The organism is Kitasatospora sp. NPDC059088 (assembly GCF_042738155.1).
In the GTDB taxonomy this organism is placed as follows: Bacteria; Actinomycetota; Actinomycetes; order Streptomycetales; family Streptomycetaceae; genus Kitasatospora.
This window is the reverse complement of record NZ_JBHYGR010000003.1, coordinates 37,577-81,036: the sequence shown is the minus strand read 5'-3', so window position 1 is coordinate 81,036 and position 43,460 is coordinate 37,577. Positions and strand designations below refer to the sequence as shown.

General features: G+C 73.9%; 38 protein-coding genes and 2 riboswitches. Of the genes, 20 read left to right on the top strand and 18 right to left on the bottom strand.

Annotated elements, in window-relative coordinates; all coding sequences use genetic code 11:
• Nucleotides 1-210: 210 nt before the first annotated feature.
• Together ACFWXO_RS02250 and ACFWXO_RS02245 are read right to left on the bottom strand one after the other, a co-directional pair.
• Entirely contained in the window at nt 211-2,952 is a 2,742-nt protein-coding gene (locus tag ACFWXO_RS02250; protein ID WP_380521455.1) for an FtsX-like permease family protein, read from the bottom strand.
• A complete protein-coding gene (locus ACFWXO_RS02245) occupies nt 2,949-3,743 on the bottom strand; it encodes an ABC transporter ATP-binding protein (RefSeq protein ID WP_375883836.1) in 795 nt (264 codons plus the stop codon). The genes ACFWXO_RS02250 and ACFWXO_RS02245 overlap by 4 nt, the downstream gene beginning before the upstream one ends.
• A 168-nt stretch (nt 3,744-3,911) precedes the next feature.
• Nucleotides 3,912-4,088, top strand: a riboswitch (M-box (ykoK) riboswitch).
• Between the two features lie 365 nt (nt 4,089-4,453).
• Here ACFWXO_RS02245 and ACFWXO_RS02240 point away from each other — a divergent pair.
• The 3 genes from ACFWXO_RS02240 to ACFWXO_RS02230 all read left to right on the top strand — a co-directional run bounded on the left by ACFWXO_RS02240 (nt 4,454) and on the right by ACFWXO_RS02230 (nt 7,800).
• Nucleotides 4,454-6,139, top strand: coding sequence for an NRAMP family divalent metal transporter (locus ACFWXO_RS02240; protein ID WP_380521453.1), 1,686 nt, complete (start codon nt 4,454-4,456; stop codon nt 6,137-6,139).
• Nucleotides 6,140-6,310: 171 nt separating this feature from the next.
• Nucleotides 6,311-7,045, top strand: a complete 735-nt coding sequence (locus ACFWXO_RS02235; RefSeq protein ID WP_375883840.1) for an MgtC/SapB family protein — start codon at nt 6,311-6,313, stop codon at nt 7,043-7,045.
• Between the two features lie 77 nt (nt 7,046-7,122).
• Nucleotides 7,123-7,800, top strand: coding sequence for a YoaK family protein (locus tag ACFWXO_RS02230; RefSeq protein WP_380521450.1), 678 nt, complete (start codon nt 7,123-7,125; stop codon nt 7,798-7,800).
• Between the two features lie 160 nt (nt 7,801-7,960).
• Here ACFWXO_RS02230 and ACFWXO_RS02225 read toward each other — a convergent pair whose 3' ends face one another.
• Nucleotides 7,961-8,617 (bottom strand): hypothetical protein, encoded by a 657-nt coding sequence (locus ACFWXO_RS02225; RefSeq protein ID WP_380521448.1) that lies wholly within the window; start codon nt 8,615-8,617, stop codon nt 7,961-7,963.
• 390 nt (nt 8,618-9,007) lie between these two features.
• Between ACFWXO_RS02225 and ACFWXO_RS02220 the strand changes: the two genes are divergently transcribed.
• The 3 genes from ACFWXO_RS02220 to ACFWXO_RS02210 are packed head-to-tail and all read left to right on the top strand — an operon-like array spanning nt 9,008 to nt 12,446.
• Nucleotides 9,008-9,532, top strand: a complete 525-nt coding sequence (locus ACFWXO_RS02220) for a helix-turn-helix transcriptional regulator (RefSeq protein ID WP_375883847.1) — start codon at nt 9,008-9,010, stop codon at nt 9,530-9,532.
• Nucleotides 9,529-10,215: an ABC transporter ATP-binding protein gene (locus ACFWXO_RS02215; protein WP_380521445.1), complete on the top strand. Its 687-nt coding sequence runs from the start codon at nt 9,529-9,531 to the stop codon at nt 10,213-10,215. Before ACFWXO_RS02220 ends, ACFWXO_RS02215 begins: the two co-directional genes overlap by 4 nt.
• Nucleotides 10,212-12,446 carry an FtsX-like permease family protein gene (locus ACFWXO_RS02210; protein ID WP_380521443.1) on the top strand — a complete coding sequence of 745 codons (2,235 nt, stop codon included), beginning with the start codon at nt 10,212-10,214 and terminating at the stop codon, nt 12,444-12,446. Before ACFWXO_RS02215 ends, ACFWXO_RS02210 begins: the two co-directional genes overlap by 4 nt.
• A 66-nt stretch (nt 12,447-12,512) precedes the next feature.
• On the opposite strand, the gene ACFWXO_RS02205 is transcribed toward ACFWXO_RS02210, so the two are convergent.
• Together ACFWXO_RS02205 and ACFWXO_RS02200 are read right to left on the bottom strand one after the other, a co-directional pair.
• A complete protein-coding gene (locus ACFWXO_RS02205) occupies nt 12,513-13,001 on the bottom strand; it encodes an NUDIX hydrolase (RefSeq protein ID WP_375883855.1) in 489 nt (162 codons plus the stop codon).
• 82 nt (nt 13,002-13,083) lie between these two features.
• On the bottom strand, nt 13,084-14,568 hold the full coding sequence (locus tag ACFWXO_RS02200; RefSeq protein WP_380521632.1) for an SDR family NAD(P)-dependent oxidoreductase: 1,485 nt from the start codon (nt 14,566-14,568) through the stop codon (nt 13,084-13,086).
• A 313-nt stretch (nt 14,569-14,881) separates the two neighbouring features.
• Here ACFWXO_RS02200 and ACFWXO_RS02195 point away from each other — a divergent pair, with 313 nt between their 5' ends.
• A complete protein-coding gene (locus tag ACFWXO_RS02195; protein ID WP_380521440.1) occupies nt 14,882-16,321 on the top strand; it encodes a GuaB1 family IMP dehydrogenase-related protein in 1,440 nt (479 codons plus the stop codon).
• Between the two features lie 36 nt (nt 16,322-16,357).
• Here the strand turns inward: ACFWXO_RS02195 and ACFWXO_RS02190 are convergent, their stop codons facing one another.
• Entirely contained in the window at nt 16,358-17,323 is a 966-nt protein-coding gene (locus ACFWXO_RS02190; protein ID WP_380521438.1) for a DUF5995 family protein, read from the bottom strand.
• A gap of 181 nt (nt 17,324-17,504) precedes the next feature.
• Here ACFWXO_RS02190 and ACFWXO_RS02185 point away from each other — a divergent pair, with 181 nt between their 5' ends.
• Nucleotides 17,505-18,347, top strand: coding sequence for a poly-gamma-glutamate hydrolase family protein (locus tag ACFWXO_RS02185; RefSeq protein ID WP_380521436.1), 843 nt, complete (start codon nt 17,505-17,507; stop codon nt 18,345-18,347).
• A gap of 69 nt (nt 18,348-18,416) precedes the next feature.
• On the opposite strand, the gene ACFWXO_RS02180 is transcribed toward ACFWXO_RS02185, so the two are convergent.
• Together ACFWXO_RS02180 and ACFWXO_RS02175 are read right to left on the bottom strand one after the other, a co-directional pair.
• On the bottom strand, nt 18,417-18,803 hold the full coding sequence (locus ACFWXO_RS02180; RefSeq protein ID WP_380521434.1) for a DUF3224 domain-containing protein: 387 nt from the start codon (nt 18,801-18,803) through the stop codon (nt 18,417-18,419).
• A 168-nt stretch (nt 18,804-18,971) separates the two neighbouring features.
• Complete coding sequence (locus ACFWXO_RS02175; protein ID WP_375883867.1) at nt 18,972-20,060, bottom strand: PP2C family protein-serine/threonine phosphatase; 1,089 nt, start codon at nt 20,058-20,060, stop codon at nt 18,972-18,974.
• 270 nt (nt 20,061-20,330) lie between these two features.
• Here ACFWXO_RS02175 and ACFWXO_RS02170 point away from each other — a divergent pair, with 270 nt between their 5' ends.
• The 3 genes from ACFWXO_RS02170 to ACFWXO_RS02160 all read left to right on the top strand — a co-directional run bounded on the left by ACFWXO_RS02170 (nt 20,331) and on the right by ACFWXO_RS02160 (nt 23,280).
• Nucleotides 20,331-21,278 (top strand): RluA family pseudouridine synthase, encoded by a 948-nt coding sequence (locus ACFWXO_RS02170; RefSeq protein WP_380521431.1) that lies wholly within the window; start codon nt 20,331-20,333, stop codon nt 21,276-21,278.
• Nucleotides 21,279-21,451: 173 nt separating this feature from the next.
• On the top strand, nt 21,452-22,216 hold the full coding sequence (locus ACFWXO_RS02165; RefSeq protein ID WP_380521429.1) for an SDR family NAD(P)-dependent oxidoreductase: 765 nt from the start codon (nt 21,452-21,454) through the stop codon (nt 22,214-22,216).
• A complete protein-coding gene (locus ACFWXO_RS02160; RefSeq protein ID WP_380521427.1) occupies nt 22,213-23,280 on the top strand; it encodes an S-adenosylmethionine:tRNA ribosyltransferase-isomerase in 1,068 nt (355 codons plus the stop codon). Before ACFWXO_RS02165 ends, ACFWXO_RS02160 begins: the two co-directional genes overlap by 4 nt.
• Before the next feature lie 43 nt (nt 23,281-23,323).
• Here the strand turns inward: ACFWXO_RS02160 and ACFWXO_RS02155 are convergent, their stop codons facing one another.
• The 3 genes from ACFWXO_RS02155 to ACFWXO_RS02145 form a co-directional block, all read right to left on the bottom strand.
• Nucleotides 23,324-23,728 (bottom strand): nuclear transport factor 2 family protein, encoded by a 405-nt coding sequence (locus ACFWXO_RS02155; RefSeq protein ID WP_380521425.1) that lies wholly within the window; start codon nt 23,726-23,728, stop codon nt 23,324-23,326.
• A 119-nt stretch (nt 23,729-23,847) separates the two neighbouring features.
• Nucleotides 23,848-27,531 carry a SpoIIE family protein phosphatase gene (locus ACFWXO_RS02150; RefSeq protein ID WP_380521423.1) on the bottom strand — a complete coding sequence of 1,228 codons (3,684 nt, stop codon included), beginning with the start codon at nt 27,529-27,531 and terminating at the stop codon, nt 23,848-23,850.
• Nucleotides 27,532-28,775: 1,244 nt separating this feature from the next.
• Nucleotides 28,776-30,245 (bottom strand): MFS transporter, encoded by a 1,470-nt coding sequence (locus ACFWXO_RS02145; protein WP_380521420.1) that lies wholly within the window; start codon nt 30,243-30,245, stop codon nt 28,776-28,778.
• A gap of 120 nt (nt 30,246-30,365) precedes the next feature.
• Here ACFWXO_RS02145 and ACFWXO_RS02140 point away from each other — a divergent pair, with 120 nt between their 5' ends.
• A complete protein-coding gene (locus ACFWXO_RS02140) occupies nt 30,366-30,914 on the top strand; it encodes a winged helix-turn-helix transcriptional regulator (RefSeq protein WP_380521418.1) in 549 nt (182 codons plus the stop codon).
• An 84-nt stretch (nt 30,915-30,998) separates the two neighbouring features.
• Here ACFWXO_RS02140 and ACFWXO_RS02135 read toward each other — a convergent pair whose 3' ends face one another.
• From ACFWXO_RS02135 to ACFWXO_RS02115, 5 genes are all read right to left on the bottom strand, one after another.
• On the bottom strand, nt 30,999-32,201 hold the full coding sequence (locus ACFWXO_RS02135) for an alpha/beta hydrolase family protein (protein ID WP_380521416.1): 1,203 nt from the start codon (nt 32,199-32,201) through the stop codon (nt 30,999-31,001).
• A 170-nt stretch (nt 32,202-32,371) separates the two neighbouring features.
• A complete protein-coding gene (locus ACFWXO_RS02130) occupies nt 32,372-33,202 on the bottom strand; it encodes a hypothetical protein (protein WP_380521414.1) in 831 nt (276 codons plus the stop codon).
• Between the two features lie 277 nt (nt 33,203-33,479).
• Nucleotides 33,480-34,535 carry a serine hydrolase domain-containing protein gene (locus ACFWXO_RS02125; RefSeq protein ID WP_380521412.1) on the bottom strand — a complete coding sequence of 352 codons (1,056 nt, stop codon included), beginning with the start codon at nt 34,533-34,535 and terminating at the stop codon, nt 33,480-33,482.
• 78 nt (nt 34,536-34,613) lie between these two features.
• Nucleotides 34,614-35,522 (bottom strand): glycoside hydrolase family 19 protein, encoded by a 909-nt coding sequence (locus ACFWXO_RS02120; RefSeq protein ID WP_375883890.1) that lies wholly within the window; start codon nt 35,520-35,522, stop codon nt 34,614-34,616.
• Nucleotides 35,523-35,792: 270 nt separating this feature from the next.
• Nucleotides 35,793-36,209 carry an HIT family protein gene (locus ACFWXO_RS02115; RefSeq protein ID WP_380521409.1) on the bottom strand — a complete coding sequence of 139 codons (417 nt, stop codon included), beginning with the start codon at nt 36,207-36,209 and terminating at the stop codon, nt 35,793-35,795.
• Nucleotides 36,210-36,386: 177 nt separating this feature from the next.
• Between ACFWXO_RS02115 and ACFWXO_RS02110 the strand changes: the two genes are divergently transcribed.
• Nucleotides 36,387-36,575, top strand: a complete 189-nt coding sequence (locus ACFWXO_RS02110) for a YegP family protein (protein WP_375883894.1) — start codon at nt 36,387-36,389, stop codon at nt 36,573-36,575.
• A 146-nt stretch (nt 36,576-36,721) separates the two neighbouring features.
• Here the strand turns inward: ACFWXO_RS02110 and ACFWXO_RS02105 are convergent, their stop codons facing one another.
• Nucleotides 36,722-37,417 carry an MSMEG_1061 family FMN-dependent PPOX-type flavoprotein gene (locus ACFWXO_RS02105; RefSeq protein WP_380521405.1) on the bottom strand — a complete coding sequence of 232 codons (696 nt, stop codon included), beginning with the start codon at nt 37,415-37,417 and terminating at the stop codon, nt 36,722-36,724.
• A gap of 144 nt (nt 37,418-37,561) precedes the next feature.
• Between ACFWXO_RS02105 and ACFWXO_RS02100 the strand changes: the two genes are divergently transcribed.
• On the top strand, nt 37,562-37,876 hold the full coding sequence (locus tag ACFWXO_RS02100) for an antibiotic biosynthesis monooxygenase family protein (RefSeq protein WP_375883900.1): 315 nt from the start codon (nt 37,562-37,564) through the stop codon (nt 37,874-37,876).
• A gap of 57 nt (nt 37,877-37,933) precedes the next feature.
• On the opposite strand, the gene ACFWXO_RS02095 is transcribed toward ACFWXO_RS02100, so the two are convergent.
• On the bottom strand, nt 37,934-38,179 hold the full coding sequence (locus ACFWXO_RS02095; protein ID WP_380521402.1) for an SCO4226 family nickel-binding protein: 246 nt from the start codon (nt 38,177-38,179) through the stop codon (nt 37,934-37,936).
• 281 nt (nt 38,180-38,460) lie between these two features.
• A riboswitch (FMN riboswitch) is annotated at nt 38,461-38,588 on the top strand.
• Nucleotides 38,589-38,807: 219 nt separating this feature from the next.
• Between ACFWXO_RS02095 and ACFWXO_RS02090 the strand changes: the two genes are divergently transcribed.
• The 6 genes from ACFWXO_RS02090 (at nt 38,808) to hisG (ending at nt 43,292) form a co-directional block, all read left to right on the top strand.
• The gene (locus ACFWXO_RS02090; RefSeq protein WP_380521400.1) at nt 38,808-39,557 is read left to right on the top strand and encodes a riboflavin synthase; all 750 of its coding nucleotides are present in this window, start codon (nt 38,808-38,810) and stop codon (nt 39,555-39,557) included.
• A complete protein-coding gene (locus ACFWXO_RS02085) occupies nt 39,554-40,201 on the top strand; it encodes a nicotinamide riboside transporter PnuC (RefSeq protein WP_375883906.1) in 648 nt (215 codons plus the stop codon). The genes ACFWXO_RS02090 and ACFWXO_RS02085 overlap by 4 nt, the downstream gene beginning before the upstream one ends.
• Nucleotides 40,198-41,505 (top strand): bifunctional 3,4-dihydroxy-2-butanone-4-phosphate synthase/GTP cyclohydrolase II, encoded by a 1,308-nt coding sequence (locus ACFWXO_RS02080; RefSeq protein WP_380521397.1) that lies wholly within the window; start codon nt 40,198-40,200, stop codon nt 41,503-41,505. The genes ACFWXO_RS02085 and ACFWXO_RS02080 overlap by 4 nt, the downstream gene beginning before the upstream one ends.
• A gap of 39 nt (nt 41,506-41,544) precedes the next feature.
• Nucleotides 41,545-42,018 (top strand): 6,7-dimethyl-8-ribityllumazine synthase, encoded by a 474-nt coding sequence (gene ribH / locus ACFWXO_RS02075; RefSeq protein ID WP_375883911.1) that lies wholly within the window; start codon nt 41,545-41,547, stop codon nt 42,016-42,018.
• A gap of 102 nt (nt 42,019-42,120) precedes the next feature.
• On the top strand, nt 42,121-42,393 hold the full coding sequence (locus ACFWXO_RS02070) for a phosphoribosyl-ATP diphosphatase (protein ID WP_363567577.1): 273 nt from the start codon (nt 42,121-42,123) through the stop codon (nt 42,391-42,393).
• A gap of 50 nt (nt 42,394-42,443) precedes the next feature.
• Nucleotides 42,444-43,292 (top strand): ATP phosphoribosyltransferase, encoded by an 849-nt coding sequence (gene hisG, locus ACFWXO_RS02065; protein WP_375883914.1) that lies wholly within the window; start codon nt 42,444-42,446, stop codon nt 43,290-43,292.
• Nucleotides 43,293-43,460 lie beyond the last annotated feature (168 nt).

Genomic DNA, 43,460 nt, shown 5'->3' with positions numbered 1-43,460 from the left:
CACCCCACACTCCTCGGCCGCCGCCGGCGCCCCGCCGACCTCGCGCCCGGGGTGCCGCCGGCCCGGGGCCCCCCCCGGGGGGCCCCCCCCCCGGGGGGGGGGGGGGGGGGCGCCCACGGATTCCGGGCGGTGCCCGGGGGGTGCTCAGGTCGTGCTCGGCCGGTGGTCAAAAGGTGCCCGACGCGCCCGAGCAGGAGAGAGCGGGATGGCTTAGGACAGCCGCCGCCCCAGCGGCACCTTGGAGCGGGTGAACAGCGCCGCGAGCAGCCCGGCCACCACCGGCAGCACCAGGACCACCAGCAGCAGCTCCCCCCAGGGCGCGGCGAGCAGCATCCCCTTCGAACCGAACCCGCTGGCCCGGGACTTCAACAGCCCCACCGCCGGGACGAAGCCGTTCACCGCCCCGAGCAGCGCCCCGAGCAGGGCGATCAGCGCGCACTGCAGTCCCGCCATGGTCCGGCGGATCCGCGGCGGTGCGCCGACCGCGGCCAGGGTGGCCTGGTCCTGCCGGGAGTCGGCGGCCGCGAGCCCGGTGGCGATCCCGGCCGCGCCGAGCACGACCAGCCCGGCGAAGCCGCTGAGCGCGAGGGTGAGCGCGTCGCCCTTGGGCTGGTAGCCGCGCTCGACGTCCAGCTCGGCGTAGTGGTCCAGTCGGGCCGCGGCGGCCGCGGCCCGCTGCTGCGCCTTGCGGTCGGGCGGGGTGGCCGGGCGCCAGACCGCGCCCTGGGGCGCCGAGGCGAGGCCGAGCTTGGCCAGCGCGGCGGTCGACAGCAGCCCCTGGGCGTAGCGGGCGGCATCCGGGTTGTCGACCAGCACCGCGTCCACCGGGACCTCCTGGAGGTCGGGCTTGGGGACCTGCCCGGGCTGCAGCGGGGCGCCGCCGCCTCCGCGCAGCAGCAGCACGGCCTTGCCGTCGGCGCCGATCAGCGACCGGTCGAAGACCAGCAGCTTCCCGGCGGCCAGCGCCTGTTCGGCCGTGCGGTCCCGCACGTCGAAGAGGTTGTGCAGCAGGGTGGCGTCCCCGGTGGCGAGGTGCGAGATGGCCGCGAGGTGGCGCATCTCCACCGGGCCCTTGAGGGTGACGGTGCTGGAGCAGTTGTCGCAGAACTTGTAGACGGCCTGGCCGACGTCGGCGCGCGGGCCGAGCCCGGACAGCTGCTTCTCCACCTCGGCCGGCAGCTGGGCGGCCTGCGGGCCCTCCCGGTGGCTGATCAGCTGGACGGCGCCGTACGGGGCCTCCGGCCGGTAGTCGCGCCGGTTCTCGGCGTCGGTGCTGGTGCTGTACACCCCGATCGCGACGGCCCCGGCCACGGCGGCCATCACCGCGGCGACGGCCGGTGCGGTGCGGGAGCGGTTGCGGGCGGAGTCGCGCAGCGCCAGCCGGGGGCCGAGCGGCAGCCGCCCGGCGAACCGGCCGAACAGGGCGACCAGCAGGGGGGTGCAGGCGAGCAGTCCGAGTTCGGCGAAGACCGAGCCGAGCAGCACCGTGAGGGTGCGGGCGTCGTAGGTGCTGACCACGGGCGCGCCGTGCTGGACGGCGCCCGCGCCGTACATCGCGATCGCGCCGCCGCCGAGGAGCAGCGCCACGCCGAGCACGGTGACCAGGCGGTTGGGCGCCCGGACGGTGTCCCGGCCGGTGAGGCCGGCGGTGACGCTGCGCCGGGCGGCCTGCCAGGCCGGCAGCGCGGCCGCGAGCAGGGCGGTGATCACACCGATCCCGGCGATGGCCAGCAGGTCCACCGGGGGGAGGGCGAAGTGGCCGAAGCGGGCACCGCCGACCTCCTCGATCACCGACCGCAGCGCGGCGACCAGCCCGGTGCCGACGGTCACCCCGAGGACCGCCCCGGCCAGGCCGAGCACCAGGCCGCCGCCGAGCACCACCGCGCCGATGTGGGTGCGCCGGCCGCCCGCGGCGCCGAGCAGCGCGAGCTGGCGGCGGGAGCGGCGGGCGCCGACCGCGAAGGCGGGCCCGGCGAGCAGGGCGACCTCCAGCAGCCCCATGCCGGTGACGGTGGCGACCACGACCTTGGTGCTGTTGCCGCCGGCGGGGTCGCGGTAGACGGTGGAGTCCCGGTAGTAGGGGACGGCGCCGTACGGCGGCGGGTCGAGCGCGACGGCCCGCGCGGTGAGGGTGTAGCCGTGGGCGTTGAACGACTGGACCGTGGCCCAGTCGAGGGCGGCCCCGCCCGGGAGGTGCACCAGCCAGGAGCCGCGGTTGGTGCGGCCCTGCCCGGGGGCGGGCTGTCCGGGTTCCGCCGCGGCGGCCAGCTGGTCGAGCAACTCGCCCGGGCGGGCGATGAGTTCGACCCGCTTGAGGTCGTCCGGGTGCTCCACCAGGCCGGTGATGCGGAAGGTGGTCCGCTCCAGTCCCTGGACGGTGGTGTCGCTGCCGAGCCGGAGCCCGGAGTTGTCCAGGAAGGCCTGGGTGACGGCGACTTCGTGCGGCGCGCCGGGCGCGCGGCCCTCGACCAGGTCGGCCCGGCCGCGCCAGACCGGGTCGCCCAGGTCGGCCTCGGCGGTGAGGGTGCGGACCAGGCCCTCGGGCGAGCTCGCACCGGTCTCCGGTCCGGTCCGGACGGGGGTGAGCGCGCTGCCGGGCGGCAGCAGCGAGCCGACCAGGGCGGTCGGGTCGGTGCTCGCGCCCTTGAGCTGCTCGGGCGTGGGCTGTTGGCCGGGCCGCGGCTGGACGGCGAACGCGCCGTCCTCGGCGACCGGGGCCTGTTCGACGGCCTGGCCCGGGCTGAGCGCGGTGACCAGCGCGTCCGCGCCGCCCACCACCCGCTCGACCCGTTCGGCGGGGGACAGCTGGCCGCTGCGGTGGACCACGTCGGCGCCGGTGACGCCGAGCACGGGCAGGGCGATCATGGCCACGATCAGGGCGCTGCGCCCCTTGGCCCGCAGGGCGTCGCGCCGGGCCATCCGCAGCGCGACCTTCCACGCTCCGAACCTCATCGGGCCACCTCGCCGAAGGAGTTGGCGGTGGAGTCGTCGAGGGGCTGGGAGCGGTGGACGGCGGCCCGGCTGTTGCCGGAGCGGCGTCCGACGCTCTCGGAGGCGACCGAGCCGTCCCGCAGGTGGACCACCCGGTCGGCCCAACTGGCGTGCGAGGCCTCGTGGGTGACCATCATGGCGGCCGCCCCGGCGTCGCAGCGGGCGCGCAGTACGGCGAGCACGGCGTCGCCGGTGGCGGAGTCGAGCGCCCCCGTGGGTTCGTCGGCGAGGACGAGCCGGCGCTCGCCGATCAGGGCGCGGGCGATGGCGACGCGCTGCTGCTGTCCGCCGGACATGTCGTCGGGGAAGCGGTCGGCGAGCTCGCCGATGCCCAGTTCCTCCAGGGCGGCGAGGGCCTCCCGGCGGGCGGTGCGTCCGGAGACGCCGTCGAGCTCGCGCGGCAGGGCGATGTTCTCGGCGGCGGTGAGCGCCGGGATCAGGTTGTAGTCCTGGAAGACGTAGCCGACGGAGCGCCGCCGCAGGTCGGCGAGCTTGCCCCGGCCGAGGCCGCCGAGGGTGACGCCCTCGACCAGCACCTCGCCGCCGCTGGGCAGGTCCAGCCCGCCGGCCAGGGTGAGCAGGGTCGACTTGCCCGAGCCGGAGGGCCCCATCACGGCGACGAACTCGCCGGCGTGGACGGTCAGGTCGACCTCGCGCAGGGCGTGCACCTCGGCGGCGCCGCGGCCGTGCACCCGGGAGACCCCGGCCAGCTGCAGGACGGGCGCGGGTCGGCTCGGATCGATGTGGGACATGGTTCCCCCTCGTGAGCTGTTCAGCTGCATATGTCGGTGAACTATATATGCCGGTGGAGGAAGAGCAAGTCGCGGCGGATTTGGTCAAGGTTCTACAAAGCTGTCGAAGATCGGCCGAAAAGGTGACTCGGGGTCGCCGCGCCGGGTCTATGCTTTGGGAGGTTTGAAAAGGCACCTCGTTCGGTGAGGCGTCTTCACGGACACAGGCCACTGACCCGACGACGTCGAGAGACGCCCAGGTTCAGGACAGGTCTTCCCGAGTTAAGGGTTGACCCCAAGTGGCTTCCGGCCGATCCGGCTGGACACGCCGTGGAGTGCCAAAGCTCTGACGAGTTGGGGTGTACCGGTCCTCGAAGACCGGTGTGCTCCTTGCCGTGTCGTGATGCGGCGCACAGACGGTGCGCCCCCGACCGGGAGGAGGCGAGAGACATGGACTGCGATAGTCCGGGCCACAGTAGCCCCTGCCCCCGCATGCTCTCGAACACCTCCGGCACGCGGTAACAACCTTCCCTGCGCGTTCACCCGAAGCTTCGTCCTGCGCTCAACCATGCCCGGACGCAAGCCGATTGACGCGTCGTCAGCATCATCGTGCCCGCACGGCCGCCGCCGCTCAGCGTCGCCGTACGGCGTGGATGCCGTGCGCCCGCAGGGAGGTCCGCCGCTGCGTGCCCCCTGACGCCCCCTCAAGGTAGGGGGAGGGAGGCCCCGCCATGACCAACGTGATGCTGGACCCGAAGATCCCCACGGTCCCCGCCGCTCCCGCCGCCCTCGCTGCGACCGCCGCCGCCAGGTCCGCCGTCCTGGACGACGCCCACGTCGGCGACATCAAGGGTGCGCTCGGCACCATCCGGCTCGACGACACCACCCCCCGCCACGGACTCTCCGCCCGGCTCAAGACCCTGCTGGCGATCGTCGGCCCCGGCCTGATCGTGATGGTCGGCGACAACGACGCCGGCGCCTTCTCCACCTACGGCCAGGCCGGCCAGAACTACGGCACCCAGCTGCTGTGGACGCTGCTCCTGCTCGTCCCGGTGCTGTACGTCAACCAGGAGATGGTGCTGCGCCTGGGCGCGGTCACCGGTGTCGGCCACGCCCGGCTGATCCTGGAGCGCTTCGGCAAGTTCTGGGGCGCGTTCAGCGTCATCGACCTCTTCCTGCTCAACGCCCTCACCCTGGTCACCGAGTTCATCGGCGTCACCATGGCGGCCGGGTACCTGGGCCTGCCCAAGGTCCTCTCCGTGGTGCTGGCGGCGGCGATCATCATCGCCTCGGCCTTCACCGGCTCCTTCCAGCGCTTCGAGCGGGTCGCCATCACGCTCTGCGTCGGCTCGCTGCTGCTGGTGCCGATCTACTTCATGGTCCACCCGAAGACCTCGCAGATGGCCCACGACTTCGTGACGCCGCAGATGCCCGGCGGCGCCGGCCAGCTCGCGGCCGTCATGATGGTCATCATCTCGATCGTCGGCACCACCGTCGCCCCCTGGCAGCTGTTCTTCCAGCAGTCGTACGTCATCGACAAGCGGATCACCCCGCGTTTCATGAGGTACGAGAAGGTCGACCTGTGGATCGGCATCGCGATCGTGATCATCGGCGCGGCCGCGCTGATCGGCCTCACGGCGGCGGCGTTCGCGGGCACCGACGGCTTCGGCCAGTTCTCCGACACGGCCGCCGTCGCCAAGGGCATCGAGGACAAGGCCGGCCACCTGGCGGGCGTGCTGTTCGCCATCGCCCTGCTGGACGCCTCGATCATCGGCGCCTTCGCCGTCTCGCTCTCCACCGCCTACGCCATCGGCGACGTCTTCGGCATCAAGCACTCGCTGCACCGCGGGGTCAAGGGCGCCAAGGGCTTCTACGCCGTGTACGCCGGACTGGTGGCCGTCGCCGCGACGATCACCCTGCTGTCCAACGGCTACACCCAGGGCCTGATCACCCAGTTCGTCCAGGTGCTGGCCGGGGTGCTGCTGCCCTCCGCCACCGTCTTCCTGCTGCTGCTCTGCAACGACAGGGCCGTGCTCGGCCCCTGGGCCAACGGGCCCCGGACCAACGCCTTCACCTCCACGGTGGTCGGCGTGCTGGTGATGCTCTCGCTGATCCTGACCGCCTCGGTGGTCTGGCCGGACATCAGCTCGGACGCGATCCTGTGGATCATGGGCGGCTGCGGCGTGATCGGGGTCCTGGTCGCGGGCTACTTCTTCACGGCCGGCCGCACCGGCACCAAGGAGGACCCGATCGACCGCACCGGCCGGGAGGACTGGCGGATGCCCCCGCTGGAGACCCTGGGCCGGCCGGTGATGTCCACCGCCCGCAAGGTCGGCATGGGCGCCCTGCGCGCCTACCTGCTGATCGCGATGGTCATGGTCATCATCAAGGTCGTCCAGACCGCGCTCAACCACTGAGCCGCCGAGCGGAGCCCGTACGGACGGGTGGCGGGCAGCGGCTCGCCACCCGTCCGTTCCTTTGCCCGCGATCCCCCGGCCCGCGTTGCCCGCGTTGCCCGTGTGCTCCGTACGGCCCGTACTACCCGTGTTGCCCCGTTTCCCCGTGAATCCTCTGGAGGAGGTGCCGTCGTGCACACCCTGACCACCGTCGAGTTCCTGGTCCGGCTCGCCACCGGCGTCGCCTGCGGCGCGCTGATCGGCATCGAGCGCCAGTGGCGGGCCCGGATGGCCGGCCTGCGGACCAACGCCCTGGTCGCCGCCGGTGCCACCCTGTTCGTCCTGTACAGCGAGGCGGTCGGCGACACCGGCAGCCCCACCCGGGTCGCCTCCTACGTGGTCTCCGGTATCGGCTTCCTCGGCGGTGGCGTGATCCTGCGCGACGGGGCCGGCGTCCGCGGCCTCAACACCGCCGCCACGCTGTGGTGTTCGGCCGCGGTCGGGGTGCTGGCGGCCTCCGGCAAGCTGGAGCTGGCCGCGCTCGGCACCTTCGCGGTGCTCGCCGTCCACCTGGTGCTGCGCCCGGCCGGCCGACTGCTCGACCGGTCCCCGCAGTCCGGCAGCGACCCGGACTCCACCACCCGGGCCACCGTCCACGTGGAGTGCGACCGCAAGTCCGAGACCCACATCCGGGCCCTGCTGCTCCAGGCCCTGACCGCCTCCGGCCTGGCCCCGACCGGCCTGCGCGCCCGCCGCACCGAGCAGGGCGACGCCACCAGCCTGCGGGCCACCGTGGCGATCACGGGCCAGGTGGCCCCGGCGCTGGAGCAGGTCGTCAGCCGGCTCTCGCTGGAGCCGGGCGTCCGGGACCTGCACTGGCACCTGGACGACGAGTCGGACGAACCGGGCAGCCCCGCGCTCGCCTGAGCACGCCTGAGCACGCCGGGGGAGCCGAGGTAGTAGAACGGAGGGACCGTCACGCGTACCCTCCGGGAGGCCGTCCGATGCTGAGAGCCGACCCCGAGCACGGGCCGTTGGTGCCGATGCTGCTGGTGCTGACCCTCGTCACCGGGGTGGTGGACGCGGTCAGCTACCTGGAGCTCGGACACGTCTTCGTCGCCAACATGACCGGCAACGTGGTCTTCCTCGGCTTCGCCCTGGCCGGCGCCCCCGGCCTGTCCGCCACCGCCTCGCTGGCCGCCCTGGCCGCCTTCGTGCTCGGCGCCCTGGCCGGCGGCCACCTGGCCCGGCGCCTGCCCGGCCACCGGGGGCACCTGCTGACCGCCGCCGTCGCCGCCCAGGCGGTGCTCGTCGCCACGAGCACCGTCCTGGCGGCTGTGCTCGGCCACGGCTCCGAGCCCGCCCGCTACACCCTGATCGGGCTGCTCGCCCTCGCCATGGGCGGCCAGAACGCGGTGGTCCGCTCGCTCAAGGTCCCCGACCTCACCACCACCGTGCTCACCATGACCATCACCGCCCTCGCCGCGGACCGCACCGGCCCGCGCCGGCTCGCCTCGACGGTGTGGATGTTCGCCGGTGCCCTCCTCGGCGCCGTCCTGGTCCTGCACGCCGCCGTCCCGGTCGCCCTGGGCCTGGCGCTCGCCCTGCTGGTCGCGGTCGCCGCCCTCACCCACCACGCCGCCGGGCACGTCCCGGCCCCGGCCTGGACGGCGCGCCGCTGAGGCCGCGGCAGCTCCGCCGGTCTGCCTGCCGCCGGACCGGTCCGGCCGTTCCCGTCCGGCTCCTGCTGCCCACCTCCCCGGACGGACGGACAGACGGACAGACAGACAGACAGACGGACAGACAGACAGACGGACGGTCGCGTTCGAGGCCGGGCCCCTTTCACTCCTCCCGGCGGTGCCCGGCGCGGCCGCTCCAGAGCGGCTCCAGCCGGGCCCACTCGGCGGTCCAGCCGGTCTCGGCCCGGCGGTTGAGCGCGCTCAGGCGCAGCCGCAGCGCGAAGGCGATCAGGGCGGACAGGGCGAGCAGTGCACCGGCGCCGGTGCAGGCCGCGGAGACGGCGAGGGCGGTGCGGTCGAGCGGCGGATCGGTGGCGTTGCCGGCCGGATCGACCCAGACCTGGACGACGCCGCCGACGGTGGGTGGGCCGGAGGCCTCGACGGTGCCGGTGTGCGGGGTGGCCCCGGGGTAGGTCCAGGTGGCCTCGACCTCGATCCGGTTGCCGTAGCCGCCGGAGAACCGGCTGGTGGGAGCCGTGCCGTGGTTGGGTTCGGCGGTCACCACGGCGTCGATCCGGTGCAGCCGGGTCAGGTCGGTGTCGGCCTGCGGGGCGGTGGCGCGGAAGAGCAGCAGTGCGCCGCCGACGGAGAGGGCGGTGGCCAGCAGCCCGCCGACGACGGTGAGCAGCCAGGCGCGGGCGCGGGACCGGTCGAGCGGGCGGGCCAACGGTTCGTGCCGGGCACCGAAGGCCCGCCGCAGCTGACGGCCGGTTCGCTGCGGGAGCGACGCCGACCTGGCCGGGCGGGGTGTGCTGGACACGCGGGATCTCCTCAAGGACGCGGGCGCGTAAGGGGTTTCGTTACCCAATCTCCACCCGACCGCCCCCCTCGCACAAGACCGGGGTTCGCTCCTGGTGCCGGCCGTCCCGGTTCGACCCGATTCGCCCTGGCCGGGCCCGGTCCACCCGGGACGTTCGGCCCTCGGCAGCGACCGCCGGGCCGGGCAGGCTGGAGTCCGGCCGCGCCCTCCGTGCCTGGGTGCGGCCCCGGTCCGGTGACCGTGGGGGTGCCGGGCCGTGGTGCGGCGCAGGGGGCGGTCGTGGGGCCGCCTCCTGCCCGCCCCTGTCGAGAAGTTGACGTTCCACCAGGTCAGCGGCTTGTTCTCGCCGGATATACACTCGGTGTATATCCGGGGTGTATGGTCCTCCGCATGAGTGTTCCATTGACCCTCCTCGGCCTGCTGGAGCGGGAGCCGAGCCACGGCTACGACCTCAAGCGCGACTACGACTCCTTCTTCGGCCGGGGCAAGCCCCTCCCGTACGGCCAGGTCTACGCGACCCTCGGCCGACTGGCCCGCGACGGCAAGGTGATGGCCGGTGAGGCCGAGCCGGGCGACGGGCCCGAGCGCAAGCGCTACGTCATCACCGAGACCGGGGCGACCGAGTTCGAGACCTGGCTCCAGGAGCCGGTCGCCCCCGAACCCACCCTGCAGTCCGTGCTGTTCACCAAGGTGGTGCTGGCCCTGCTGCTCGGCCGCGACGCCGAGCTGTACCTGGACACCCAGCGCAGCGCCCACCTGCGCCGGATGCGCGAACTCACCGAACTGCGCCGCACCGGCGCCCTGGTGGACGCCCTGCTCGCCGACCACGGCCTGTTCCACCTGGAGGCCGACCTGCGCTGGATCGACCTCACCGCCGCCCGGCTGGACGCGCTCGCCGCGGAGGTGCGCGGATGACCGCGGTCATCGAGGCCCGCGACCTCGCCCTCGCCTTCGGTGAGACGCCCGCCCTGCGCGGGGCGAGCCTGTCCGTCGGGGCCGGCGAGGTGCTCGCCGTCATGGGCCCCAGCGGCTCGGGCAAGTCGACGTTACTCCACTGCCTGGCCGGCATCCTGGTGCCCGACGCCGGCGAGGTGCTGTTCGAGGGGCAGCGCCTGGACCGCATGAACGAGGCACAGCGCAGTGCCCTGCGCCGCGACACCTTCGGCTTCGTCTTCCAGTTCGGCCAGCTGGTACCGGAGTTGACGGCCGAGGAGAACGTGGCCCTGCCGCTGCTGCTGAACGGCGTCCGCCGTGGCGCGGCGCTGGCCCAGGCCCGCCCCTGGTTCGCCCGGCTCGGCCTGGACGGCCTGGAGCAGCGCCGCTCCGGTGAGCTCTCCGGCGGCCAGGCCCAACGCGTGGCGCTGGCCCGGGGGTTGGTGGCCCGACCGCGGGTGCTGTTCGCCGACGAGCCGACCGGCGCGCTGGACTCGCTGACCGGCGAGCAGGTGATGGAACTGATGGTCGACGCGGCCCGCGAGCAGGGCACCACCGTCATCCTGGTCACCCACGAACCGCGGGTCGCCGCCTACGCCGACCGCGAGGCGATCGTCCGCGACGGCCAGGCCCGTACGCTCTCCGCCGGGCCGGTGGCCCCGTGATCCGCTTCGCGCTCCGACTGGCCGTCAGCGGCGGCCGGGAGGCCGTGGCCAGGCTGCTGATGATCGCGGCGGCGGTGGCGATCGGGGTCGGGCTGCTGCTGTCGGTGCTCTCCAGCATCAACGCGATCGACCGCACCAACGCCCGGCAGGCCTGGATGAACACGGGTGCCAAGGGGGCGACCGCGGCGGCCCCGGCGGACCCGCTCTGGTGGCACGCGCGGATGGACTACTACCGGGGGGCGAGCGTCTTCCGGGCCGAACTCGCCCCGACCGGTCCCCACCCGCCGCTGGTGCCCGGACTGAGCCGGCTTCCCGCGCCGGGCGAGTACTACGCCTCCCCGGCGCTCGCGAAGCTGCTGCGCGAGACCCCGGCCGTCGAATTGGGCGACCGCTTCCCGGGCCGCCAGGTCGGCACCCTCGGCGAGGACGCGCTGCCCTCCCCGGACACCCTCGCGGTGGTCATCGGCCGCACCGCCGACGAGGTCCGGGCGATGCCCCGGGCCACCACCGTCACCAGCATCGCCACCACACTGCCCACCGACTGCGAGTACGACTGCTACGGCGCGGGCGTGCACGGCGACGCACTCGTCCTGGTGCTCACCGTGGTGGCCGCCGCGCTGATCTTCCCGGTGCTGATCTTCATCGGTACCGCCACCCGGCTGTCCGCCGCCACCCGGGAGCAGCGCTACGCCGCGATGCGGCTGGTGGGGGCCACGCCGGGCCAGGTGTCGGTGATCTCGGCGGTGGAGTCCGCGGTGGCGGCGGCGGCCGGTACGGTGCTCGGCTTCGGCCTGTACTTCGCGTTGAAGCCGCTGGTGGCCGACGTGCCGTTCACCGGTGACCGGTTCTTCGCCGCCGATCTCTCCCTGAGCCTGCCGCAGGCCGTCGGTGCGGCGGTGGGTGTGCCGCTGGCGGCCGCGCTCGCCGCCCGGTTCGCCCTGCGCCGGGTCACCGTCTCGCCGCTCGGGGTCTCCCGCCGGGTCACCCCGAAGCCGCCGAGCCCTTGGCGGCTGGCACCGCTGGTGGCCGGTCTCGCCGAGCTGGGCTACTTCGTCGGCGACCATCCGAAGACCACTGACGGCCAGTCGCTGGCGTACCTGAGCGGCTTCGTCCTGGTCATGCTCGGCCTGGTGATCGCCGGTCCCTGGCTCACCATGGCGACCGCCCGGGCGGTGGCCCGGCGGACGGGTCGGCCCGCCTCGCTGATCGCGATGCGCCGTCTGTCGGACGACCCGAGGGCGGGCTTCCGCTCGGTCGCCGGCCTGGTGCTGGCGCTGTTCGTGACCACCGCGACCCTGGGCATCATGAGCACCATCAACGTGAACCGGGGCTCGCTCGACGGCGCTCCCGAGGTCCGCAAGGCGGTCGTGGCCACCCCGCTGCTCGGCCCGGAGCGATCCGCCGCGCTCCCCTCGGTGCCCGACGGGGTGCTCGCGCGGGCCCGGGCCGTCCCGGGCTTCGAGGGGATGGCACTGCTGCACGACAACCCCGCCGGGATCGGAGCGTCGCAGTACGGCCGGGAACGGATCGTGCCCGTCCTGGTCCGCTGCTCGGAACTGGCGCAGATCCCCGCCGTCGGCCACTGCGCCCCCGGGGCCGTGGTCGCGGCCGTCGACCGGAACGGCGTCCTGGACCTCCAGGCGCACCCGGAGAAGGAGTGGCCGGCGGCGCCGCTCTCCGCCGAGGAGGCCGCCGCCCTCCCGGTGTTCATCGTCTACGCGACCACCGACGACTCTCCGGCGGCCAAGGAGCAGCTGCGGACCCTGTTCACCGAGGCGTTCCCGGCGTACGTGACCAGGATGGCCGACGACTTCTCCGCCGAAGGGCAGAAGAAGCTCCAGGGCTGGCGGCAGCTGGCGAACGTGGTGCTGCTGACCACCCTGCCGGTCGCCGGGTGCAGCCTCGCGGTGAGCGTGGTCGCCGGACTGTCCGACCGCAGAAGGCCGTTCGCGATGCTCCGGCTGAGCGGCGCGCCGCTGCGGCTGCTGCGCCGGGTGGTCGGACTGGAGAGCGCGCTGCCGCTGCTGGTGGTCTCGGCGCTCGCGATCGGGACGGGCTTCGCGGCGGCGGCGATGTTCCTCAAGTCCCAGATGGACTACGCCCTGGTCTCGCCGGGCCTGACGTACTACGGACTGACCGGCTTCGGCCTGGCCGCCTCGCTGGGCATCATCGCCTCGACCCTGCCGCTGCTGCGGCGGATCACCGGACCGGAGGCCGCCCGCAACGGCTGAGCGCCGTCGGCGAGTTGACCATCCCGCCGGTGGCCCTTCTGCCCGGTTGCCCCGTCGTCCGCGCTCTCAGCGGGCGACGGGGTAGCCGTGCGTCGCGGCCCGCACCGCCGGGGCGTACCGCGGCAGCCAGCTGCCGAGCACCAGCGCGGACGGGTAGAACATCGGCTCCGGCAGCGCGTCCACCGGGAAGCGCTCCCACCCGGCGCACGCGTGCGGCTCGGTGACCACGGCCTCGGCCAGGCTCGGCGGCGCCAGCACGGCGGCGGTCAGCCGGGGCCGGCCGAGCTCGTGGTCCAGGTGCACGGCGAGCACCCGCATGTGCTCGGCCGGCAGCACGATCCCGGTCTCCTCGGCCAGTTCGCGGGCCGCGGTCCGCTCGAAGGACTCGCCCGGGTCGACCTTGCCGCCGGGCAGGCTCCAGGTCGGCGGCTCACCGGCCGTGGTGCGGCGGCCGATCAGCACCCGGCCGTCGCCGGTGGGCACGATGACCCCGGCGCCCAGCATCGGTGCGACGGGTCCGGTGGGTACGACGGGTCCGGTGGGTGCGGTGGTCAACTCGCGTCCTCCCTCGTGGTGCCTGCCGATGTCGGGCCTGCCGGTGTCGGGCCTGCCGTCGTGGTGCCCACCCGTGCGGGGCCTACCAGTTGCCGCGCTCGTAGTCCTTGAGGAAGCAGCCGTACAGGTCCTCGCCGGCCTCGCCGCGCACGATCGGGTCGTACACCCGGGCCGCGCCGTCGACCAGGTCGAGCGGGGCGTGGAAGCCCTCGTCCGCGAGGCGCATCTTGTCCGGGTGCGGCCGCTCGTCGGTGATCCAGCCGGTGTCGACGGCGGTCATCAGGATGCCGTCGGACTCGAACATCTCCTGGGCGCTGGTGCGGGTCAGCATGTTCAGCGCGGCCTTGGCCATGTTGGTGTGCGGGTGGCCGGCGCCCTTGTAGCCGCGCTGGAACACGCCCTCCATGGCGGAGACGTTGACGACGTACTTGCGGCGGGACGCGGAGGCGGCCATCGCCGGGCGCAGTCGGCTGATCAGGATGAACGGCGCGGTGGAGTTGCAGAGCTGGACCTCCAGCAGCTCGACCGGGCCCACCTCGCTGACGGTCTGCACCCAGCTGTTGGTGGGCGCGAGGTCGGGCACCAGGCCGCCGGCGTCGATCGCCGTTCCGGCCTCGATCCGGGCCGGGGTGGCGGAGCCGGTGACCAGCGCGAGCGAGGTGATGTCCTCGGCGGCCAGCCGCTGCTCGCCGCCGCCCGCCTGCTGGGGGAGGGCGGGCAGGTCGACGCTGCCGCTGTTGAAGCGGCCGATCGTGGTGGCCTGCGGCAGTGCGCCGGCGGGCAGCGGCGCGGACTCGGCGTTGACCAGCTCGCGGTAGGACTCCGGCGGGCGGCGGACGGTCTGCGCGGCGTTGTTGATCAGGATGTCCAGCGGGCCGTCGGCGGCGACCTCGTCGGCCAGGGCCATCACCTGGGCGGGGTCGCGCAGGTCGATGCCGATGATCTTGAGCCGGTGGATCCAGTCGGCGCTGTCCGGCATCGCCGTGAAGCGGCGGATCGCGTCGTTGGGGAAGCGGGTGGTGATGGTGGTGTGGGCGCCGTCGCGCAGCAGCATCAGCGCGATGTACATCCCGATCTTGGCCCGGCCGCCGGTGAGCAGCGCGCGCTTGCCGGTGAGGTCGGCCCGGGCGTCCCGGCGGGACCGGTTCAGGAGGGCGCACTTCTGGCACAGGTTGTGGTAGAACGCGTCGACCTCGACGTACCGGGTCTTGCAGGTGTAGCAGGAGCGCGGGCGCTCCAGGATGCCGGCGATCTCGGTGGTGGTGACGGTGGTCAGGCCGAAGGCGCCGGCCGTCTCGTCGTCGATCCGGGTCGGCGCGCCGGTGGCGGTGCGGGCGGTGACCTCGCGGTCGTTGGCCGTCTTGCGGGCCCGGGTCTCCTGGCGGCGGCGCTGCTTGAGCGTCCGGAATATGCCGCCGACGGCCTGGCGCACGGTGATCGCGTCCGGGTGGTCGACGTGCAGCTCGTCGAGCTCGGCGAGCACCTCCAGGCAGAGCCGCAGCCGCTCGGGGGCGAGGCCCGGACCGTAGTCGATCTCCTCCTCGCCTTGACCCTGCTCGATGTCCATCTGCTCGATGCTCACGCCCGCTGCTTTCCCGATTGCCCCGCCGTTACCGCCTGAATGCTACGGGAGTGGCCCCGGCCGGGGCGAAAGCCGGAAGCGGGAGCTCGGCCCCGCCAGGCTTTGGAGGATCGCACATGTCTACGCGCGGAGCATTGATCATGCTTTGTGTGCACACCCAGCAATGGTGTTCGAACTGGCTTTTGTCCCCACCCTCACGGAGAATCGAATGCTGGGTGCCGGGCGCCCGAGTGCGCCCCGGCGGCATCGCCGCAACCGCACCCGAGGTGTACCTTCCCCCAGCCGGAGAGCCCCCTTCATGCGCTTCCTGAACGACCTCAAGCCCTCGTACGACCTGACGTACGACGACGTCTTCATGGTCCCCAGCCGTTCCTCCGTGGGCTCCCGGCAGGCCGTCGACCTCTCCTCGAACGACGGCACCGGCACCACCATCCCGCTGGTCGTCGCCAACATGACCGCCATCGCCGGCCGCCGGATGGCCGAGACCGTCGCCCGCCGCGGCGGCCTGGTCGCCATCCCCCAGGACATCCCCACCGAGGTCATCGCCGAGGTCATCTCCTGGGTCAAGCAGCGCCACCTGGTGGTCGACACCGCGATCACCCTCGCGCCCGGCGCCACCGTCGCCGAGGCCCTCTCGCTGCTGCCCAAGCGCGCCCACGGCGCCCTCGTGGTGGTCGAGGACGGCAAGCCCGTCGGCGTGGTCACCGACTCCGACTGCCAGGGCGTCGACCGCTTCACCAGCCTCGCCGACGTGATGTCCCGCGACCTGCTGCTGCTCGACGAGGGCCTCGACCCGCGCACCGCCTTCGACAAGCTCACCGAGGCGCACCGCAAGCTCGCCCCCGTCGTCGACGGCGAGGGCAAGCTGGTCGGCCTGCTGACCCGCAGGAACGCGCTGCGCGCCACCCTGTACACCCCGGCCGTCGACGCGAACGGCAAGCTGCGGATCGCCGCCACCGTCGGCATCAACGGCGACGTCGCGGGCAAGGCCAAGGCGCTCATCGACGCCGGCGCCGACGTGCTCGTCGTCGACACCGCGCACGGCCACCAGGAGAGCATGATCAGCGCGCTGCGCGCCGTGCGCGGCCTGGACCCGCAGATCCCGATCGTGGCCGGCAACGTGGTCTCCGCCGCCGGTGTCCGCGACCTGGTCGAGGCGGGCGCGGACATCCTCAAGGTCGGTGTCGGCCCCGGCGCGATGTGCACCACCCGGATGATGACCGGCGTCGGCCGGCCGCAGTTCTCCGCCGTCCTGGAGTGCGCCGCCGAGGCCCGCCGGCTCGGCAAGCACGTCTGGGCCGACGGCGGTGTGCGCCACCCGCGCGACGTCGCCATGGCGCTGGCCGCCGGCGCCTCCAACGTGATGATCGGCTCCTGGTTCGCCGGGACCTACGAGTCCCCGGGCGACCTCCAGACCGCCGCCGACGGCCGCCAGTACAAGGAGAGCTTCGGCATGGCCTCGGCCCGCGCGGTCAGCAACCGCACCGCCCAGGACTCCTCCTACGACCGGGCCCGCAAGGCGCTGTTCGAGGAGGGCATCTCGCACTCCCGGATGTTCCTCGACCCGGCCCGCCCGGGCGTCGAGGACCTGATCGACTCGATCGTGGCCGGCGTGCGCAGCTCCTGCACCTACGCGGGCGCCAACACCCTGGAGGAGTTCCACGAGAAGGCGATCGTGGGCATCCAGAGCGCGGCCGGCTACGCCGAGGGCAAGCCGCTGCACTCCAGCTGGGCCTGATCCGGCTGCCCGGCCTCGCCCGGCTGCCCGGCCTGGTCAGCCTGCGGCGCCCGCTGGGCTGATCGGCCCGGCGGGTTCGCCGAGCCGGTTGGGCCCGTCCGCGTCCGTACCGTCGGCCGTCCGGTTCCTCGCTTCGGGGAGCCGGGCGGCCGCGGCCGTTCCGGGGCCCGCCCCGCCCTCGTGCCACTCGGCGTCCGCTGCGAGCGCGGCGCGTCCGGCACGGTCGTGGGCGCTGCGGTCGCCGTGGCCGTGGTGGTCGCCGTGGTCGCCGTAGTCGTCGTACGGCACCAGCGGGAGCAGCAGCGCGTGGCCGAGCAGCCCGACGGAGCCGTCCAGCATGGTGGCGAAGGCCTGGGCGGCGGTCGGGAGCCCGCGCAGTTCCCAGAGCGCCTGGACGGCGGACCAGGCCCCTTCCCGGGCGGCCTCGACCGACCAGGCGCCGAGCAGGTGGGTGAGCGGTTCGGCGCACCCGGGCAGCTCGGACCCGGGCAGCAGCTGCTCCCGGACCACCGCCTCCACCTCGGCCAGCACCCCGTTGATCCGGTGGTAGTCCTGCTCGACCCCGGCCGGTGCGCAGTCCCGGCGGCGGCACAGCTCCACCACCGCGAGCGGCAGGTCGTGCTGGATGTGGGCGTTCATCCCGGCCAGCGCGAACTGCAGCGGGTGCACGCCCGGGTGGGCGCGCAGCGCGAACAGCGGCCGCCAGCAGGCGGGCGGCTCCTGCCCGGCCGCGTCGGCGGCCACGGCCAGCAGGTACCGCCCGGCGAACAGCGCGTCCAGCTCGGCCACCGCGGGCGGGTCCGTGAAGTACCCGTCCGCCAGCCGGTCGCGGACCGCCTCCGTGACGGTGAGGTAGAGGCGGTTGAACACCGCCACCCCGTCCGCCAGGGGCAGGGCCGCCGCGATCTCCCGCAGCCGTCCGGCCACCTCCTCGACCGACGCCGGCGTGCGGGCCGCCACCGTGGCCGCCGTCGCTGCCGAGCCTGTTGCGGTACCGGGCATGTGCCACCCTCCGATGCCGATCGTGCACTGATCGCATCATCGTGACAGCGTGGAGGTGGGCCCGGTGGTCGCGGCGCACGTCCGCGGAGCCGGTGTCACACGTTCAGGCCGCCCCCGCCGCAGTGGGGTGCAGACTTGATCGTTGCTTTGCGTCGACTTTACCGATGCCCCACCTCCTGTCATGATCCCGAACGTGATCAACCGTCGTACCCTGATCGCCGCGCTCGCCGCGGCCCCGGCCCTCAGCACCCTCGGCGCCGCCGTGGGCACCACCCCCGCGAGCGCCGCCGACCAGTACCCCTCCAACACCGCGCTGTACGCCGACCCCAGCCTGGTCGAGGGCGTCGACTACGGCCGCCGCTACCGCCGGCACCTGATCGACGACCAGAGCCCGCAGGGCCGTCCGGCCTTCATCCGGACCACCGTCGTCGCCCCGCACGGCGGCGGCATCGAGGGCGGCACCTCCGAGCTGTGCCTGGCCGTCGCCGGCTACCACCCTGCCGACCTCGCCCCGATCCCGGCCGCCGGGCCGGTCCACGACTTCTGGATGTTCGAGGGCCTGCGCCCCTCCAACAACAGCGCGCTGCACGTCACCTCGACCCACTGCGACGACACCGTGGTCCGGGCGATGTGCTCCGGCAGCCTCAACATGCTCTCGCTGCACGGCTGCACCACCGGCCAGGCAGGTCTGGAGGCAGGTGCCCGGGCCGTGCTGGTCGGCGGGCTGAACTCCACCTTCCGCCAGTACCTGATGGAGGAGTTCGGCGCAGCGGGCATCCGCGCAGTCACCGCCTCGGGCGAGGAGGAGATCGCCGGCATCTCCCCGGAGAACATCTGCAACCGCAGCATGCTCGGCGCGGGCGCCCAGTTGGAGCTGACCACCGAGCTGCGGGTCGCGATGTTCGCCCCCGGCAAGAACACCCGGGCCGACCGGGCGGCCAACACGCTGCCCCTGTTCTGGAGCTTCGCGACGGCCGTCCGGACCGCGATCCAGCGCCTGGAGGCGACCCAGCCCATCCTCTGAGCGGACACGGGGCCGGACCGCACCGGCCCCGACCCCGACTGTCACCGGTCCGGGCCGGTGCGCCGGCCGTCAGCCCAGCTCGTAGGCCAGCACGAAGGTGTGGGCGCCGGACGCGTCGACGGACAGCCGGAACTCGCCGGTGATCCCGGCCAGCTCGCCCGCCCCCGTGCCCGGCACCACGCGTATCGTCACACCGGTGGCATCCCAGGCCGCGTGCTGCAGCACGAACGAGCCCTTGCGTCCGTCCAGTTCGCCCGTCACGTGCTCCACCGCGACGTACGAGGCCGGCCCGCCCGAAGCGTCGCCGACGGACAGCATCCGCACCTCGCCGCGACCGCTCAGCCCACCCGTGAAGGTCTTGGCGATCCGCACCCGCCCGAACACCGCGCCCTCGCGCTGCTCCGTCTCCACCGGCTCGAACGCCGTCACCTCGAACGACCCGCTCGCCTCGGCCATGGCACGCTCCCCTCGTCGGTCCTCACACGCCGTCGACACGCGCCGCCCGGCACGTACTCCGACCCGTACGGTCGACTTCCGGCGACCGTGTGTGAAGCGTTGCACACGGCACTGACAATCGCGTCCGCCAGCGGCCTCCCGCGCTCCCGTACTTCCGGCGCCCGTGCCTCAGTGGTCCCAGCGCAGCGCCAGCAGCGCCGCGTCGTCCGCCAGCCCGGCGTCCCCGACCCAGCCCCGGACGTCCGCCAGCACGGCGTCCAGCAGGTCGGCGGGGCTGCTGCCGTGCAGTCCGGGCAGCCGCTCCGCCAGCGGGTAGAACCGGCCCCCGGAGTCCCGGGCCTCGGACACCCCGTCGGTGTGCAGCAGCAACAGGTCGCCCGGGCCCGGTTCGAAGCGGCTGGCCGAGTAGTCCTCCCCGGTCAGCTCGCGCAGGCCCAACGGCGGCGCGGGGACGGTCGGCGCCAGCTCCTCGACCCGGCCCGCCCGGCGCAGCAGCGGGGGCGGGTGGCCGCAGTTCACCACCCGCACCGGTTCCCGGCCGGCCGGCACGTCCAGCAGCAGCGCGGTGGCGAACCGGCCGTCGCCCGGCCGCGCGGTGAGCGCCGCGTCCAGCCGCTCGGCGAGCCGCCCGGGGTCGGGCTCGGTGCGGGCCGCCTCCCGGAACACCCCCAGCACGTCGGCGGCCGTCTCCACCGCCGGGAGCCCGTGGCCCTGGACGTCGCCCAGCAGGATCCGCACTCCGAAGCGGGTCTCCACCACGGCGTACAGGTCCCCGCCGATCCGGGCCTCGGCGGTCGCCGCGACGTACCGCACGGCCAGCCGCAGCGGCCCGATCCGTTCGGCGGGCGGCCGCAGCAGGGCCCGCTGGGCGGCCTCGGCCACCGTCCGGACCTGGTACAGCTGCCGCTCCCGGGCCGCCACCAGCACCACGCTGGCGGCACTGGCCAGGGTCGCCGCCAGCACCGTGACCGGCACGCTGATCCGCACCGAGAGCGGCAGCTGGGTGTTGTCGGACTCCAGCGCGCCGACCGCCAGCAGCGCCGCCGCGCCGACCAGCAGCGGCACCCGGGCCTTGCGGGTGGTGGCCCCGAAGAGCACCGGGGCCACCGCGAGCAACGGGGACAGGGTCGCTCCGGGGCCGAGGGCCAGGGCGGCCACCACCGCGGCGACCAGCAGGACGAGGGCGCCGTACAGCAGCAGCCGGGTCCGCCGTGGCAGGTGCAGCGGCGGAAGCCCGTCCGGGCCGTCGGCGCTCACGCGTTCTCCTCCAGTGGTCGGGAAGCTCCAGGCCCCAGGGCCTGTCCCCTGGATCCTTTGGATCCTTTGGATCCTTGCCGGGTCCGCCGGAATCCAGGAGACAGGCCCGAGGGCCTTCGAACCACTTTCCCCGCCCTGCCCCGGGTCAGCACCTCGGCGCGGGGGCGCACCGGCGGCGTGCCGGTGCTCGGACCCTCCCGGCACCTCACCGCCGGGGCGGACGGGGCGCGCACCGGGCCCTGTCCGGCAGGGCCTAGGCTGGGCCGGGAGATGAGACGCAAGAACCGCCGCCCGGCCTCCCCCCTCCCGCAGCGCCTTGGCGTGGACCCGGTGCACCTGCGGCTGCCCCTGGAGGGCGACTGGCCGACCGTCCGGGAGCACCTGGTCGAGCGGCTGCCCGCGGTGGCGGCGGCGCGGATCGACGCGGCGCTGCGCGCGGGCGAGATCGTCGGCGAGCAGGGCCCGATCGCCCCCGACGAACCGTTTCGTCCCGGCGCGCACCTGTGGTTCTACCGGGACCTCCCGGCGGAGGTGCCCGTCCCCTTCGAGCTGGTGGTGCTGCACCGCGACGAGCACCTGGTGGTGGTCGACAAGCCGCACTTCCTGGCCACCACCCCGCGCGGCCGGCACGTCATCGAGACGGCGCTCTGCCGGTTGCGGCACGCCCTCGACCTGCCCGCGCTCAGCCCCGCCCACCGGATCGACCGGCTCACCGCGGGCCTGGCCATGTTCGTGGTCCGCCCCGAGGACCGCGGCGCCTACCAGACGCTCTTCCGCGACCGGCAGGTGCGCAAGGAGTACCGGGCGATCGCGCCGTACGACCCGGACCTGGCACTGCCGCGCACGGTGCGCAGCCACATCGTCAAGGAGCGCGGGGTGATCGCCGCCCGGGAGCTCGACGCGCCGCCGAACAGCGAGAGCCGGATCGAGCTGCTGGAGCGCCGCGACGGCCTCGCCTGCTACGGGCTGCAGCCGCTCAGCGGGCGCACCCACCAGCTGCGGCTGCACATGAGCGGCCTCGGAGTGCCGATCCTCGGTGACCCGGTGTACCCGGTGGTGCTGCCCGAACCGGCCCCGAACGACTTCCGCCGACCACTGCAACTGCTGGCCTCGACGGTCGAGTTCACCGACCCGCTGACCGGTCGGGAGCGCCGCTTCGAGAGCCGCCGCACGCTCGCCGCCTGGGACGACCCGTCCGGCTGGGCGGCCGGGGGCTGACCTCCGGCCGGGGGCGCAGGCCACCCGGGCCGATCTCCCGCCGGGGGGGAGAGGGAGGGGGCGGGCCCCCGGGTCCCGGTCCTAGGTCCGGCCGGCGGTCTAGGACGAACGGAGGGCCCGGCCCCGGTTCCAGGGCCGATCCGCCGCCCGCCCGGTGGCGCGATGGTTGGGCCATGAACGCAGCGCAGCACACCGATTCCGCTCCCGTCGCCCTGGTCACCGGTGCCTCCCGCGGCCTCGGGCTGGCCCTCGCCCGCGCCCTCGCCGCCGAGGGCTGGCGGCTGGTGGTCACCGCCCGGGGCGCGACCGCACTCGCCGGGGCCGCGGCCGAACTGTCCGCCCTGACCGAGGTCGTCGCCCTGCCGGGTTCGATCGTCGACGACGACCACCGGGCCCACCTCGCCGCGGCCGCCGACCGCCTCGGCGGCGCGAGCCTCCTGATCAACAACGCCGGTTCGCTCAACGGCGCCACCGCGCCCGGCGCCGAACCGCTGCCCCGGATGGCCGACTTCCCGCTGCCGGACCTGCTGGAACTCTTCGAGGTCAACGCGCTTGCCCCGCTCGCCCTCACCCAGCTCGTCCTGCCGCAACTGCGCACCCACGCCGGGGCCGTGCTGAACATCAGCTCGGACGCCGCCGTGGAGCCCTACCTCGGTTGGGGCGGCTACGGTGCCAGCAAGGCGGCGCTCGACCAGGCCACCGCCGTACTCGCCCGGGAGGAGCCGGAGTTGCGGGTCTGGGCGGTCGACCCGGGCAGCATGCGCACCGCGATGCTGCAGGAGGCCAGTCCCGGTGAGGACATCTCCGGCGAGCCGCTGCCCGAACAGGTCGCCCCGCTGCTGCTCGGCCTGCTGCACCACCGCACGCCGTCCGGCCGCTACCGCGCCGAGGACCTGGCCGCCGTCCCCGCCCCTGCCCTCGGTCGGAGCGGGCGATGACCACCCTGGCCGCGCTGGGCCTCGATGTGACCGTCCCGCCCGAACTCTCCGCCCGCGAACCGGCGGAGGCCCGCGGCACCGCCCGGGACGGCGTGCGGATGCTGGTGGGCCGGCGCGACACCGGCGCCGTCGAGCACCACCGCTTCACCGAGCTGCCCGAGGTGCTGCGCCCGGGGGACCTCCTGGTGGTGAACAACTCGGCCACCGTCCCGGCCGCCCTCCCCGGCCGACTGCCCGACGGCACCCCGGTCGCGCTGCACCTGTCCTCCGCCCAGCCCGACCGACGGGGCTCCTACCTGGTCGAGTTGCGCCGGTCCGTGCCGGGCGCGGCCGCGGCCTACTACCCGCCGGAGGAGTCCCCGGCCCGCCCCGGCCTGCGCGTCGCCCTGCCGGCGGGCGGCGGGGCCGTCCTGGTGCAGCCCTTCACCGCCCGCCTCTGGTACGCCGAACTGTCCCTGCCCGCGCCCCTGTTGTCGTACCTGGACCGGCACGGCCGGGCGATCCGGTACGGCTACGTGGACCGCGACTGGCCGATCGAGGCCTACCGGACGGTCTTCGCGACCGTCCCCGGCAGCAGCGAAATGCCCAGTGCCGCCCGCCCGTTCACGCCGGACTCGGTGGCGCGGCTGGCCGGTCGGGGCGTGCTGGTCGCTCCGGTCACCCTGCACACCGGGGTGGCCTCGCCGGAGGCGCACGAGGCCCCGTACGCGGAGCGATTCCACGTCCCGGCGGCCACCGCCCGGCTGGTCGGTCGCGTCCGGGCCGAGGGCGGCCGGGTGATCGCCGTTGGCACCACCGTGGTCCGCGCCCTGGAGTCGGCGGTCGCGCCGGACGGCACGCTCCAGGAGGCGGACGGCTGGACGGAGTTGGTGATCACCCCGGAACGCGGCGTGCGCGCGGTGGACGGCCTGCTCACCGGCTGGCACGAGCCGCGCGCCTCGCACCTGCTGATGCTGGCCGCCGTCGCGGGCCGTCCACTGCTGGCGGCCTGCTACCGCGCGGCCGTGCAACAGCGCTACCTGTGGCACGAGTTCGGGGACGTCAACCTGCTGCTGCCGGACTGAGCCGGTGCCGCGGCCGACTGTCGGTCGCCCGGCCGGCAGGGGCTCAGGCCAGCAGGGTCCGCGCCACGTGGTGGGTGTCCAGGTACTCGCGGACGGCGGTGATCAGCCCGTTCTCGACGGTGAACACGCCCAGGCAGTGGTTCTCGTAGCGGGCACCGTTGGCGGCCGTCCCGACGGCGGTCCACTCGGCCACCGCCTGCGGGCCGTCGGCGAGGACGCCGGTGAGGGTGAGGCTCGGCAGGCCGTCGGAGGCGAAGAGGGTGCCGACCTGGCCGAGGAAGTCGCCGAAGATCTCCTGCTTGCCTCGCCAGGTACGGGAGAGCGCCAGGTCGCCCGGGTAGGTCCAGGTGGCGTCCTCGGCGAACAGGGCGACGGCGGCGTCGAGTTCGCCTGCGGCCAGCCGGGTGACGTACTCGGTGACGACGGTGCGGGCATCGCTCTGCGGCATGGTGGGCTCCTGTGGCTCGTCGTTCCGTCCGGTCGGGCTGCCGGCCGTGGCACCAGCAAAGCCCGGCGGCCGCCCCGGGGGCCAACAATGCCCGCCCCGGGCCGACAACCCGCGGTTGTTCACGCAGTCGGCGGGTAGTCCGGCGGCAGTTCCAGCTCGAACCAGACCACCTTGCCGTCCGTGGTCCGGCGGCTGCCCCAGCGGTGCGCCAGCTCGTTGACCAGGTGGATGCCGCGGCCGCCCTCGTCCTCGCTGCGGGCGCGCCGGATCCGGGGCGTCTCGCTCTCCCGGTCCGCGACCTCGACGGTGAGCACCCGGTTGCAGAACAGCCTTAGCTGGACGGGCGATCCGGCGTGCACCAGGGCGTTGGTGATCAGCTCGCTGGTGAGCAGCTCGGCCCAGTCGGTGAGCGAGGCCAGGCCCCAGGCGGTGAGCGTCTCGCGGGTGAAGCGCCGGGAGTGGGCGACCATCGCGTGGTCGCCGGTGAGCGGCAGGACGGCGATCCGGTCGGCGCCGGCCGGGCGGACCTGCGCCATGATGACGGCGATGTCGTCCTCCTGGGTGCGCCCGGTGAGCCGGGTCAGGACGGCGTCGCAGGTCTGCTCCAGCGAGCGGCGCCGGTCGGCGACCGTGCGGCAGAGCAACTCCAGCCCCTCGTCCAGGTCGTGGCCCCGGCGCTCGACCAGTCCGTCGGTGTAGAGGGTCAGGATGGCCTGCTCGGGGAGGGTGAACTCGACGCTCTCGAACGGGACTCCACCCACGCCCAGCGGTGCGCCGGGCGGCAGTTCGACCAGGTGGGCGTTGCCCTCGGTGTCGGCGACGACGGGCGGCAGGTGGCCGGCGCAGGCGGCGGTGCAGCTGCGGTCCGCCGGGTCGTAGACCACGCAGACGCAGGTCGCGAACTGTCCCTCGCCGAGCGCCGAGGTGGCCTCGTCCAGTCGGTGCAGGACTCGTACCGGGTTGAGCTCCAGGGTGATCAACGTCCTTGCCACCGTCCGTAGTTGGCCCATGGTGGCGGCGGCCCGGATGCCGTGGCCCATCACGTCGCCGACGATCAGGGCGACCCGGCCGGAGGACAGCGGCACCACGTCGAACCAGTCGCCGCCGACCTCGCTCACCACGCTGCTCGGCAGGTAGCGGTAGGCCAGCTCCAGGCCGAGGGTGCGGTGGATCTCCTGCGGCAGCAGGCTGCGCTGGAGGGTCAGAGCGGTGTCCCGCTCCCGGCGGTAGAGCCGGGCGTTGTCGATCGCCAGTGCGGTGCGGGCGGCCAGCTCCTCGGCCAGCGAACGGTCCGCCGGTCCGAACGGCGCCGGATTGTGGGTGCGGACGAACTCCGCGCCGCCGAGCACCAGTCCGCGCGCCACCAGCGGCACCATCAGGTAGGAGTGCACCCCGGCGGCCAGCCCCGGCTCCACCCGGTCGGGGGAGGCGACGATCCGCCGCAGTTCCTGCTCCGTCACCTCGGAGACCAGGATCGAGCGCCGGGTCCGCAGGCTCTGCGCGTACACCTCGGCCGACTGCGAGGTCTCGCCGACCTGGTCCGCGGCCGCCGTCATGCTGCCGTCCGGCGCCGACTCGCCGACCGCCACCGCCCGCATCAGCACCGGCCCGTCCCTCGGCACCGGCCCGGGCTCCTCGCCGCCGAGCACCGCGTCGCGCAGGTCCACCGTCACGAAGTCGGCGAAGCGCGGGATCACCACCTCCACCAACTCCCGTGCGGTGCGGTGCAGATCGAGCGTGGTGCCGATCCGGTTGCTGGCCTCGTTCAGCAGGCCCAGCCGCTGCTGGGCGGCCCAGGCCTCGTCCAGCGCCCGCTGCCGGGCCGCGGCCGCGTCCCGCTCCCGGGTGAACAGCAGCGCGTTGTCGATCGACACCGCCGCGCGTACGGCCAACTCCCCGGCCAGCGCCAGGTCCTCGTCCTCGTACGGGCGCTCCACCAACGTCCGGTAGAAGCCCGCGACACCGACCGGATTGCCGCGCGCGATCAGCGGGACGACCATGAACGAGCGCACGTTCTGCTCCCGCACCGCGGCCGTGCGCACCGGATCGTCGGCGAACCAGGCCAGCCCCTCCTCGTCCATCCGCGGCACCAGCACCGGCCTGCGGTGCGCCAGGCTCCACGCGTACGGCGAACCGGGCTGGAACCGGTGCACCCCGCCCAGTCGGGCGATCGGCGCCAGGGTGGAACCGCGCACCGAGTGGAACGCCATCCGCCGCAGCAGCGCCGAACCGTCCGCCGGGGCGCGCGGCTCGCGCTCGCCCCGCACCAGCTCCTCCAGCACCTCCACCACCACCGTGTCCGCCAGCCGGGGCGTCGCCACCTCGGCCAACTCGTGGGCGGTGCGGTCGAGATCGAGCGTGGTCCCGATCCGGGCGGAGGCCGTGTTCACCAGCGCCAGCCGCTCCTGCGCGGCCTTCGCCTCGCGCAACGCCTGCTGCCGGGCCAGCACCGTCTGGTGCTGGCGCAGGTACAGCCGGGCGTTGTCGATCGCGACGGCCGCGCGCGAGGCCAATTCGTCGCCGAGCGTGATGTCCGCCTCCGCGAAGGACTCCCGCTCGCCGCGCCGCGAGTAGACCACCATGCCGAGCGTCGTGCCCCGCGCCACCAGCGGGGTGATCCGCACCGAGCGCGGCCGGTCGCCCAGGAACGCCCGGCGACGGCTCTCGCTGAGCGCGTCGGCCAGCGGCGACAGCTCCCAGGACGGCACCACCACCGTCCGCCCGGTGATCAGCGCCCGGGCGTACGGGGAGTCCGCGGTCAGCTCGTACACCGAGTCCACCGGCAACGCGTCGGCCGGGTACAGCGGATCCGTGGTGGCCAGCGCCAGCCGGCGCACCAGCTGGGCCGCGTCCGGGGCGGGCGGCTCGACGTTGCGCCCGGCGATCAGCGCCTCCAGCGCGAACACCCCGCTGATGTCGGCGACCCGGGGCACCATCGCGTCCGCCAGCTCCCGGGCCGTCTGCCGCAGGTCCAGCGTGGTGCCGATCGAGGCGGTCGCGTCGACCAGCAGCGACAGCCGCTCCTGCGCCCTCGCCGCCCGGGCATCGGCCCGGTAGCGCTCGGTGACGTCGATGATGGTCGCGCTCACCCCGAGCACCCGCCCGCTCCGGTCCGCCAGCCGGAAGTACGAGGCGGACCAGGCCCGGTCCCGCTGCGGATCCCCCGGCGTACGGCCCTGGGTACGGAAGTCCACCACCGGCCGGCCGGTCGACAGCACCTGCCGCATCACCGCCTCGGCCTCGTCCCCGTTGATCCCGGGCAGCACCTCGGTGAGCCGGCGGCCCAGGTGCTCGGGCACGGCCAGACCGTTCGCCACCGCCAGGGCCTCGTTCAGCCGTACGTAGCGCAGACCGGTGTCGAACACCGCCATGCCGACCGGCGACTGGGTGAAGAAACCGTCCAGCACGGCCAGGTCCGCCTGGATCCGGCGCAGCGTCGTGACCTCCGACGCCACCGCCAGCACCAGCGGCTCCCCGCCGGGCCCGCGGACCGGATGGGTCCGGAACTCCAGGTTCACCAGGTGCCCGTCCCGGTGCCGCACCGGGAACACCCCGGACCACTCGCGGCCCGCCAGGATCTCCCGGAACAGCTCCAGCACCTCCGGCCGGTGCTCGTCCGAGGTCAGCAGCCGGGCGGCCTTCGCCCCCACCGCCTCGTCCGCACGGTAACCGAGCAGTGCCTCCGCGTCGCCGCTCCAGTGCAGGATCCGCCCGTCGGCCTCGATCAGCGCCGTGGCGATCGGCACCATCAGCAGGGCGCCGTGCTGCGGCTCCCCCCGGCGTTGCGCGTCATCGTCCACCATGGCCAGAGAACCGCCCGGAGATCGTTCCCACCAGCCCTGCCATCCTCGCACGCAGCCCCCGCGCGCCGCCCCTCGTGGCCGCCGCCGCCCCGTGCGAGCAGGCTGTACCCGATCCGGCACCGGGCGTCACCCGCGACCCTGGCTCCCCGCTCACCCGCGGCAACGCTCCGGCAGCCGAACGAAGTTGGGCAGACGTCTGTCGGACGCCGGGGAACCCCTGCGATCCTCGGAGCGAGCCCGCTCACCCGCGCGCCCCGACCACCTGGAGGAGCCCCCATGCCCGACTTCGGCGGAGGATTCACCGACCCCGACGAGCCCACCGACGACCAGCCCGAAGACCTCGCCGACGAGCCCCCCACCGAGGAAGCCCCCACCCCCAACGACTGACCCCCCATGGCAGGCCCCGACCCCGCACAGGAAGTCAGCCGGTTCGACTTCCTGCGCGGCCTGCGTTCCGGTCGGGCTGCTGTAGTCGCCGTGGGCAGGAGTTGCCCGGCGCCTGTCCGGTGGGTGTGCGTGGGAAGTCGGCGGGTTCGACTTCCTGTGTCGGCCGCAGGACCAGATGGCCTTTGCAGCCGAGGGCGGTCGGCTGGTTCGCGTTGGGACGTCGGCGCGTACGGAAAGTCGGCCGGATCGACTTCCTGTGTTGGTTGTGGCGGGGCCAAGCGGCCTCCCGTTCCAGGTGGCTGGTTGGTCTGCGTAGGAAGTCGGCGGGTTCGACTTTCTGTGCGGCCTGCGTTCCGGTCGGGCTGCTGTAGTCGCCGTGGGCAGGAGTTGCCCGGTGCCTGTCTGGTGGGTGTGTGTGGGAAGTCGGCGGGTTCGACTTCCTGTGTCGGCCGTGCGGCGGGGCCAGGTGGTTCTTGCAGCCGAGGGCGGTCGGCTGGCTCGCGTTGGGACGTCGGCGCGCATGGAAAGTCGGCCGGGTCGACTTTCCATGGGCCTTGGCCCTGGCGGAGTGTGCATTCGGCGGCTGTGTCCGGGAGGTCGGCGGTTTCGACTTCTTGGGCCGGTTGTAGCGGGGCCAAGCTGTCTTACCTACTCCAGGTGGCTAGGTGGTGTGAGTGGGAAGTCGGCGGGGCCAGGTGGTTCTTGCAGCCAGGGGCGGTCGGCTGGTTCGCGTCGGGGCGTCGGCGTGCATGGAAAGTCGGCCGGGTCGAGTTCTTGTGTTGGTTGTGGCGGGGCAAGGCGGCCGGGTGGGCTGTGTGGGAAGTCGGCGAGGTCGACTCTCTGTGGGCCACGCCCGGTCATGGGGTCTGGGCTCCGGCCTGGGTGCGGCGTTCGGCGTGGCGGGCGGCGAGGGCGAGGGTTGCGCCGAGGAGGCAGAGGGTGGCGGCGAGCAGGACCGCGCGGTCGGTGCCGGTGGCGAGGGCCTGGGCGGCGGCCTCGGGGCCGGGGGTGTGGGGGTGGGCGGAGGAGGTGACGGCGACCGTCGCGGCGACGCCGAGGGCGGAGCCGAGGTAGCGGGAGGTGTTGTTGGCGCCCGAGCCCATGGCTGCGCGGTGGGCGGGGACGCTGCTGACCGCCAGCCGGGCGAGGGCCGCGTTGAGGACGCCGCTGCCGAGACCGGCCACGGCCAGGCCGGGGGCCAGCCGGAGCCAGGAGGAGTCGGGCCCGAGGCCGTACAGTCCTGCCTCGCCGAGCCCGCAGACGAGCAGACCGAGGGCGACCTGGGTGGTGGCCGACAGGTGGGCGGCCAGGCGGCGGGCCTGGAGGGCGGCGACCACGGACAGGCCGGACCACAGGGCGAGTACGCCGCCCGCGGCCAGGCCGGAGAGGCCGAGCACGCCCTGGAGCAGGGTGGGCAGGTAGCTCATGAAGCCGACCAGGGAGAGCCCGGTGAACAGGGCGCCGCCGGTTGCGGCGAGGAAGCCGGGGCTGCGGAACAGGGCCGGGTCGAGCATCGGCTCGCGGACCTTCGTCTCGACCACCGCGAAGGCGGCGAGCAGCAGCACCCCGCCGACCAGCAGTGCCACCACCGGGGCCCGCCCCCAGCCGTCGCGGCCCTCCGCGAGCCCGGCGATGAGCAGGGTGGTTCCGGTGGCGAGGGTGAGCACGCCGTACGGGTCCAGGGCGCGGGGCCGTTCGGCCCGGGACTCGGTGAGGAGGACGGCGGCGCAGGCGGCGACGACGGCCGAGACGACGGCGAGTCCGCCGCCGACCGCCCGCCAGCCCGCCCATTGCTGGACGAGCGCGCCGTAGACCGGTCCGACCGCGATGCCGAGGCCGACGGCCGCGCCCCAGACGCCGAGCGCCCGGATCCGTTGCGGCCCGGCCGGGTGGGCATGGCTGATCAGGCCGAGTGCGGGCGCGAGGACGGCGGCGGAGGCGGCGCCGAGCAGGATCCGGGCGGCCAGGTAGACGGTGCCGTCGGGGGCGAGCGCGGCCAGGGCCTCGGCGGCGGCGAACAGCAGGACGCCGGAGGTGAAGACCCGTTTGCGGCCGTGGTCGTCGGCGGCGCTGCCGGCCGTGAGCAGGAGGGCCGAGATGCCGACGAGGGTGCCGGTGAGGATCCAGGTGCGGCCGGTGGCGTCGAGGTGGGCGGCCTGGGCGGTGGCCGCGAGCGAGGCGGTGGGGGCGGTGTACGCGACGGTGACCAGGGCGGTGGCGGCCGCCGTGACGGCCAGGGTGGCACCGGGCCGGACCGGCCGGACGGGCCAGCGGGGCCGGACGAGCGGGCCGGGCAGTGTGGAAGGGGCAGGCGGTGCGGGGGACATGGGTGTTCCCTCCGGAGGGCGGCCAATGGGTCTGGTGAATGAACCTTCGTCTTGAGTGGGACGCTACCACCGAAAGTCTGTTCATTGAACCCACATCGGCCGTGGACTACGCTGGCCCGCATGGCGCTGGGAACGGACTACGAACTGCAGGACTGCGCACTGGCCCGCGCCCTGGAGGTGGTCGGCGAGCGCTGGAGCCTGTTGATCGTCCGCGACGCGTTCTACGGCGTGCAGCGCTTCAACGACTTCCTCGTCCACCTGGGCATCCCGCGAGCCGTCCTCACCGCGCGACTCAACGCCCTGGTCGCGGCGGGGGTGCTGCGCAAGGAGCCGTACCAGCAGGCGCCGCTGCGCCACGGCTACCTGCTCACCGAGACCGGCCTCGAACTCTGGGGCCCGCTCTACCAGTTGAGCCGCTGGGGCGGCCGGCACGCGACCCCGGGCGGCCCGCACCACCTGTTCGCGCACCGCGCCTGCGGCACCGACCTCGACCTCATCGGCGCCTGCCCCGGCTGCGGCTGCGGGCCCGTCCCCCCGGCCGAGGTCACCATGCGCCCCAACCCGGCCCAGGCCGACGGCCACCGCGCGGACGCGGTCTCCCGCGCCCTGGTCCGCCCGCACCCGCTGCTCGAACCGATCGCCTCGGCAGCCGCCGCCTCCGCCGCGTAGCGGAGCCCCCCGGGCCCCCGGGCGGTGGGCACAGAGCCGAAGGGGCCGCCGGCAGCGTGCCGACGGCCCCTCGGGTGCGCCCGGTCAGGAGTGGAAGCGGATCTCCGGGTCGGCGGCGGTCGGTCCGTCGAGCAGCGGCTGGTCGATGCCCTTCAACTGGAGGTCGAAGAACGCCCCGACGTACCGGCGGGTGAGCTCGACGGCGCGCTGCCCCGTGATGGCGGTCCCCGGAGGCTGGGGCGCGCCGAGCGCCTTGAGGAAGAGCGGGTAGTCGGTGAAGCTGCCGTGGTCGGTGCCGTCGACGGTCAGCCACCGCTTCCAGCCGTCGAGCCGGGGCCAGCTGTCGGTCCAGCTGGTGTCCTCGGCACCGTCGGGCAGCGGGTGGCCGATCATCAGGTAGGGCTTGCCGCCGATTCCGGACTCGGGCACCTCGTAGTCCATGCTGCCGTCCAGATCCACCCCCGCCCGGATCCGGTCGTCGGTCACCAGCGCCGGGACGCTGGCCGCGCCACCGGCGGAGTGCCCGGCCATGCCGATCCGGTCGCGGTCGATCATGCGGGCGTAGCGCCAGGCCGGGTGGGGGCGGGCGGTCAGCTGGTCGATGACGAAGGAGGCGTCCTTCGCCCGGCTCTCGTCCAGGCCCTTCCAGGCCTCGGGGGTGGTGAGCCGGCCGCACTCCACGCAGGGCAGCGTCTGCCCGTCCGGGAAGGTGGTGCCGGTGTTCTCGTAGGTGTGGTCGACCAGGGCCACCACGTAGCCGCGGCTGCCCAGGTCCTCGGCGAGGCTGCTGAGCGAGGCGCGCGGCATGGTGAAGCCGGGGGAGAGGACCACCAGCGGGTAGTGGCCGCCCTGCGGGCGGGCGTCCGTCCTGGACCAGGTCCGGGTGTCGGCCACCGCCTCGGCCGGGACGGTGTTGCCCGGGAGCTTGGCGTCCAGCAGCAGCCGGGCGGCCGCGGCGGTCATGTACGGGGCCGGGCTGCCCGTCCCGGCGTGGGCGGGGTAGTACATCGTGACCATCAGTTGGCGCGGCCCGGCGGAGGGCACCCATGGGTCCGGGCGGTTCTCGTCGACCAGGTGCAGGACCTCCTGCCCGACCGCGAACGGCCCGGTCGGGCGCGGGAGTTCGAGGTGGACGGCGCTCGCCGTGCCGGCGGTGCCAGCAGTGGCGGCGACCGGCGCGGCGGGTGCGGCCAGGGCCGGTGCCGCCGCTGCGACGGACAGGGGCACCGCGAGCAGCAGGGCCGCGACCGCGGCGGTGGTGCGAAGTCGGCTCGTGTGTCGGCTCATACGAGCGACGGTAGGTCGCGGGCAGGCGAACTGACGTCCACTCAGCGATGTACTGATCCCTTGCGGGACGGATCCCCGGTAGCCCCTAGGGGATGATCGGTCGGGCCCGCACGAGCCCGCCGGATCCGCCCGGTGCCGGTCTGCGCCAGCCGACCGCCTCCAGGGTAGACCTAGGCGTCCGCCAAGGTGACCCGGGCCCCGGCCCGGACGGCCTCCAGGAAGTCCGCCGCCGCACGGGCGTTGGGCACCGGGAGGGTGAGCGGCAGGCCCGCCGACCGTGTCCGGAGTTCCAGCTCGCCGAGGCCTGACGCCCGGGCCGAGTGCACCTCCGCCCACCGGTACGCCTCCGCCGCGACCAGGGGGTGCGGAGGTCGGTGCACCAGCCCGCCGGCCGTCACCGTCAGCCGCCCCCGGGCGAACCGGACGCTCCCCTCGCTGCGCAGCGCCTCGTGCAGTGCGGCCCGGAGGTGCGGGGACAGGAACTCGTCCGCCTCCCGCGCCAAGCCCTCCAGCCCGTGCAGGTGGGCCAGCACCAGGGGCTCGGCCGCGCCGACGGGCCATATTCGGATCCGCTCGGGCTCCCGCCGCCGCCCGCCGGGGAAGCCGGGGAACCTGGCGGAGGCGGGGGAGTGCTCGACGGCTTCGATGCCCGCCCACGGCAGCAGCCGCTCGCCGGCGCCCGCCCCGACCAGTGCCAGCCCGCCCTCATGGACCCGTACGGCGCGTAGCCCGGGCGCGGACCGTAGGGCGCCGTACCCGTTCGCGGCCAGCACCGCCGCGGCCGCCACCACGGGGGCCGGCCACCACTCGCCGAACGCCAGGCAGACCACCAGTGCCAGGACCGCCGCCACGGTGTCCAGCCATGTCCGCGCCCGCCACGGGACCGGCCGGAACGCCCGGTGCACCTGCACCACCGGCCCGAGCGGACCGGCCGACCTGCGACGGCCCTGTCCGTTCTCCACGAACGGCCACGCCCACCCGGGCGACCACAGCATCGCCACTTCGCCCTCCTCGCCCTCGACGGTCTCCCCAACCGGAACTACGACTCCCGGATGTCGGACCACCAGGATCGATCGCCCACCACCCTCCGGAACAGTGCCAATCGACACCCTTTGGCCCGAAACAGCCGGAGCGTGTCCGGCAGCAGGGGGTGCCGTTCGGCAGGGGCGACCGAAGCGCCGGTCGGCGGGGGAGGCGAGGTGCAGGAGGCGGCAGGAGGCGGTCGCGGCAGCGGGGGAGGCCCCGCCCGTCAGCGCCCGCCCGTGCCGAGCCCGCCCGTCAGCGCCCGCCCGTGCCGAGCCCCACCTGCAGCCGCCGCAGCAGCGCCGTGCCCGCCTCGTCCACCGACCGCCGGGAGTTGGCCAGCACCACCACCCCCACCTGCCGCTCCGGGTCGAACGCGAGGAAGGAGGCGGATCCACCCGTCCCCCCGTTGTGCCACAACTGCAGGTGCCTGCCCTGCTGGGCGTGCAGCCGGTGGCCGAGCCAGCCGAGGTGCGTCCAGGCGGACGGGTTGACCCGGTGCCTGGTCTCCCGGGCGAGCAGCATCGCCGGCGCCAGCGGTGCGTCCGGCTCGCCCTCGGCCGCCAACTGCGCCCGCAGGAACGCCGCGAGGTCGGCCGCCGTCGAGCGGAGCCCGCCCATGCCGGGGAGCGCCGCGAACTCCCAGGACGGCACCGGGCGCCCGGTCGGCGCGTGGCCGGACGCCAGCCGGGCGGACTGGTCGGCGTCCGGCCGCAGGCAGGTGTCCGTCAGCCCCAGCGGTGCGCAGACCTCGCGGTCCACCAGCTCCCCGTACGTGGTGCCGGCCCGGTGGGCGAGGGCCAGCCCGAGCAGCCCGGCGCCGAGGTTGGAGTAGCGGAAGTTGCGCCCGGGGGCGGAACGCAACCGGGTCCGCCCGAGCCCGGAGAGTATTCGCTCGGCGGTGCAATGGGCGTACGGGTCCGCCCGGTCGGGCCGCAGCAGCGCGCGCAGCAGCACGCCCCGGGGCAGCCGGGGGAGCCCTGAGGTGTGGGTGGCGAGGTGCCGGAGCGTGATCGCCTCCCCGCCCCGGGACGGGACGGCCGTAGAGCGGGGCAGTACCTCCGCGAGCGGCTCGTCGAGGCGCACCGTGCCGTCGAGCGCCAGCCGCGCGAGCGCGAGCGCGGTGAACACCTTGGTGACGGAGCCGACGTCGAACAACGTCCGGGCCCCGGGCACTTCGCCCCCCGGACCCGTCCGCCCGGCACCGCGGATCTCCACGGCGCCACCGGCCACCCCGGCGACCACCACACCGACGCACCGCCCCGCCACCCGGTCGGAGGTCTGCTGCACGAGGCGCGCGAGTTCGTTCATGCCCCGACCTTAGGGCCCGGCTTCGAGCTCCCGCCCTCCGGGCGGACGACGGGAGTTCGAGGACGGCCCCAGGGCCCGTCAGCAGCTCAGGTTGCCCCCGGGCACGGTGCCGAGGATCTGGACGAAGCTCTGGTACAGGCTGATCCGGTGCTGCATCTGCGCGGTGTTGTTGCCGTTGCACTCCAGCGCGCCGTTGATGCTGCGGATCGTCTCACCGAAGCCCTTCCCGTTGACCATCGCGTCGTGCGCGGTCATGGTGCCGGGACCGTTCTGGGTGTTCCAGTACCAGAGGCCGGTCTTCCAGGCCACCGCCGGGTCGGTCTGCACCAGGTCCGGGTTGTGCAGCAGGTCGATGCCGAGAGCGTCGCCCGCCGCCTTGTAGTTGAAGTTCCAGCTGAGCTGGATCGGTCCGCGCCCGTAGTACGCGGACTGCCCGGCCGGGCACCCGTACGGCTGCGAAGTGTCGCAGTAGTGCGGGTAGTTGGAGGTGTCCTGCTCGACCACGTAGACCAGCCCGCCGGTCTCGTGGCTGACGTTGGCGAGGAAGGCCGCGGCCTCCTGGTTCCGTACGGTGTCGCTGCCGGTGGCCGCGAAGCCGGGGTAGGCGCTGGTGGCGTCGAGCAGGCCCTGGTAGGTGTAGAAGGGGTTCCGGTTCGGGAACATCCGGTCGAACTGGGCCTGGCTGACCGGGAATCCGCCCGGGTTCGGGGTCGGCGTGGGGGTCGGGCCGGGGTCGGTGGGGCCGCCGCAGGGGCCCTGGTCGGACCAGACCCCGGAGCCCCCGGTGCTCGGCGGTTCGTTCTGGGTCCACCACTTGGCGGTCCAGTTGTGGCTGTTGTACGAGACGGCGGCGCCGCCGGTGTACACGGCGGTCGCGCTCCACGCGGTGCCGCAGGCGGCGGCGCTGGCGGAGGCCGGGAGGAGCACCGCGAGCGCGAGCGCCGTGACCACGGCGGACAGCAGCGCGAGCAGGCGTTTGACTGACACGTCATCACCCCTTGTGCGGTGGGGGCCGCACGTCGTCGGGACCGGGACCTGGTGGGGCAGGGGAGCCGTGGCCCGTGCGGGGGCGCGTCGTGGGGGACGGCCGACCGGGGTGCGGGCCGGTACGGGGCCGACACCGACTCAAGCGGAGTGGTCTATACCTGTCAAGAGGTCCGGCCGAAGTGCCCGACAGAAGTGCCCGACAGAAGAGCCCGGTCGAAGTGCCCGGTCGAACGCCGAAATCCCCCGCCGCCCCTACCCCCCCCGCCGCCCCTACCCCTCCTCCAGCGCCGCCCGCAGCCGCGCCGCCACCTCCGCCGCCCCCGCCTCGTCCGGGTACTTCCCCCGCGGCCAGAAGAACCCGCGCAGCCCGTCCTTGGGATTGCGCGGCACCACGTGGACGTGCAGGTGCGGCACCGACTGGCTGATCCGGTTGTTCGCCGCCACGAAGCTGCCCGCCGCGCCCAGCCCCCGCTCCACCGCCGCCGCCACCCGCTGCACCCGCAGGAAGAACGGCCCGACCTCCTCGGGCGGCAGGTCCGCCAGGGTCCGGTGGTGGGCGCGCGGCACGACCAGCACGTGACCGGGGAACAGCGGCCGGCGGTCCAGGAAGGCCACCGCCGCCGCGTCGTCCAGCACCCGGTGCGCCGGTTCCTCGCCCGCCACCACCGCACAGAACACGCAGTCCATCCGTCCATTCAAACCACCGGCGGCCTCCCCGGCACCCCCGCAAACCCGGGTCGGCCCGGCGTCACCCGTCCGGCGGCCGACCGGGTGCGCCCGTGCCCGCACCGGGCGCACGGTACTGCGAGGGGGAGGGGGACGGATCGACGCGGCGCACCCGTGCCGCACGAGGAGGTGGCCCGGATGTCGGGCAAGTTCGAGGTCTACGAGGACACCGGCGGCAAGTACCGGTTCCGGCTCAAGGCGGGCAACGGCGAGATCGTCGCGACCGGCCAGGGCTACGTCAGCAAGGACGCCGCCCACAAGGGCGTCGAGGCCGTCCAACGGGCCGCCGACGGCGCGGCGGTGGTCGACGTCCCGAAGGCCGCCTGACCCGGGCCGGGGCGAGCGAGGGCCCCGCGGCCGGTCCACCCGGACCGGTGGCGGGGCCCACCGGCGCCCGCGCCCACTCGTACCGGCGCCCACTCGTACCCGCGCCCACCCGCACCGGCGTCGTGCCACTCGTACCGGCGCCGCGCCTACTCGTACCGGTAAAGGAGCGCTTCCCGCTCCGTCTGCTCGATCATGTCGATGGTCAGCGAGTCGTCCCTCAGGTGCGACAGCGTGACCTCCGCCGACGTCGGCTGGGCGTCCTTCGCCAGCCAGTTCTCCGGCTTCCAGGCCGAGCCGCGCATGAGCGACTTCGGGCAGTGCGCGTACACCTCCTCCACGGCCACCACGATCGCGCTGCGCGGGGGCTTGCCGACGGCCGTCAGCTGCCGCAGCAGCTCCGGGTCGGTGGAGATGCAGGCCCGCCCGTTGACCCGCAGCGTGGTGTCCCGCCCCGGGACGACGAAGAGCAGTCCGACCCGGCCGTTCTCCAGGATGTTGTGCAGGGTGTCCAGGCGCTTGTTGCCGGTGGCGTCCGGAATGGCCAGGGTGTGCTCGTCGAGCACCGAGACGACCCCGGCCGGGCCGCCGCGCGGGGAGACGTCGCAGCGGCCGGCCGCGTCGGAGCTGGCCACGAACACCAGCGAGGCGCAGGCGATGAGGCGCTGGGCGACCTCGTGGAGGTGGTCCACCTGCTTGCGGCGCGCGTGGTCGCCGGGCTGCTCGTAGACCTCACGCAGCTGGGCCGGCTCGGTGAGGGCACGCGCGCTGAGGGCGGCGAACAGGCTGTTCGGCGCGTCCGGAGCGGGGGTTGACGGTGCGGGAGCTTCCGGTGTGAGGGTCATACCGGGAATCTAACGGAGGGCTCTTCCCGCGCCCCGTCTCCCGGCTTCCTCAACTCTCCGTGAAAGAGTCGCTCCACCCCTCCCCACCAGCGGTTTTCCGCTGATAATGGGGCCAGGGACTCCAGTCAGCCGGAGGTGGTGGCCGTGATCATCAGAATTTGGGCCGGGCAGGTCACGGCCGATCGCATCGAGGAGTTCTGCGCGCACCTGGTCGGCCAGGTGATCCCGCAGTTGGGGCGGACGGACGGGTGCCTCGGCGGTGAGCTGTTGCGCTCGGTGACCGAGGACGGGCACCGGGTGCTCGTGGTCAGCCGCTGGCGCGACGAGGAGGCCCTGCGGGGGTACGCCGGGCCGATGTGGCGGATCCGGCCGGTCTGGTCGGAGGGCGAGTTGCACTACCTCGTGCACCCCCCGGAGGTCACCCACTTCACGCCGATCGCCGCACCCGCCACGCTCTGAGCCCGGCCGGGGCCGAAGGCCCCGGAACGCTCACACCGAGACGGTCATACCGGACGGTCACACCGAGAACGGCACCGAGTGGATCTCGGCCGCCGGGTGCCCGGTCCGTTCGTGGACCCGCCGCACCGCCTCCCTGGACGGCGCCTCGGACAGGCAGTACACCGTGCCGGACTCGGGGTCCGCCCAGGCCTGCTCGAAGTGCACGCCCTCCTCGCCCTCGACCGCCAGGTCGGCCGTGTGGGCCGCCCTGAGCTGCTCCGGCGTGATGCCGACCATCCCGTGGTGGACGTCCATGAACTTCATCGTGCTCGCCTCCGTACCTTGCGAACCCCGCGAACTCCGCGAACTTTCAGAACCTTCCGAACACTGCGAGCCCTGCGAACTGCGCGGATCCCGCGAACTCCGCAGACCCCGCCGGCCTTCCGGCCCCACCACCAGGGTCACCCTGCGCGCACGGCGGCGCCACCGGCGCCGTACCGGACCCACCGCGCATTCCCCGCGAGGCCGTGAAACAGGCCACAGCGGAACCCTCTCCCTCGGCTCGCACCCCGCGTGGCACAATGACGTCATCAGCAGTGACGTTCAGCGCACTCCGGGGTCGGTGAAAATCCGAACCGGCGGTTACAGTCCGCGACCCGTCCGCAGCCAGCGGCCGGTTGACCAGGTGAAATTCCTGGACCGACGGTTAAAGTCCGGATGGGAGGCGTGCGCGGACGGACGAAGAGCAGTACCCGTGGTCCATCACGAACCGGACCGGACCACGGTCAGGTGAACGGCGGGAGAGGTGTCTCCCGGGTCGGGCGAGCGATCTCCCGGCGGTTCCGGCATCCCGGCGACGGGTCGTGTCGGCAGCCCCGTGCACCGGTGCCCGTCCGTTTGTCATCTCCCTCTGCCGCCCCGGAGTCCGCGCCCCAAGCGCGAGGAGACCCGGGTGTTCACCGGCATCATCGAAGAGCTCGGCGAGGTCGTGTCGATCGAGGAGATCGGCGACTCCTCGCGAATCCGCCTCCGTGGCCCGGTGGTTCGTGTCGGTGCGCGTCACGGCGACTCCATCGCGGTCAACGGCGTCTGTCTGACCGTGGTCGACAGTGCCGAGGAACTGGTTGCCGAGACGGGCGAGTTCAGCGCCGACGTGATGGCCGAGACGCTGCACCGTTCCAGCCTGGGCGAGTTGAAGCCCGGCTCCCCGGTCAACCTGGAGCGCGCGATGGCGCTCGGCGCCAGGCTCGGCGGGCACCTGGTCCAGGGCCATGTCGACGCCACCGGGCGGCTGTTGAGCCGCGAGCCCGGCGAGCGCGACGCGGCCGGCAACCTGCGCTGGGAGGTGCTGCGCTTCTCGCTGCCGGAGTCCATCTCCCGCTATCTGGTGGAGAAGGGCTCGATCACGGTCGACGGCGTCAGCCTCACCGTGGTGGAGGCGGCCCGCGACAGCTTCACCGTCAGCCTCATCCCGGCCACCCTCGCACTGACCACGCTCGGCGCCAAGACCCTCGGCGAGAGCGTCAACCTCGAAGTGGACGTGCTCGCCAAGTACGTGGAGCGGCTGCTCGAATCGCGCACCCTCCCGAACCTGCCGCACACCGCACCGGCCGCACCGGCCACGCACACCGCAGGCACCGCGGACATCGCACACACCGCGGACACCGCACACATCACGCACAGCACGGGGGACAAGGAATGAGCTGGCTCAGCGGAGAGGCGTTCACCGTCCTCGGTGAACACGTGAAGTGGGCCGACATGATCGGCAACCTGTTCGGCTTCGGCGGCCTGGCGCTCGGCTGGCGCCGTTCGGTGTGGAGCTGGCCGGTCCAACTCCTGTCCGGCGTCGTGCTGATCGCCGCCTACCTCGGGGGCCACGTCCCCGGTCTGATCGGCAAGCAGCTGATCGTCATCGTCACCGCCGCCTGGGGTTGGGCGCAGTGGCGGCGCGGGCGCCGTGACACCGGCACCATCTCGGTGCGGTTCGCCAGTTGGCCCGAGCGGGCCGCCCTGGTGGCCGGCACCGCGGTCGGCACGGTCGCCCTGGCGCTGCTGTTCACGGCCTACCCCGAACTGTCCTGGAGCCCCTGGTCGGACGCCTACATCTTCGTCGGCACGCTCGCCGCGATGGTGGCCCAGGCACGCGGCTGGCTGGAGTTCTGGTTCGCCTGGATCGCGGTCGACGCGGTCGGCGTCCCGTTCGCCTTCAACAGCGGTTACACCTTCTCGGGCCTCACCTACTCCGTCTACTTCGTCCTGGTGCTGCTCGGCCTGCGGTCCTGGTGGCTGAGCACCCGTGAGCCGCGAGCCACCTCCGCCAACGTCCCGCAGGGAGTCACGGCATGACCGAGAACCAGATCCGGCCCGGCGACGAGCCCGGCACCCGACCCGGCATCGACGGCGGCAGCGGCGCCGAGGAGTTCGTCCTCGACCCGGTCGAGCGGGCGATCGCCGACATCGCGGCCGGCCGCGCGGTGATCGTGGTCGACGACGAGGACCGCGAGAACGAGGGCGACTTCATCTTCGCCGCCTCCGCCGCGACCCCCGAGCTGATGGCCTTCACCATCCGCTACAGCTCCGGCGTGATCTGCACCCCGATGACCGGTGAGGAGCTGGACCGCCTCAAGCTCCCGCCGATGACCCAGGTCAACGAGGACCGCAAGGGCACCGCCTACACCGTCTCGGTGGACGCCCGCGAGGGCGTGGACACCGGCATCTCCGCCGCCGACCGCGCCCGCACCGTCCGCCTGCTGGCCTCGCCCGGCACCGAGCCGGGGGACCTGACCCGCCCGGGCCACGTCTTCCCGCTGCGCGCCGTCGACGGCGGCGTGCTGGTCCGCCCCGGGCACACCGAGGCCACCGTCGACCTGGCCCGGCTCGCCGGGCTGCCGCCGGCCGGCGTGTGCGTCGAGGTGGTCAACGACGACGGCACCATGGCCCGGCTGCCCGAGCTGGTCGCCTTCGCCCGCGAGCACGGCCTGGCGATCATCTCCATCGAGGACCTGATCGCCTACCGCCGCCGCACCGAGCTGCACGTCGACCGGGCCGCGACCACCGCCCTGCCCACCGTGCACGGCGAGTTCACCGCGGTCGGCTACCGGGGCACCCTCGACGGCGTCGAGCACATCGCGCTGGTGGCCGGCGGCCTCGGCGAGGACGGCCGACTGCCGGACGGTGAGGACGTGCTGGTGCGGGTGCACTCCGAGTGCCTGACCGGCGACGTCCTCGGCTCGCTGCGCTGCGACTGCGGTCCGCAGCTGGAGGCCTCGCTCCGGCGGGTCGCCGAGTCCGGCCGCGGCGTGGTGCTCTACCTGCGCGGCCACGAGGGCCGGGGGATCGGCCTGGCCCACAAGCTGCGCGCGTACGAGCTGCAGGAGCAGGGGCGCGACACCGTCGACGCCAACCTGGACCTGGGGCTGCCCGCGGACGCCCGCGACTACAGCATCGCGGCGCAGATGCTGGTGGACCTCGGGGTCCGCTCGCTCACCCTGATGACCAACAACCCGCGGAAGCAGACCGCGCTCACCGACCACGGGCTCAAGGTCAAGGGGCGCGAGGCGGTCGAGATCGCGCCCGGTGAGCACAACCTTCGCTACCTGCGTACCAAGCGCGACCGGATGGGCCACGACCTGCCCGGGCTCGGCTCCTGAACCACTGAACCACCCACCGACCACAGGAAGTAGGAAGACATGAGCGGCCACGGAGCCCCCGAGCTGACCATCGACGGCGCCGCCGACCTCAAGGTCGCGGTCATCGCCGCCCAGTGGCACGACAAGGTGATGAACGGCCTGCTGGACGGCGCCCACCGGGCGCTCAAGGAGCTGGGCGTCGCCGAGCCGACCGTGCTGCGCGTCCCGGGCACCTTCGAGCTGCCGGTCGCGGCCAAGCGCCTCGCCGACCGCGGCTACGACGCCGTGATCGCCCTCGGCGTGGTGATCCGCGGCGGCACCCCGCACTTCGACTACGTCTGCCAGGCGGCCACCGTCGGCCTGACCCAGGTCAGCGTGGACACCGGCGTCCCGGTCGGCTTCGGCGTGCTGACCTGCGACAACGAGGAGCAGGCGCTGGACCGGGCCGGTCTGCCGGGCTCCGCCGAGGACAAGGGCCACGAGGCCGTCACCGCCGCCGTCGCCACCGCCGTCGCCCTGCGCGACGCCCGCTGACGGCAGGCCGTCCGGTCCCGGAGCGTGGACGTCCACAGGACTGTCCACGCTCCGGGACCGTTTACCGTCCGCCACCCCGCACGCCGTATGGTGAGTCCCATCATGGCTTCGAAGACATTCGAGGAGCTCTTCTCCGAGCTCCAGCAGAAGGCCGCCACCGGCGACCCCTCGTCCTCCCGTACCGCGCAGCTCGTCCAGCAGGGCGTCCATGCGATCGGCAAGAAGGTCGTCGAGGAGGCCGCCGAGGTCTGGATGGCCGCCGAGTTCCAGTCGGACGAGCAGACGGCGGAGGAGATCTCGCAACTCCTCTACCACCTTCAGGTGATGATGATCGCCCGCGGGCTGACGCTCGACGACGTGTACAAGTACCTCTGAACCGCTCCCGACAGCACCCCTCCACCGAACAGGTAAGGAACCGACTTCCCATGCTGCGCATCGCCGTCCCCAACAAGGGTTCGCTCTCGGGTCCCGCGGCGGAGATGCTCCATGAGGCCGGCTACCGCCAGCGGAAGGACCCGAAGGAGCTCGTCCTCGTCGACCCGGCCAACGAGGTCGAGTTCTTCTTCCTCCGCCCGCGCGACATCGCCGTGTACGTCGGCTCCGGCCGCCTCGACGTCGGCATCACCGGCCGCGACCTGCTGCTGGACTCGCACTCCAACGCGGAGGAGGTGCTCGCCCTCGGCTTCGCCGGGTCGACCTTCCGCTTCGCCCGCCCCGAGGGCGTGGACGTCAAGGACGTGCAGGGCCTGGAGGGGCTGCGGATCGCGACCTCCTACACCGGCCTGGTCGAGCAGCACCTGGCGGACCACGGCGTGACGGCGACGGTCACCAAGCTGGACGGCGCGGTCGAGACCGCCGTGCAGCTGGGCGTCGCCGACGTGATCGCCGACGTGGTGGAGACCGGGACCAGCCTGCGCAACGCCGGCCTGGAGGTCTTCGGCGAGCCGATCCTGATCTCGGACTCCGTGGTGATCCGCCCCAAGGGCGCGGGCGAGGACGCCCGGGTGGAGCAGTTCCTGCGCCGTCTCCAGGGCGTGCTGGTGGCCCGCCGCTACGTGCTGATGGACTACGACATCCGGGCCGAGAAGGTCGGCGCCGCCGTGGCGCTCACCCCCGGTCTGGAGTCGCCGACCGTCTCCCCGCTGCACACCGAGGGCTGGGTGGCCGTCCGGTCGATGGTGCTCCGCAAGGAGGCCCAGCAGATCATGGACGACCTGTGGGGCATCGGCGCCCGGGCGATCCTGGTCACCAACATCCACGCCTGCCGCCTCTGACCTGCTTGCACGCCAGAGAGTAAAGAACGGTTCAATAGGGGCGGGGGGGCCGGCGCGGGGGCCCCCCCCCCCCCCCCCCCCCCCCCGGCCCCCCCCCCCCCCCCCCCCACACACCCCCCCCCACCCCCCCCCCCCCCCCCCCCACCCCCCCCCCCCCCCCACCCCCCC

What these genes read in the sequence shown, in the direction of transcription:
- ribH (WP_375883911.1), top strand. Translation starts at nt 41,545, where the DNA reads ATGAGCGGCCACGGAGCCCCCGAGCTGACCATCGACGGCGCCGCCGAC.
- ACFWXO_RS02125 (WP_380521412.1), bottom strand. Translation starts at nt 34,535, where the DNA reads ATGAACGAACTCGCGCGCCTCGTGCAGCAGACCTCCGACCGGGTGGCG.
- ACFWXO_RS02185 (WP_380521436.1), top strand. Translation starts at nt 17,505, where the DNA reads ATGATCCCGAACGTGATCAACCGTCGTACCCTGATCGCCGCGCTCGCC.
- ACFWXO_RS02250 (WP_380521455.1), bottom strand. Translation starts at nt 2,952, where the DNA reads ATGAGGTTCGGAGCGTGGAAGGTCGCGCTGCGGATGGCCCGGCGCGAC.
- ACFWXO_RS02170 (WP_380521431.1), top strand. Translation starts at nt 20,331, where the DNA reads ATGAGACGCAAGAACCGCCGCCCGGCCTCCCCCCTCCCGCAGCGCCTT.
- ACFWXO_RS02190 (WP_380521438.1), bottom strand. Translation starts at nt 17,323, where the DNA reads ATGCCCGGTACCGCAACAGGCTCGGCAGCGACGGCGGCCACGGTGGCG.
- ACFWXO_RS02245 (WP_375883836.1), bottom strand. Translation starts at nt 3,743, where the DNA reads ATGTCCCACATCGATCCGAGCCGACCCGCGCCCGTCCTGCAGCTGGCC.
- ACFWXO_RS02160 (WP_380521427.1), top strand. Translation starts at nt 22,213, where the DNA reads ATGACCACCCTGGCCGCGCTGGGCCTCGATGTGACCGTCCCGCCCGAA.
- ACFWXO_RS02135 (WP_380521416.1), bottom strand. Translation starts at nt 32,201, where the DNA reads ATGAGCCGACACACGAGCCGACTTCGCACCACCGCCGCGGTCGCGGCC.
- ACFWXO_RS02220 (WP_375883847.1), top strand. Translation starts at nt 9,008, where the DNA reads ATGAGTGTTCCATTGACCCTCCTCGGCCTGCTGGAGCGGGAGCCGAGC.
- ACFWXO_RS02195 (WP_380521440.1), top strand. Translation starts at nt 14,882, where the DNA reads ATGCGCTTCCTGAACGACCTCAAGCCCTCGTACGACCTGACGTACGAC.
- ACFWXO_RS02240 (WP_380521453.1), top strand. Translation starts at nt 4,454, where the DNA reads ATGACCAACGTGATGCTGGACCCGAAGATCCCCACGGTCCCCGCCGCT.
- ACFWXO_RS02080 (WP_380521397.1), top strand. Translation starts at nt 40,198, where the DNA reads ATGACCGAGAACCAGATCCGGCCCGGCGACGAGCCCGGCACCCGACCC.
- ACFWXO_RS02155 (WP_380521425.1), bottom strand. Translation starts at nt 23,728, where the DNA reads ATGCCGCAGAGCGATGCCCGCACCGTCGTCACCGAGTACGTCACCCGG.
- ACFWXO_RS02165 (WP_380521429.1), top strand. Translation starts at nt 21,452, where the DNA reads ATGAACGCAGCGCAGCACACCGATTCCGCTCCCGTCGCCCTGGTCACC.
- ACFWXO_RS02110 (WP_375883894.1), top strand. Translation starts at nt 36,387, where the DNA reads ATGTCGGGCAAGTTCGAGGTCTACGAGGACACCGGCGGCAAGTACCGG.
- ACFWXO_RS02150 (WP_380521423.1), bottom strand. Translation starts at nt 27,531, where the DNA reads ATGGTGGACGATGACGCGCAACGCCGGGGGGAGCCGCAGCACGGCGCC.
- ACFWXO_RS02095 (WP_380521402.1), bottom strand. Translation starts at nt 38,179, where the DNA reads ATGAAGTTCATGGACGTCCACCACGGGATGGTCGGCATCACGCCGGAG.
- ACFWXO_RS02180 (WP_380521434.1), bottom strand. Translation starts at nt 18,803, where the DNA reads ATGGCCGAGGCGAGCGGGTCGTTCGAGGTGACGGCGTTCGAGCCGGTG.
- hisG (WP_375883914.1), top strand. Translation starts at nt 42,444, where the DNA reads ATGCTGCGCATCGCCGTCCCCAACAAGGGTTCGCTCTCGGGTCCCGCG.
- ACFWXO_RS02230 (WP_380521450.1), top strand. Translation starts at nt 7,123, where the DNA reads ATGCTGAGAGCCGACCCCGAGCACGGGCCGTTGGTGCCGATGCTGCTG.
- ACFWXO_RS02215 (WP_380521445.1), top strand. Translation starts at nt 9,529, where the DNA reads ATGACCGCGGTCATCGAGGCCCGCGACCTCGCCCTCGCCTTCGGTGAG.
- ACFWXO_RS02070 (WP_363567577.1), top strand. Translation starts at nt 42,121, where the DNA reads ATGGCTTCGAAGACATTCGAGGAGCTCTTCTCCGAGCTCCAGCAGAAG.
- ACFWXO_RS02085 (WP_375883906.1), top strand. Translation starts at nt 39,554, where the DNA reads ATGAGCTGGCTCAGCGGAGAGGCGTTCACCGTCCTCGGTGAACACGTG.
- ACFWXO_RS02115 (WP_380521409.1), bottom strand. Translation starts at nt 36,209, where the DNA reads ATGGACTGCGTGTTCTGTGCGGTGGTGGCGGGCGAGGAACCGGCGCAC.
- ACFWXO_RS02200 (WP_380521632.1), bottom strand. Translation starts at nt 14,568, where the DNA reads ATGGACATCGAGCAGGGTCAAGGCGAGGAGGAGATCGACTACGGTCCG.
- ACFWXO_RS02105 (WP_380521405.1), bottom strand. Translation starts at nt 37,417, where the DNA reads ATGACCCTCACACCGGAAGCTCCCGCACCGTCAACCCCCGCTCCGGAC.
- ACFWXO_RS02140 (WP_380521418.1), top strand. Translation starts at nt 30,366, where the DNA reads ATGGCGCTGGGAACGGACTACGAACTGCAGGACTGCGCACTGGCCCGC.
- ACFWXO_RS02145 (WP_380521420.1), bottom strand. Translation starts at nt 30,245, where the DNA reads ATGTCCCCCGCACCGCCTGCCCCTTCCACACTGCCCGGCCCGCTCGTC.